50 protein-coding genes, 1 tRNA gene and 4 pseudogenes (1 of these 55 only partly in view) are annotated in these 57,239 nt (G+C 70.5%); 28 read left to right on the top strand and 27 right to left on the bottom strand.

The annotated features are described in order from the left end of the window. Positions 1-343 carry the 3' portion of a secondary thiamine-phosphate synthase enzyme YjbQ gene (locus SXIM_RS00485; protein ID WP_030738597.1) on the top strand. It extends 80 nt beyond the left edge of the window, so the window shows 343 of its 423 coding nt (coding positions 81-423); its start codon lies off the left edge, out of view; its stop codon occupies positions 341-343. A gap of 310 nt (positions 344-653) precedes the next feature. Here the strand turns inward: SXIM_RS00485 and SXIM_RS00480 are convergent, their stop codons facing one another. From SXIM_RS00480 to SXIM_RS00455, 6 genes are all read right to left on the bottom strand, one after another. Then, positions 654-1,073, bottom strand: coding sequence for a DUF3592 domain-containing protein (locus SXIM_RS00480; RefSeq protein ID WP_030738600.1), 420 nt, complete (start codon positions 1,071-1,073; stop codon positions 654-656). A 32-nt stretch (positions 1,074-1,105) separates the two neighbouring features. Then, a complete protein-coding gene (locus SXIM_RS00475; RefSeq protein WP_148236050.1) occupies positions 1,106-5,164 on the bottom strand; it encodes a CHAT domain-containing protein in 4,059 nt (1,352 codons plus the stop codon). A 90-nt stretch (positions 5,165-5,254) separates the two neighbouring features. After that, entirely contained in the window at positions 5,255-5,941 is a 687-nt protein-coding gene (locus tag SXIM_RS00470; RefSeq protein ID WP_052385476.1) for a hypothetical protein, read from the bottom strand. Then, on the bottom strand, positions 5,938-6,276 hold the full coding sequence (locus SXIM_RS27165) for a hypothetical protein (protein WP_030738611.1): 339 nt from the start codon (positions 6,274-6,276) through the stop codon (positions 5,938-5,940). The genes SXIM_RS00470 and SXIM_RS27165 overlap by 4 nt, the downstream gene beginning before the upstream one ends. A gap of 390 nt (positions 6,277-6,666) precedes the next feature. Further along, positions 6,667-7,284 (bottom strand): response regulator, encoded by a 618-nt coding sequence (locus SXIM_RS00460; RefSeq protein ID WP_246156800.1) that lies wholly within the window; start codon positions 7,282-7,284, stop codon positions 6,667-6,669. A 35-nt stretch (positions 7,285-7,319) separates the two neighbouring features. Next, positions 7,320-8,450: a sensor histidine kinase gene (locus tag SXIM_RS00455; RefSeq protein WP_078847057.1), complete on the bottom strand. Its 1,131-nt coding sequence runs from the start codon at positions 8,448-8,450 to the stop codon at positions 7,320-7,322. A 226-nt stretch (positions 8,451-8,676) separates the two neighbouring features. On the opposite strand from SXIM_RS00455, the gene SXIM_RS00450 reads away from it, so the two are divergent. The 11 genes from SXIM_RS00450 (at position 8,677) to SXIM_RS00400 (ending at position 17,940) form a co-directional block, all read left to right on the top strand. Further along, the gene (locus SXIM_RS00450; RefSeq protein WP_046722604.1) at positions 8,677-9,225 is read left to right on the top strand and encodes a GlcG/HbpS family heme-binding protein; all 549 of its coding nucleotides are present in this window, start codon (positions 8,677-8,679) and stop codon (positions 9,223-9,225) included. Positions 9,226-9,258: 33 nt separating this feature from the next. Continuing rightward, positions 9,259-9,858: an ankyrin repeat domain-containing protein gene (locus tag SXIM_RS00445; RefSeq protein WP_046722602.1), complete on the top strand. Its 600-nt coding sequence runs from the start codon at positions 9,259-9,261 to the stop codon at positions 9,856-9,858. Next, positions 9,855-10,952, top strand: coding sequence for a YncE family protein (locus SXIM_RS00440; RefSeq protein ID WP_046722599.1), 1,098 nt, complete (start codon positions 9,855-9,857; stop codon positions 10,950-10,952). The genes SXIM_RS00445 and SXIM_RS00440 overlap by 4 nt, the downstream gene beginning before the upstream one ends. Positions 10,953-11,116: 164 nt before the next feature. Further along, positions 11,117-11,932 (top strand): ABC transporter ATP-binding protein, encoded by an 816-nt coding sequence (locus tag SXIM_RS00435; RefSeq protein ID WP_043178813.1) that lies wholly within the window; start codon positions 11,117-11,119, stop codon positions 11,930-11,932. After that, positions 11,929-12,684: an ABC transporter permease gene (locus SXIM_RS00430; RefSeq protein WP_053116051.1), complete on the top strand. Its 756-nt coding sequence runs from the start codon at positions 11,929-11,931 to the stop codon at positions 12,682-12,684. Before SXIM_RS00435 ends, SXIM_RS00430 begins: the two co-directional genes overlap by 4 nt. Continuing rightward, positions 12,681-13,472: an ABC transporter permease gene (locus SXIM_RS00425; RefSeq protein WP_053116050.1), complete on the top strand. Its 792-nt coding sequence runs from the start codon at positions 12,681-12,683 to the stop codon at positions 13,470-13,472. Before SXIM_RS00430 ends, SXIM_RS00425 begins: the two co-directional genes overlap by 4 nt. Before the next feature lie 34 nt (positions 13,473-13,506). Continuing rightward, positions 13,507-14,586, top strand: coding sequence for an ABC transporter substrate-binding protein (locus SXIM_RS00420; RefSeq protein WP_046722598.1), 1,080 nt, complete (start codon positions 13,507-13,509; stop codon positions 14,584-14,586). A gap of 39 nt (positions 14,587-14,625) precedes the next feature. Further along, positions 14,626-15,999 carry an allantoinase AllB gene (gene allB / locus SXIM_RS00415; RefSeq protein ID WP_046722596.1) on the top strand — a complete coding sequence of 458 codons (1,374 nt, stop codon included), beginning with the start codon at positions 14,626-14,628 and terminating at the stop codon, positions 15,997-15,999. Between the two features lie 8 nt (positions 16,000-16,007). After that, a complete protein-coding gene (locus tag SXIM_RS00410; RefSeq protein WP_148236048.1) occupies positions 16,008-16,892 on the top strand; it encodes a hypothetical protein in 885 nt (294 codons plus the stop codon). Continuing rightward, positions 16,889-17,515, top strand: coding sequence for a GntR family transcriptional regulator (locus SXIM_RS00405; RefSeq protein ID WP_046722595.1), 627 nt, complete (start codon positions 16,889-16,891; stop codon positions 17,513-17,515). The genes SXIM_RS00410 and SXIM_RS00405 overlap by 4 nt, the downstream gene beginning before the upstream one ends. A gap of 23 nt (positions 17,516-17,538) precedes the next feature. Beyond that, positions 17,539-17,940, top strand: coding sequence for an allophanate hydrolase-related protein (locus SXIM_RS00400; protein ID WP_046722593.1), 402 nt, complete (start codon positions 17,539-17,541; stop codon positions 17,938-17,940). Positions 17,941-18,071: 131 nt separating this feature from the next. Here the strand turns inward: SXIM_RS00400 and SXIM_RS00395 are convergent. From SXIM_RS00395 to SXIM_RS00355, 9 genes are all read right to left on the bottom strand, one after another. Continuing rightward, positions 18,072-18,135 (bottom strand) — tRNA-OTHER (locus tag SXIM_RS00395). Between the two features lie 162 nt (positions 18,136-18,297). After that, positions 18,298-18,999 (bottom strand): class I SAM-dependent methyltransferase, encoded by a 702-nt coding sequence (locus SXIM_RS00390; RefSeq protein WP_246156798.1) that lies wholly within the window; start codon positions 18,997-18,999, stop codon positions 18,298-18,300. A 77-nt stretch (positions 19,000-19,076) separates the two neighbouring features. Beyond that, on the bottom strand, positions 19,077-19,586 hold the full coding sequence (locus SXIM_RS00385; RefSeq protein ID WP_046722591.1) for an NUDIX hydrolase: 510 nt from the start codon (positions 19,584-19,586) through the stop codon (positions 19,077-19,079). 554 nt (positions 19,587-20,140) lie between these two features. After that, on the bottom strand, positions 20,141-21,208 hold the full coding sequence (locus SXIM_RS00380; protein WP_148236047.1) for a hypothetical protein: 1,068 nt from the start codon (positions 21,206-21,208) through the stop codon (positions 20,141-20,143). 37 nt (positions 21,209-21,245) lie between these two features. Beyond that, the gene (gene dcd / locus SXIM_RS00375) at positions 21,246-21,788 is read right to left on the bottom strand and encodes a dCTP deaminase (RefSeq protein ID WP_030738661.1); all 543 of its coding nucleotides are present in this window, start codon (positions 21,786-21,788) and stop codon (positions 21,246-21,248) included. Continuing rightward, positions 21,785-22,318 carry a dCTP deaminase gene (locus tag SXIM_RS00370; RefSeq protein ID WP_046722588.1) on the bottom strand — a complete coding sequence of 178 codons (534 nt, stop codon included), beginning with the start codon at positions 22,316-22,318 and terminating at the stop codon, positions 21,785-21,787. The genes dcd and SXIM_RS00370 overlap by 4 nt, the downstream gene beginning before the upstream one ends. After that, positions 22,315-23,253 (bottom strand): phosphotransferase family protein, encoded by a 939-nt coding sequence (locus tag SXIM_RS00365; protein ID WP_046722587.1) that lies wholly within the window; start codon positions 23,251-23,253, stop codon positions 22,315-22,317. The genes SXIM_RS00370 and SXIM_RS00365 overlap by 4 nt, the downstream gene beginning before the upstream one ends. 30 nt (positions 23,254-23,283) lie before the next feature. Continuing rightward, positions 23,284-24,351, bottom strand: coding sequence for a cytidine deaminase (locus SXIM_RS27160; protein ID WP_168222734.1), 1,068 nt, complete (start codon positions 24,349-24,351; stop codon positions 23,284-23,286). 15 nt (positions 24,352-24,366) lie between these two features. Beyond that, entirely contained in the window at positions 24,367-25,251 is an 885-nt protein-coding gene (locus SXIM_RS00355; protein ID WP_052385481.1) for a class I SAM-dependent methyltransferase, read from the bottom strand. Between the two features lie 1,064 nt (positions 25,252-26,315). On the opposite strand from SXIM_RS00355, the gene SXIM_RS00350 reads away from it, so the two are divergent. From SXIM_RS00350 to SXIM_RS00330, 5 genes are all read left to right on the top strand, one after another. Further along, a complete protein-coding gene (locus SXIM_RS00350; RefSeq protein ID WP_046722585.1) occupies positions 26,316-27,071 on the top strand; it encodes a tyrosine-protein phosphatase in 756 nt (251 codons plus the stop codon). Between the two features lie 52 nt (positions 27,072-27,123). Beyond that, positions 27,124-28,707 (top strand): nucleotidyltransferase family protein, encoded by a 1,584-nt coding sequence (locus SXIM_RS00345; RefSeq protein ID WP_046722583.1) that lies wholly within the window; start codon positions 27,124-27,126, stop codon positions 28,705-28,707. Between the two features lie 35 nt (positions 28,708-28,742). Then, positions 28,743-29,972 carry an MFS transporter gene (locus SXIM_RS00340; protein ID WP_046722582.1) on the top strand — a complete coding sequence of 410 codons (1,230 nt, stop codon included), beginning with the start codon at positions 28,743-28,745 and terminating at the stop codon, positions 29,970-29,972. A gap of 165 nt (positions 29,973-30,137) precedes the next feature. Next, the gene (locus SXIM_RS00335; protein WP_030738680.1) at positions 30,138-30,866 is read left to right on the top strand and encodes a D-Ala-D-Ala carboxypeptidase family metallohydrolase; all 729 of its coding nucleotides are present in this window, start codon (positions 30,138-30,140) and stop codon (positions 30,864-30,866) included. A gap of 673 nt (positions 30,867-31,539) precedes the next feature. Next, positions 31,540-32,667 carry an FAD-dependent oxidoreductase gene (locus SXIM_RS00330; protein WP_030738683.1) on the top strand — a complete coding sequence of 376 codons (1,128 nt, stop codon included), beginning with the start codon at positions 31,540-31,542 and terminating at the stop codon, positions 32,665-32,667. Positions 32,668-32,752: 85 nt separating this feature from the next. On the opposite strand, the gene SXIM_RS00325 is transcribed toward SXIM_RS00330, so the two are convergent. Genes SXIM_RS00325 through SXIM_RS00315 form a run of 3 tightly spaced genes read right to left on the bottom strand, consistent with a single transcriptional unit; the run spans position 32,753 to position 35,888 of the window. Next, positions 32,753-33,622, bottom strand: coding sequence for a carbohydrate ABC transporter permease (locus SXIM_RS00325; protein ID WP_030738686.1), 870 nt, complete (start codon positions 33,620-33,622; stop codon positions 32,753-32,755). Continuing rightward, entirely contained in the window at positions 33,619-34,566 is a 948-nt protein-coding gene (locus SXIM_RS00320; protein WP_030738688.1) for a carbohydrate ABC transporter permease, read from the bottom strand. The genes SXIM_RS00325 and SXIM_RS00320 overlap by 4 nt, the downstream gene beginning before the upstream one ends. A 38-nt stretch (positions 34,567-34,604) precedes the next feature. Further along, positions 34,605-35,888 (bottom strand): ABC transporter substrate-binding protein, encoded by a 1,284-nt coding sequence (locus tag SXIM_RS00315; protein ID WP_046722581.1) that lies wholly within the window; start codon positions 35,886-35,888, stop codon positions 34,605-34,607. A gap of 285 nt (positions 35,889-36,173) precedes the next feature. Here SXIM_RS00315 and SXIM_RS00310 point away from each other — a divergent pair, with 285 nt between their 5' ends. Together SXIM_RS00310 and SXIM_RS00305 are read left to right on the top strand one after the other, a co-directional pair. Beyond that, entirely contained in the window at positions 36,174-37,379 is a 1,206-nt protein-coding gene (locus SXIM_RS00310) for an ROK family transcriptional regulator (RefSeq protein ID WP_053116047.1), read from the top strand. Positions 37,380-37,674: 295 nt separating this feature from the next. After that, positions 37,675-40,818 (top strand): ThuA domain-containing protein, encoded by a 3,144-nt coding sequence (locus SXIM_RS00305; protein ID WP_046722580.1) that lies wholly within the window; start codon positions 37,675-37,677, stop codon positions 40,816-40,818. A 190-nt stretch (positions 40,819-41,008) separates the two neighbouring features. Here SXIM_RS00305 and SXIM_RS00300 read toward each other — a convergent pair whose 3' ends face one another. After that, complete coding sequence (locus SXIM_RS00300; RefSeq protein ID WP_046722579.1) at positions 41,009-42,235, bottom strand: erythromycin esterase family protein; 1,227 nt, start codon at positions 42,233-42,235, stop codon at positions 41,009-41,011. Between the two features lie 58 nt (positions 42,236-42,293). Between SXIM_RS00300 and SXIM_RS00295 the strand changes: the two genes are divergently transcribed. Further along, positions 42,294-43,043 (top strand): TioE family transcriptional regulator, encoded by a 750-nt coding sequence (locus tag SXIM_RS00295; RefSeq protein ID WP_030738703.1) that lies wholly within the window; start codon positions 42,294-42,296, stop codon positions 43,041-43,043. A 52-nt stretch (positions 43,044-43,095) separates the two neighbouring features. Here the strand turns inward: SXIM_RS00295 and SXIM_RS00290 are convergent. Beyond that, positions 43,096-43,415, bottom strand: a pseudogene (locus SXIM_RS00290) (SDR family oxidoreductase); the annotation flags it as partial. Between SXIM_RS00290 and SXIM_RS00285 the strand changes: the two are divergent. The 3 genes and pseudogenes from SXIM_RS00285 to SXIM_RS27155 all read left to right on the top strand — a co-directional run. Continuing rightward, positions 43,416-43,771, top strand: a pseudogene (locus SXIM_RS00285) (MmyB family transcriptional regulator); the annotation flags it as partial. A gap of 242 nt (positions 43,772-44,013) precedes the next feature. Continuing rightward, on the top strand, positions 44,014-44,826 hold the full coding sequence (locus SXIM_RS00280; RefSeq protein ID WP_246156796.1) for a hypothetical protein: 813 nt from the start codon (positions 44,014-44,016) through the stop codon (positions 44,824-44,826). A gap of 203 nt (positions 44,827-45,029) precedes the next feature. After that, positions 45,030-45,176, top strand: a complete 147-nt coding sequence (locus SXIM_RS27155; protein WP_168222732.1) for a hypothetical protein — start codon at positions 45,030-45,032, stop codon at positions 45,174-45,176. Between the two features lie 320 nt (positions 45,177-45,496). Here SXIM_RS27155 and SXIM_RS00275 read toward each other — a convergent pair whose 3' ends face one another. After that, positions 45,497-46,561 (bottom strand): bifunctional NAD(P)H-dependent oxidoreductase/GNAT family N-acetyltransferase, encoded by a 1,065-nt coding sequence (locus tag SXIM_RS00275; RefSeq protein ID WP_078846792.1) that lies wholly within the window; start codon positions 46,559-46,561, stop codon positions 45,497-45,499. 30 nt (positions 46,562-46,591) lie between these two features. On the opposite strand from SXIM_RS00275, the gene SXIM_RS00270 reads away from it, so the two are divergent. Further along, positions 46,592-47,068: a MarR family winged helix-turn-helix transcriptional regulator gene (locus SXIM_RS00270; RefSeq protein ID WP_046722577.1), complete on the top strand. Its 477-nt coding sequence runs from the start codon at positions 46,592-46,594 to the stop codon at positions 47,066-47,068. Positions 47,069-47,204: 136 nt separating this feature from the next. Next, a complete protein-coding gene (locus SXIM_RS00265) occupies positions 47,205-47,510 on the top strand; it encodes an acetate--CoA ligase family protein (protein WP_046722576.1) in 306 nt (101 codons plus the stop codon). Between the two features lie 20 nt (positions 47,511-47,530). Here the strand turns inward: SXIM_RS00265 and SXIM_RS00260 are convergent. Further along, positions 47,531-47,754 (bottom strand): annotated as a pseudogene (locus SXIM_RS00260) (transposase); the annotation flags it as partial. 126 nt (positions 47,755-47,880) lie between these two features. Continuing rightward, positions 47,881-48,189, bottom strand: a complete 309-nt coding sequence (locus SXIM_RS00255; protein ID WP_030738721.1) for an ArsR/SmtB family transcription factor — start codon at positions 48,187-48,189, stop codon at positions 47,881-47,883. A 61-nt stretch (positions 48,190-48,250) separates the two neighbouring features. On the opposite strand from SXIM_RS00255, the gene SXIM_RS00250 reads away from it, so the two are divergent. After that, a complete protein-coding gene (locus SXIM_RS00250) occupies positions 48,251-49,279 on the top strand; it encodes a zinc-binding dehydrogenase (protein ID WP_046722575.1) in 1,029 nt (342 codons plus the stop codon). Between the two features lie 434 nt (positions 49,280-49,713). On the opposite strand, the gene SXIM_RS00245 is transcribed toward SXIM_RS00250, so the two are convergent. From SXIM_RS00245 to SXIM_RS00225, 4 genes and pseudogenes are all read right to left on the bottom strand, one after another. Then, on the bottom strand, positions 49,714-50,172 hold the full coding sequence (locus SXIM_RS00245) for a hypothetical protein (protein WP_053116045.1): 459 nt from the start codon (positions 50,170-50,172) through the stop codon (positions 49,714-49,716). Positions 50,173-50,281: 109 nt separating this feature from the next. Beyond that, positions 50,282-51,053, bottom strand: a pseudogene (istB, locus tag SXIM_RS00240) (IS21-like element helper ATPase IstB). A gap of 48 nt (positions 51,054-51,101) precedes the next feature. After that, a complete protein-coding gene (locus SXIM_RS28760; protein ID WP_158708095.1) occupies positions 51,102-51,356 on the bottom strand; it encodes a hypothetical protein in 255 nt (84 codons plus the stop codon). Between the two features lie 2,401 nt (positions 51,357-53,757). Beyond that, complete coding sequence (locus SXIM_RS00225) at positions 53,758-54,636, bottom strand: SDR family oxidoreductase (RefSeq protein WP_046722571.1); 879 nt, start codon at positions 54,634-54,636, stop codon at positions 53,758-53,760. Positions 54,637-54,707: 71 nt separating this feature from the next. Here SXIM_RS00225 and SXIM_RS00220 point away from each other — a divergent pair, with 71 nt between their 5' ends. Then, positions 54,708-55,286, top strand: a complete 579-nt coding sequence (locus tag SXIM_RS00220; protein WP_030738742.1) for a TetR/AcrR family transcriptional regulator — start codon at positions 54,708-54,710, stop codon at positions 55,284-55,286. A 606-nt stretch (positions 55,287-55,892) separates the two neighbouring features. After that, the gene (locus tag SXIM_RS00215; protein WP_148236045.1) at positions 55,893-57,137 is read left to right on the top strand and encodes an ATP-binding protein; all 1,245 of its coding nucleotides are present in this window, start codon (positions 55,893-55,895) and stop codon (positions 57,135-57,137) included. Positions 57,138-57,239: the final 102 nt, after the last annotated feature.

The raw sequence follows: 57,239 nt of genomic DNA, 5'->3' as shown, positions 1-57,239 counted from the left end.
CCACAAATTCCTCGCCGATGTCGCACCGGGCTCGGACGGACTCCTCAACATCTTCGTCCCGCACGCCACCGCCGGCGTCGCCATCCTGGAAACCGGCGCCGGCAGCGACGAGGACCTGCTGGCCGCCCTCAACGACCTGCTCCCGGCCGACGACCGCTGGCGCCACCGCCACGGCTCCCGCGGCCACGGCCGCGACCACGTGCTGCCCGCCCTGGTCCCGCCGCACGCCACCCTCCCGGTCATGGCGGGCCGCCTGCAACTGGGCACCTGGCAGTCGGTCTGCCTGGTGGACACCAACAAGGACAACCTCCACCGCCAGGTGCGCCTGACCTTCCTGGGCTGACCTCGATCATTCGGGGTGTTACCGCTGATTCTCCGTACTCTGCGGGTGGAAACGGAGACATAGCATCGCGTCCCTGTGGCAGGTGTGGAGCTTGCTTGCTCGGAATCCGGCGACTTTCCCGAACGAAGGCGGTAATTTCTTCACCCGAGCGTCAGCCGGAGGACATCGTCGCTGGGTGTCGCAAGGTCGACCGTGATATCGGACCAGCCCGTGGAACAGGTTGCTGTCTCAAGCCACGGTCGGATACCGGATGCGCCGAGACCAACCTGTTGTCGGACACGACGGAGCCTTGCGTGCTGTCGGCGCGGCTTCAGAGCACCCTGCTCATCAGCAGCGCGCAGATGGCGACCAGGGAGACTCCCAGCACGATGTCGGTGTAGGCGCGTCCACGGACTCCGTGGCCGTCGATGGCAAGTCTGCTCGGGTCGTCCGGGGAGTGGAACACGGTGACTTGGGTGTTCGCGCGGACTCGGACGGCGCGCTTCTTGCTGCCGATTCCCTGCTCAACGGTTCGGCCGTCCGGGGTGGTGAAGCTGAGCAGGGGGTTGATCACCCAGTTGCCGTAGCTGCGGGAGTGCGATGCCGTGACGCCAGGGACGGGGCCGACCACTCGGGCCTCGGTGCGGATGCCGCAGCGGCGCAGTTCGTTGTCGGTCATCAGGAAGTACACACCGCTCCCGGCCCAGACAATGCCGGTAACGATCGGGACCAGGAAGACCAGCAGATCCATGGGGATCCTTTCCGGGGTGACATGAGTGCGGCTCACGGGCCGGTGTGCACATAGGCGGCCCAGAGCAGGGGATTGGCGACGCGTCGGCGTACGCTGCGGACGGCCGTCTGGAGGGCGTACGCGGAGCGGGCGGGGTCGAGGCGATCGGGGGCGTCGGGGTGGCGCAGTTCGGCGTAGAAGTGTGCGGTCAGTTCCTGGGCCACCGTGTCCTCGGCGACCCACTGGGCGGCCACGACATGGGAGTAGCCCGCCAGTTGGAGAGCTCCCGCGAGATGCAGCGCCTCGTCCGGCAGTCTGGCCGAGCCCCGGGCGGTCTCACAGGCGGACACGAAGGCCAGCTCCGCGGCGCCGAGCCGGAGGCGCGAGATGTCCTCGACGGTGAGCAGCGCAGGCCGGCCGTCCCCCTGGCAGTACAGCCCGCTTCTGGCCGGGCGCACCGGGTCGTGGCGGGCGTGACCCGCGAAGTGCAGGCACGAGTGGTGGGGCAGGGCTTTGAGTACGGCGTGCCGGTCGGCCGCGGGCCCGGCCAGCAGGCTGCGCTCCTTCACCCGCGTGACCAGCCGCAGTGCCTCCTTGCGGGCGAACGGCAACTGCAGCAGACCAGGGACATCGGCCTGGTCCACGACGAGTACACCACCACCATCGCCGCTGCCGGCGCGACGGTCACCACCGTCGGTTCGGTTACCGGCGGCTCGCCGCCGTGCGTTCGCCAAGGACCTCAGCGTAGTGGCGTACGAGCAGGCGTACCGTTCCGGAAGGTCGCCGGCGGCGTGCAGGGGCAGGAGTGCGAGCAGGCCGGTGGGGCACCACCACAGGCGTCCCGAATCCCGTCCGGCAGACCGCAGGACGGTGAGTACCGGCTCCACAACGGTCTCACGCAGCCACTCCAGGGTGTCCCCCAGCACGCGGCCGGCCTCGTCCGGTGAGTGGCTCGCCGAGGACAGCGCGGCGAGCAAAGCCTCTGTCCGGTCCCGTACTCCGCCCGCGTCATCCAAGCTCAGGCCCGGCAACGGTACGGTGCGCAGAGCGTCCCGTGTGACGACGAGCGCGTCGCAGCGCAAGAAGCTGGTGTTGACGACCACCACGGTTCCGTCGGCGGCCGCGGCTCGCAGTTCCTGCGGGTCGGGTGGGATCAGGTAGTCGTCCAGTCCGAGCAGGCGGTACGCCTCATGGATCAACCCGTCCAGTTCTGCGACGAGTTCGCGGCGCTCGCGGGCATCGGCCCGGTGCTTGCCGGCTGGTGTCGCGGGATCGGCGAAGGAGGATTCGGCCGAGTGAAGGGCCTGGCGGATCTCCGCTGTGCGCTCGGCGAGTGCGGGGTGCCGCTCCTCCAACTGCGCCGTGTCGAAGCGGGCTTCCACGGCCTGGGCCAGGAGTACCCCCCGGCCTAGCTCCAGCAGTTGCAGGGCGGTCTCCGGCCGGCCATCGGACAAGGCAGCAGCGGCCGCGTCGCAGGCGATGCTGTCCGAGACGGCCAGCCCGCTGATGCGGTCCTCCAGCTCCAGGCCGTGCCAGGCGAGCAGCGGCAACTGGGCAAGGGCGACCTGGTAGGCGTCGACGGCCTGCGTCCAGTCCTCAAGCAACGCGGCCCGCAGCGCCCAGTGCGCCGCGGTGGCGAAACGCACCTTGGTCGGCACGCCCTCGACGGCCGCCGCCTCCCGGAACACGGCGCACGCCCTCGCGAGGTCGGCGTGGCTCTCGCCGTGCATGGCGGGGAGGGAGAGCGCTTGGGCCAGGGCGGTGAGGCCGGACACCCGGCGCGCGTCGTCCTCGGGGATGGCCCGCAGCGCCGACTCCGCCGCGTCGATCGCTCCGGTCACGTCGGTGGCCGAGCGCGTCAGCAGGTACCGCGTGGTGTAGGCCGTGGAGAGTCCGAGCAGGCATCTGGCCCGTACCGGGTGGCCGTCCGGGGTTGCGGCCAGGGCCTCCTGGCAGCAGCGGACGGCCTCGTCCGCATCGCCGCGCCGTTCCAGTCGCCCGGAGCGGTCCAGGAGCACCACGGCGAGGTTCGTGAGCGCCACAGCCCGCCGCGCGTGGCCCCGCTGCCACGCCTGTACGGCCAGCCGCCCGGCGTCGATCGCCTCGTCCAACTCCTGGAGAGTCCCGTTGCGGTCGTGCGATTCGGACAGCGCGAGACACAAGTTGGCGGCGGCTGTTCCCGCGCCCTCGCTGCCGGGGGCCGCCGCCTCGACGGCCATGCGCAGCACCTCGATGGCTTCGTCCAGGTCGGCGGACGCCCCCGAGCGCTCGTACACCCGGCGCAGCACCACGCCCAGATTCGTCAGCACGCCGGCACGGTCGTGTGGCGGTGTCGCGGGCCGCAGCTCGCGGAGGGCCTCGCGGCTCACTCGAGCCGCCTCCTGCAAGTCCGCCACCTTGTTCAGTCGGGCGTAGCGTGAGACCAGGGCAGCGCCGAGATGCGTGAGACACAGCGCGCGCTCCGGATGACCGGCGGGCGTGGCCCGGACGGCCGACTCCGTCAGCTCCACGGCCCGGTGCAGGTCGGCCACCGTGTCCAGCCGCTCGGCGCGCTCCCGCAGGGCCATGCCGAGTGCGGAGAGCACCTTCGCGGACTGCGGAGCGCCGTTCCTGCCGACGATGGCCTCGGCGCTTTCCAGATGCCGCACGGCCTCGTCCAGCAAGGCGAGGTCGCCGGAACGCTCGTACAGCATCCCGAGGGAACGGCCCAGGTTGAAGAGCACCGGCAGCGCGCGTTCCCCTTCGAGCATCCACGGCTCCGCCGCCTCCCGCAGGACCGCGACGGCCCGGTCCAGCGCGCCGGACGGGTCATCACGGCCCGCGTGCCACTCACGGATGGCCCGTGTGAGGTAGGTGAGTCCCAACTCGGACAGTGCGAGGGCACGTTCCACGCTGCCGGCGGGTGATCGGCGGCAGCTGGCCTCCAGCGCGGCGATGGCGGCGTCCTCGCCATCGCCGGGGCCCGCGGCCCCGCCCTCCGCGCTCACTCCCGCGAGTCGGTACTGCACCGCCTTCGCCTCCGCCAACAGCGCCTCGGCCCGTTCCCGCTCCGCACCGGTGGCCGCCGCCACGGCCCGCTCGGCGAGGCCGATCACGGCCTCGGCGTCCGCCAGGTCCCCCGACTGCCGGAAACGTTCGAGGTGGGCGCTGCCCCACTCGTGGAGGTACGTGCCGACAGCTCCGCAGTCGGGCGATCGGAGTGCTTCCCGGCAGACCTCGATCACCTCCTCGATGTCCCGGGGGTCGTGCGTACGGTCGTACCGCAGTCGCAGGGCTACCACGAGCAGCCACATCCGTCGCGCGCGTAACTCCTCTGGCATGGACTGCACGTCGCGGCGTTCGGTATCGACCGCGACGTCGAAGTCCGCATCGTCCTGGGCGAGTTTCGCCACGGTCGCCATCACGCAGGCCAGGTTCCCCAGGTACAGGGCGTATTCCGGATCGGCCGGGGAGCACCGGTTCGCCGCCCGCCGGGTGTGGTTGAGGGCTTCCCGAAGGGAACTGGCCCGCTCGCGCGGATCCTCGGTGCCCAGGGCCCGCTGGTGCAGGGCCACTCCGAGGTGGGTCAAGTACATCGCAAGCTGCGGGTCGCGCGGATCCGCTGTGCGCACGGCAGCCTCGAAGGCGTCGGCGGCCTTGCGCGAGTCCGGTCCGGCTCGACTGCCGCCCCGCGCGGCGCGTGCGGCGAGCGCCACGCCCAGGTGCGAGTGCAGCAGCGCAAAAGGTACGGGCACCGCCCCCGCCGCTGCCGCCGCGCAGGCGACAGCCTCGTCCAGGATGCTGTCCGGACTCAACGGCCGGTACTGAACCAGGGTGTTGAGGGCACCCGCGAGGTTGGCCCGGTACATCCACAGGTTCGGGTCGGTGTTGAGCGCGCCGGCCACCGCCCTTCTCCCGGAGTCCACCGCCGCGTCCAGGTCAGCCTCCTCCCGGCGCAGCACGAACCGGTCCCGTAACGCGGCGCAGAGGTGGGCCAGCGCTGCCGCCCGGTGCGGATGTCCCTCGGGCAGCAGGTCACGACAGCGCCGCAGGAGGTCGACGGCCTCTTCCAGCACCCGTGGATCGCGTACCGCTCCCCAGCTTGCGTACCGCTCCAGGGCTCGGGCACCCATGCGAGCGGCGTCGTTCTCCCGTGACGTGCTCAATCTTGCCGACTCCTCCTCTCAAGGGCCCGGCGCCCCGGGCACGTGCTGTGGGAGCGCTCAGCCCCCGTCCGCGGCCAACAGGAAAAGCACCGTGCCGGTCACGACGAGCAGCGCACCGAGCATCGTCTGCAACCGGGCCCGGCGCAGGGCTCCGCGCACCTGCCAGGCGTGCGCGAGTTCCACCAGAGCCCGGCGGCGAGCGGTGGCGTGAGCGATGTTGACACGCGCGGCTGCGAGGGCACGGCCCCATTCGGTGCGCAGATCCTCGTCGCGCTCCTGTGCCAGACACGCCGTCAGGTTCACCGCCACTGTGGTATGCAGTCGACAAGCCACGCCGAGCTCCTCCACCGTTGTTCCGAACGGTCCGAAAAACAGCTCCGGAGCGGCGTCGATCTCGGTGCGCAGATCGGCGAGGGCGGGCTCCCGCAAGGACCTCAGTGTGGTGAACCGGGGTGTGAGCACCTCACCGGTGCTCCAGATCGCCCAGAACACCCCCAGCAACGCCACGGTGAGCCCGCCTCCGGCCAGCGCGATATCGGGCGCGCCATGGATCTTGCCGATGGCCGCCAACGGGAAGCCTGCGAGCAGCAGTCCGCCGACAGCTGCGTTCGCCATGATCGTCCAGCGCGCCACGGCACGCATGTCCGCGACGGTGGCGTCCGCGGAACCGACCACGGCCGTCTGTTCCCCGACCGGCGCGGCGGGATCCGGCAGCTGCGGCACTGCGGGGGACGAGGTGGTCACGGCGGTGGGGGGCCGATGTCGTCGTGGAACCGGAACCGTGGCTCCGAGAGGTCGCCATCGTCGGGCAATTCCCCGTACGGACGCCAGGTGGCGCCGTCGTAGTGCTCCACCCGGCCTTCACGGTTGATCCGGACGGCACCGGTCTGCGGGACCTCACCTTCTCCGTGCACATCCTCGCTCATGTCGCAGACCCTCCCCACAAAGCCCTCCCGGGTGGGGAAGAGCTTACCCTTCGTGACCACCTCGCAAGCCGGGTCGTTCACGGCGCCGACGGGAACCCCGACCACCGGTGCGCCCGGGCCGAGACACGGCACGACCACGACCACGTCGTCCACGCTATCCGTTCGCCAGCGGCGTGAGCGAGGAGCAGCCCGGCATCGGCGGACCCGCCGGACTCTGATCTGACGCAGCCGAAGCTGGCGCCCCCGGCGTGTACGGGCGTGAGCTGCATCCGGACCGTGTGGGCGGCCTGTACACCGTCCGCGTCGACGTGGAGGGCCGGCGCGGCTGGACCTCGGTTCTGTGCTCGGGCGGGTGACCGTCTCGGCGAGGTCCTCATCGTCGCGCTCACCTCCGGTCCGAGCTGATCACTGCGCAATCCCGCCGGCACCATGAACCACCGGGTCCCCGAAGCGCCCCGCCCACACATTGAGCCTGCCAGCCCAGGCGGAAGACGCTCCAGCCGGCAACCACCGGACCGTGCCGCGCAACAGAGGCCGCCGCGGTCAGGGGAGGAGCCGCTGTTCCTTGGCCACCGCCACGGCGCCGGCGCGCGTGTCGACGCCGAGCTTGTCGTAGATGCGGCCCAGGTGGGTCTTGACCGTGGACTCGCTGATGAACAGGGCGCGGGCGATGTCCCGGTTGCCCAGGCCCTGGGAAAGCTGGGCGAGGATGTCGCGTTCACGGGCGGTGAGCGGCGGACGCGCGGCCCGGTCCCGGCCCGCGGCGCGGCCGGGACCGGGCCGGGACAGGAACGTGCGCCCGGTGGCCGCGGCGTGGATGGCGGCGAACAGTTCCTCCGGACGTTCGGCCTTCAGCAGGTAGCCCGTGGCCCCGGCCTCGATGGCACGTGCCAGGTCGGCGTCGGTGTCGTAGGTGGTCAGCACCAGGACGCGGCCGTGGCCGGGGACGGCCGTGATGCGGCGGGTGGCCTCGGTGCCGTCGATCCCGCCGCCGAGCTGAAGGTCCATCAGCACGACGTCCGGCCGCAGCCGGACGGCCACCGCGACGGCTTCCTCGCCGCCGGCCGCCTCACCCACGACCTCCAGCCCGGGCGCGCTGCCCAGCAGGGCGATCAGCCCGGCGCGCACCACCGCGTGGTCGTCACACACCAGAACGCGCACGCTCGTCCCTGACACGGCAGCCGGGGGCCCGTCGCTCACCGCGTCCCCTCCAGGGGGACGGCGACGGACACGACCGTGCCCCGGTCCGGCGCGGACTCGATGGTGAGGGCGCCGCCGAGCCGCCCGGCCCGGGCTCGCATCGCGGGAAGACCGTGGCCGCGCGGTGCCGGCCCCTCGCCGGGCAGGGCGAGGGCGGGGTCGAAGCCGCGGCCGTCGTCAGCCACGTCGAGCAGCACACGGTCCTCCAGGAAGGTGAGGGTGAGCACGGCGGTGGTGGCGCCGGCGTGCTCGCGGACGTTGGCGAGAGCGCCCTGGGCGATGCGCAGCAGCGCGGACTGCGTGTCTTCCGGGAGGTCTCGGGCGCCCTCGATGTGGCAGTGGACGCTCAGCTCCGGCCCGCTCGTGCGGGCGGCGAGGGCGCCGAGCGCCTCGGGCAGGCCGTCGGCCCGCGCCAGGTCGGCGGGGGCGAGGTCGTGGACGAAGCGCCGCGCCTCGGTGAGGCCGTGGTCGGCAACCGTCCCGGCGGTGCGGACGTGGGCGCGCGCCTGGGCCCGGTCGGTGTCCCAGAGTCGGTCGGCCGCCTGGAGCAGCATCCGCTGGCTGGACAGGGACTGGGCCAGGGTGTCGTGGATCTCCATGGCGAGGCGCTGGCGTTCGGTGAGGATTCCCTCCCTGCGCATGGTCGCGGCCAGGTCGCGGCGGGTGCGGAGCAGCGTCTCGATGAGCTCGTGCTGCCGGGTGGCCTGCCGCCGCATCTGCTCGAAGACGGCGGTGGCGACGGCGGCGATCGCCGGCGGTGCCAGCAGCACGGTGGGGTCGAGCCGGTCGGCGAGCCGGAGCTGCGCGGCGACGACGAGCGCGGTCAGCAGGCCGACCAGGGCGAGCGCGGGACGCGGCGGCAGCACGCGCAGCCCCGTGTACAGCAGCGGCACCGCGCACCAGGCGAAGCTCGGCGCCATGACGACGAGCACCGCCCAGACGGCCACGACGGCGGCCAGCCGGGCCAGCCGGCTGCCCGCGGGGAGAGCGGGGAGGGACCCGAGCACGTACAGAACGGCCAGTGTGAGCGAGAGCGCGAGGATCCACGGCGTGCGTGGCTCGCCGGGGTGACGCAGCAGGAACCGGACCAGCGAAGCGCTCAGCAGGAGGGCGAAAGCCGTGTGCATGACTGCCGCGAGCCGGCGGGTGTCCGCTTCCGCGGCGGCCTCCTCGTGCGTCACCGGTTCCTCCGCCCCACTCGCCCGAACTGCGCAAACACTTCCATGGTGCCGTGTGCCGCGCGCCGCCGGGTCATCCGATCGGACGACCCTGACGGGGCTGGAAGGGCCGGAGGATCGTCGGTGGGTGGACGGCAGTGGGCCGCCGCCGCGCAGGACGAGGAGAGACCCCGACATGAAGCGTGCGCTGACCGTCACGGCCGCCGTGGTTGCCCTTGCCGCCGGAACCATGGGCATCGTGGCCGCCCAGGCCGATGCCCCGGCCGACGCCGTCTCCCCCGCGGCCTCCCAGCGTGACGCGGTCGACGACCGGCACCTCCGGGAGAGCGACCGCCTGACCGTCGACGCGGCCACCCGCGCCGCCCAGGCCGCCCTGGACGCCGCCGAGGAGGCGGACCAGCGGGTGACGGTCGCGGTGGTCGATCGCGACGGCAACACCGTCGTGACGCTGCGGGGCGACGGCGCGGGGCCGCAGTCCTACGAGTCCGCGGAACGGAAGGCGTACACGGCGGTGTCCTGGAACGCCCCGACCTCCGAGCTCGTGGAGCGTCTGGAGGGCGCCCCCACGCTGCGGGACATCCCGGGGACACTGTTCCTGCCAGGCGGCGTGCCCGTCACCGCCGACGGGAGCCCCGTCGCCGGGATCGGCGTCGCGGGCGCGCCCAGCGGCAGTCTCGACGAGGAATTCGCGCGCGCCGGCGCCGCCGCGCTGGCTCTCAGCTGAACCCGGTTCCACCCGCATACGAAGGGATGCCCTGTGCACGCCGAAGGCCATGACCTGCTCCACGCCTCACACCACGGATACGTCGCCGCGGTGAGCGCGGCGATCCGCGCCGGCGCCCCGCTGGAGGTCACCGACGACCACCGGCGCACGCCCCTGCTGCTCGCCGCGCTCGCCGACCATGTCGACGTGGCACGGGCCCTGGTGGCGGCAGGGGCGGACCCGAACGCGCAGGACGATCGCCGGGACAGCGCCTGGCTGGTGACCGGGGTGACCGGCAGTGTCGCGATGATGCGGACCCTGCTGCCGGCCGGACCCGACCTGAAGCGGACCAACCGCTTCGGAGGCATCGCCCTGATCCCTGCGTGTGAACGCGGTCACACGGCGTACGTACGGGCCGTACTCCGGGAGACGGAGATGGATGTCGACCACGTCAACCGGCTGGGGTGGACCGCTCTGCTGGAGGCGGTGATCCTCGGCGACGGGGGTCCCGCCTACGAGGAGATCGTCGGCCTGCTGCTCGCCGCCGGCGCGACTCCCGGCCTGCCCGACCGGGAGGGGAGCACGCCCCTGGAGCACGCCGAACACCGGGGATTCGCCTCCCTGGCGGCCCTGCTGCGCGAGGCCGGCGGATGAAGCGGGCACTACTCCTCGCCGTGGCCGGAGTGCTGCTCGCCGGATGTGCCGGGGAACCACCGAGCCCGGTGACGTCCGCCGACCCGCCCTCGGCGGCCAGCGCGTCCGCATCGGAGGAAACGGCCGCCGCCGGCACGCTGCTCGTCACCGATTTCGGGAGCGACAGTGTGTCGTTCGTCGACCCCGCCACGGGAGACAGCGACTCCGTGCGGGTGGGCACCGCGCCGTACGGCCTGGCCGTCGGCGGTGACGGCCGGGCCTGGGTCGCGACCGCGGAGGGAGTGGCCGTGGTCGACACCCGTGCCCGGGAGCGGCTGGCCCTCGTCCCGTACCGGACACAGACCGGGCCGCCGGCCACCGGTGAGTACCGGAGTGGCGGCATGGGCATCGCTCTTTCCCCCGATGGGTCGCGGGTTCACGTCGGTGTGAACGTGCCCGGCGACAGCGGAGTCCTGGAGACGATCGACACCGCCTCGCTCCAGGTCACCCGCACCGTCCCGGTCGGCCGGCGGCCCTTCGACATCGACGTGGCGCAGGACGGGTCGCAGGTGTACGTCACCAATCACGACTCGTTCGACATGACGGTCGTGCGTGCGGACGGTTCCCCTCCGCGCCGCATCGAGGTCGCGCCCTACGGCACCGAGGGCGGCCTCGCCTCCTGGCTCAAGCCGCACTACGCGGCTGTGCGCCCCGGTGACGGACATCTGCTACTGCCCTTCGAAGGCGAACGGCTCGTCGTCGTCGACCCGCACACCGGGGAGTCGACGGTCGAGCCGATGACCGCTGACACTCACCAGCACGGCGTCACCGTGGCACCGGACGGCACCCTGCTGGTGGTGGGCACCGGTCCCATCGGTGCCGCCACGGGCGAGCCGAGCCTCACCGTCCGCGCACCGGACGGCCGCGAACGGCTGATCCCGCTGGAGGGCCCGCACGAGAACGTCGTGCTCTCGGCGGACGGCGGCACCGCGTTCGTCACCGGCGGCTTCACCCGCGACGGCTACTGGGACGGCATCACGGTCGTCGACCTGGCCGCCGGCACCACCCGGCGACTCCCGGTCGGCCACCGCCCCCTGGACATCGCGGTGCTGTAGTCGGCGTCGGCCGGCGAGCCCACTGGGCCCCCTGCACCTCGCTCCCACGGAGGTCAGGACCCGCACGCGGCAAACCGTTACACGCACCCCTCACCGCGTCATTCGCCTGTAATACCTGCCTCGTAGCTTTTGGATCCAATCTTGGATCCAAAGCGAGGAGGGACATGGTTCCGCCAACGGCTCCCGGGATTCACCTCGAGAACCTCACGAAGACGTTCCGCGCCGGACGTCGCGAAGTCCGCGCCCTGGACGGCGTCCGCATCCACTCCCGGGAGGGGGAATTCGTCTCCCTGCTGGGGCCGTCGGGGTGCGGGAAGAGCACCGTCCTGCGCATCCTGGCCGGGCTGGAGTCGCAGTCGTCCGGCGAGGCACTGGTGCACGGCGAGACCCCTGCCGAGATGCGCAAACACCACCATCTCGGCATCGCTTTCCAGGACAGCGCCCTGCTGCCATGGCGGTCCGTGCGCTCCAACATCCGACTGCCGCTGGAGATCGCCCGCCGCCGGGAGGACGACAGCCTGATCCAGGAGCTGGTCGACCTGGTGGGCCTCACCGGGTTCGAGGACGCACGCCCCGGCCAGCTCTCCGGCGGCATGCGCCAGCGGGTGGCGATCGCCCGTGCCCTGGTCGTGAAGCCCCGGATCCTGCTGCTGGACGAACCCTTCGGTGCACTCGACGACATGACCCGGCAGAACCTCAACCACGAGCTGCTGCGCATATGGACCGAGCGCCCGGCCACGACGCTGATGGTGACCCACGGCATCGCCGAGGCGGTGTTCCTCTCCGACACCGTGGCCGTGATGTCGGCACGCCCGGGGCGGGTTCAGGAGGTCGTGCGCATCGGCCTGCCTCGTCCGCGGACGGCCGAGCTGACGCGTACCCCGGAATTCCACGGCTACGTGGACCGGCTCTCCGCCCTCCTGTTCCAGGACTCGGGCGACGCCGCCCGCGCGGTCGCGGGGGCGGGCGGTCCCCGGTGAGCACGGCACCGGCGCTGCGCACGGCCGGCACCGCACTGGTTCTCCTCGCCTGGCAGGCCGCCGGGGTGACGGGCGTCATGGGGCCGGCGATCGTGCCGCCCACGCAGATCGTCTCCGGCATGCTGTCCGACGGCGCCGCCTTCTACGGTGCGCACATCCCCATCACGCTCCAGTCCGCGGCGGCCGGCTATCTGTGGGGCAATCTGATCGCCATCGCCTGCGCCGCGACGGTCATCGCCGTCCCCTGGCTGGAGAAGGTCATCCTGCACGTGGGGATCGCCTCGGCCTGCGTCCCGCTGATCGCCGTGGCACCCATCCTGGCCGCGATGTTCAGCGGTCCGGGGACCTCGGCGATCATGGCGGGGCTGTCGGTCTTCTTCACCACGCTGGTCAGCACCGTCAACGGTCTCCGGCAGGCGGACCGCACCAGCGAGGACGTGGTGCGGGCCTACGGAGGCGGGCGTTACCTGGTGCTGCGCAAGGTCCAGTCGCCGGCCGCGCTGCCGGGCATCCTCACCGCCCTGCGCATCGCGGTACCCGCCGCGCTGCTGGGCACGGTGATCGGTGAGTTCATGGGCCAGGAACGGGGCCTGGGCGCGGCGCTCGTCGTCGCACAGCAGTCCAGCGACGTGGAGCGTACCTGGGGCATCACGCTCGTGTGCGCCACGGTGGCACTGATCGGGTTCCTCGGGGTCGGCCTCGTGGAGCGCCTCGCCACCCCGTGGGCCGTGCAAGCACGGGAGGCACCATGACCAGCCCGTACCTCCCGAGCAGGCTCCGCCTCGCCGCGCGCGGCGCGCTCGTCCTCCTCGGCAGCGTGACCGCCATCGTCGCCGGCTGGATGATCTTCCTGCAGACGGTGGAGGTGAGCCCGTACGTCGCCAAGTCGCCGCTCGACGTGTGGAACTACCTGTCCGTCGCGGAGCACCGCGCCGCCATGTGGCCACTGCTGGGACGCACCCTCACCGACGCAGCCCTCGGTTTCGCCTCCGGGTTGCTGCTGGCCGCCGCCGTCTCCACCCTCCTGGCCTTCTCCCGTCCCCTGGAGGAGATGTTCCTCCCGACCCTGACCACGTTGCGGGCCATACCCATGGTGACACTCGCCCCGATCATCGTGCTGGCCCTGGGGCGCGGCACGGCAGGGACGGCGTTCATCGGCGCCGCGGTCGTCTTCGTCCCCGCCCTGCTGACGATGCTGCAGGGGCTCCGGGCCGCCCCGCGGGCCGATCTGGACGTGTGCCGCGCATTCGGCGGCTCCGCATGGACGGCCTACGTCAAGGTCGGCCTTCCGCATGCCGTCCCCACCTGGTTCACCGCCGCGCGCATCACTGTGACCACGTCCATCGTCGGCGCGCTGCTCGCCGAATGGCTCGCCTCCGGTGCCGGCCTCGGCGGCCAGATGATGCGGGACGCCAACGAGTTCCAGTTCGCCCGCCTCTGGTCCTCGGTGGTCGTCCTGACCGCCGTCTGTGTGGCGGTCCACCAAGTGCTCGCACTTCTCGAACGTGCCGTCTCCTCCCGCATGACCGCCACGCGTTGACGCCCACTGCTCAGCCCACGGAACGGAGCACACCATGACCGCATCCACCCGCGGACCGTCCGGTCGGCGCCAATTCCTGACCGGCGGCCTCGCTCTGGGCTGGGTCGCCCTGGCCGCGGGCCCGCTGGCCGCCTGCGCCGCGGTGGAACCCGGCAGTCCCTCCCAGGATCCGGGCACGGCCGGCTTCGGCATCGCCTCCCAGCGCCTGGCCTGGGTGAAGAACACGCAGTTCGCCGGAAGCTTCCTGGCGGACCGGAACGGCTACTACAAGGAGGAGGGCTTCAATGGCAGCGAGCTCATCTCGGGTGGGCCGACCGCACCGCCGATCGAATCCGATGTCCTGAGCGGCACCTTCGCCGGCGTGTCCCAGATAGCGGGGGCGGGCGCCGCGATCGCCGAGGGCGCCCCTTTGAAGATCATCGGTGCCGTCTACCAACGCAACGCGAGCTGCGTCATGTCCATGGGCGACCGCCCGATCCGCACCCCGCAGGATCTCTACGGCAAGACCATCGGCTGCTCCTCGTCCAGTGAGCCGCTGTGGCGGCTGTTCCTCGCGGCGCTCGGCCTGGACGAGTCCCGGATCACCACGGTGCCCGTGCAGGGTGACCCCATCGGCATGACCGAGGGCGAGATCGACGGCTACCTCGGCTACACCAACAACCAGCCCATCGAGCTGCGCAACCGCGGCTTCGAGATCGAGGAGATGCTGCTGGCCGACGCCGGCTTCCCCCTGGTCGGCCAGACCTACGTCACCACGCAGGAGAACATCGGCCGGAACCGCGAGAAGGTCAAGGCGTTCCTCCGCGCCGAGATCCGCGGCTGGAAGGACGTGCTGGCCGATCCGGAGCTGGCGGCCCGGGTCACCGTGGAGGAGTACGGCCGGGATCTCGGCCTCGACCCCGGCATCACCCTGACCGCCTGCCGGACCGGCAACGAGCTGATCCTCGACGGCGATCCCGCCCAGCACATCCTCGCGCTCTCGGAGGAGACCGCCGCCACCAATGTCCGCGCCGCCCGCGCGGGCGGCCTCGACCTCAGCGTCGAGGAACTGTTCGACCTCGGCCCCATCAGGGAGGTCTACGAAGAGGACCCCGCCCTGGCCCTGAACGCCTGACGCCCCGCTGTCACCCCCTCCCATCGAAGGAGACGCTCCATGCCCCACCCGGCACCGTACGACCTGCTTCTCACGGGCGGAACCGTCGTCTCGCACGACGGCCGCCACCGACACGACATCGCCGTCCGGGACGGCCGGATAGCCGCCGTCGGCGAGGGCCTGGCGGCCCGGGCAGCCGGAGACGTCCGCGTGGTCGACGCCGGCGGGCTGCTCGTACTGCCCGGCCTGGTGGACGTCCACGTCCACTTCCGCGAGCCCGGCATGACCGAGAAGGAGGACTTCGCCAGCGGTACCCGAGCCGCTGCGGCCGGCGGCGTCACCACGGTCGTGGACATGCCCAACACCGTTCCCCCGGTGGCGACCGCGGAGGAGTTCCGGCGCAAGCTGAGCCTGGTGGCGCCGAAGGCACATGTCGACTTCGGGCTCTACGGCATGCTCGGCCAGGACAACGCCGAGGAGATGACCGCTATGGCCGAGCTGGGCGCCATGGGCTTCAAACTCTTCATGGGGCAGACCACCGGCGACAACCGGTGCCCCGACGACGCGGCGATCTTCCGCGGCCTGGAGGCCGCCGCGGCGGCCGGACTCGTGGTCGGCGCGCACGCGGAGAACGACCACCTGCTCCGCATGTTCATCGACCGGCTGCGGGCCTCCGGCCGTACCGATCCCCGGGCGCACCTGGTCAGCCGGCCGGCTTTCGTCGAGGTGGAGGCCGTGACCCGGATCGTCACCATGGCCACCGAGGCGGGCACCAAGCTCCACATCCACCACCTGTCCACCGGTGCCGGACTGCGCCGCGTGCGCGACCTGCGCGCCGACGGTCACCGGGTCAGCGTGGAAGCCCTCGTGGCCCACCTGCTGTTCGACGACAGCGCCTACGACACCCACGGAAACCTCATCAAGCTCAACCCACCGATCCGGCCGGCCGAGAACGTCGCCGAGCTGTGGGCCGGAATCGCCCGCGGCGACGTGGACGTCATCGCCACCGACCATGCCCCCCACACCCCCTCCGAACAAGCCGAAGGCGACGTCTGGTGCGCGCACGGCGGCTTCATCGGGGTCGAGACGATGCTGCCGCTGCTGCTCACCACCGCCGCACAGGGCCGCCTGTCCGTCGAGGACATCGTCAGGCTGTGCTCCTACACCCCCGCCCGGCGCTGGTCGATGCCCGGCAAGGGACAGCTGGCCCCCGGCTTCGACGCCGACTTCGTGCTCGTGGACCCTGACGCCACCGGGGCGGTGGACCCGGCCACGATGCACTCCCGGCACAACGTCACTCCGTACGAGGGCTGGCCGCTGACCGGTGCGGTGGTCGCCACCTACCTGCGCGGAGAATCGGTGTACGACAAGAGCGGGATCGTCGGCGCACCGCGTGGCCGCCACGTGCGCCCGGCCCCGGCAGGCAAGAGGTGAGGAGCCACGTGACCACGGCAGAACGCAGAACGCGGGTGGACAGCATGGGCGAGGCGGTGAGCCGCTGCCTGGCCGAGGCCGGGCTGCGGGCGGAACCGCCGCCCGGCCCTCAGGGGCGGCCACCGGTTGTCCTCGCCGGCATCGGCACCACCGCGCGGCACGCCCTGGACGGCCGGCTGCTCCGGGACGCCCTCGACGCGGAGCACCTCACGTGCGAACACCACCTCCCGTTCGAGGACCCCGCGGCGCTGCTCGCCAACCCGGCCTGGCAGCTCGCACTCGTCCTGAGCCCGTGGAAGAAGGCCGTCGCCTCCCGCTTGGGGGGTCTCACGCACTCGGCCACCGCGACCGGCGTCGTCGACACGATCCTCCGTGACGGTGACGGAAGACTGCTCGGCGTCAACACCAACTCCTGGGCGGCGCAAGCCGCGATGGAGATCCTGATGGGCGGAGCGACCCCAGCCGGTGTGCTGGTGCTCGGCTCGGGAGGCTCGGCCGGCTCGGTGGCCCTGGCGGCTCGCCGTGCCTGGCCGGACATCCCGCTCCTCGGCAGCGCGCGCAACGCCGCGGCGCTGGCGGCCTGGGGCGCGGACTTCGGCGCCCTGACCGCCGCCCCGGACGCGCTGCCCGAGGTGCCCTTCTCCACCCCTGGTCCCTCGCTGATCGTGAACACCACGACCTGGGGCGAGACGGACGTCTCGGAAGAGCAGTCCTTCGCCTTCCCCCTGCCCCGGCTGCTGACCCCCGGCAGCAGGTTCTTCGACCTGAACAACCGGGTCTCAGCGCTGCAGCACGCCGCGCTCCAGGCCGGGACGAGCGTGATGTCGGGCACGTTCATGCAGCGGGTGACCAACCGGTGCCGTGCCGCCCTGCTCACTGCCAGGGCCTCATGACGACCACCACACGGGAGCGGGTGTACCGCTTCCTGCGGCAGCAGATCACCACCGGGGAGTACGCGGGAGGCATCCGCCTGGTCGAGGAGCAGATCGCGGAGGAACTGGGCGTCAGCCGCACTCCGGTGCGCGAGGCGCTGCAGCGGCTGACCAGCGAAGGGCTGGTCATGCGGATCCGGCGCGGCCAGCTCGTCGTCGTCAGTGTCGACGCCGAGGCACGGGCCGAGCTCCACCTGCTGCGGGTCGCCTTCGACGAAGTGGCTGCCCGCAGCCTCACCGCCAAGGCGGCGCGAGTGGACTGGGCGCCGCTCTACGCGCTGCTGGACCCGCTGGAGGCGGCCCTGCGGAAGCACGGCATCGGCAGCCCCCAGTTCTCCATGGCCCACCTCGATCTGCACATGGCGATCAACCGGGCTGCCTTCTCCGAGACCACCTCGTCGTTCCTGCAACGGCAGGCATTCCTCTACCCGACGGACGACTACGTCCAGCAGCCGGGACACGAGCCGGTCTCCCAGCACCGGGCGCTGCTCGACGACCTCGCGAGCGGCGACCCGGAACGCGCCGTCACCGCCGTACGCGTCCACGCACTGCGCGGCCATGGCAACACCACGCTCACGGAATGACTCACCGACCACAGGAGCCCCGCATGCACGACACCGTCACCATGTTCGTCAACGGGCAGGCCATGAGCGGCGGCGAGCTCAACGACGCCCTCACCGGTGCCCGTTTCCTCGGCCCCATCCGCACCGCGCCGCGCTACCGCTTCTACTCCTTCCACGACCGCTTCCCCGGCCTTCTGCCGACTCGGGAAGGCGGGTGGCCGGTCCCCGGCGAGATCTACGAGATCACCTACCGCGACCTGCGCGAGAAACTGCTGCCCCGGGAACCGGCGGAGCTGGAACTCTCCGCCATCCAACTGGAGGACGGCCGCGGCTCGCTCAGCATGGTCTGCCGTCGGCCCCCGGCCACCGGACCCGGAATCCACGAGATCACCGCTCCCGGCGGCTGGCGCGCCCACCTCGCGTCTTCCGCCCCGCGAGAGGCCTGAGCCCCGAGGCCCTGGCGGACAGCGACGGCGCCGAGCCGAAGGGGTCGGCACATCATCTTGGTGCGCCGAGACGGCGGCAACCTTTCGGGAAAAGCGGCAGGCCAGGAGCGGCGCTCCTGGCCTGCTGGGGGTGGGGCGGGTGGGACTCGAACCCACGGCCAGCGGTTGAGGAGTTAGAAGCGCTTGCACCACCCCCGGCATGGGTGGTCGCGCTTCGGCATGGAGATGCTCCACGACGCCGATCGGGACCACTGGGTCATGCTCTGCACGCCGCACGAGGTGACGGACGAAGCCGGGACACCGTGCACGTGACCCGGCCATGGCGAGGACCGCGCCCCGCCGCGAGCGCCCGGAGGTTCAGGGGCGGCGCAGTCGAAGGGCCAGGAACTTGGGCTCCGTCGAAAGCTTGCGGAAGTGACGCTCGCTGATCTCCGCCGCCCGTGGCGTCGGCCGGGGCTCCCGGAGTTGTTCCAGGATGAAGCCCGCGTCCAGAAGTTCGGTCATCAGGACCTCCAGTGGCATGCGCCACACCGGGGCCGTCCAGCGGTCGAGGAAGTCGGCCTCGACCTTCTCCGCGGTGAAATAGGATCCACCGAACAGCTCCCAGTACCGGGTGGGGTGGAAAGTCGACATGACGAGCCACCCGCCCGGCCTCACCACCCGCAGCAACTCGTCCAGGAGTGTGTGGCGCGCCTCGACGTGGTGGAAGACCAGGGCCATCAGCGCTCCGTCGAACGACGCCTCGTCGAGGAAATCGAGGGGCGTCTCGAGATCGTGCTGCCGGAGCCGCGCCGCCTCACCCAGCCGGTCCCGGGCGCTGGAGATCAGTTCCGCACTCCCCTCGATACCGGTCACCTCGGCGCCACGGGCGCCGAGTTCCGTCATGTAGTGTCCGGCGCCGCAGCCGACGTCGAGAATGCGCTGCCTCTCGCACGGCCCGATGAGATCCAGCACCGCGGGGCGATCGTAGTGGGCGTTGTAAATGCTGTCCGTCGCGTGCTCGGCGTACCACTTTCCCATTTCTCCGTCGAATACGCCGTTGGCTTCGTCGATGGTCACCGTGCCTGCCTTCCGCAGTCGTTCGGCCGGCGGGGGTCGACGCGCCTTCGGTTCGGGCACGCCGAGGGCCGTGGGGGCTATCGGTCCAGGGCGATCGGGTGGTCGGGGTATGCCCCGCTGATGAGTCGCGGAAGGAGAGCGGGAAGTGCCGGGGGCAGGATGGTCTCCTGCGTCTCCCGCAGTTCCTCGGCGCTCCACCAGCGCATGTCCAACAGTTGCTGCCGTTCCTCCGCGGTCCAGGCCACCCGCCCGAAGTCCGGGGACGCGGTGTGCCCCACGAAGTAGAACTCCTCCTGGTACAGGTACTGGTCCTTCATGTAGGGATGCTCGACGGACCGGGTCCAGATCAGGGGGCCCAGCTCGACGTCCCTGATGCCGGCTTCCTCGTACAGTTCCCGCCGGGCGGCCTGCTCCAGAGTCTCCTCCGCCTCACAGCCGCCCCCCAGCGGAAACCACCAGCTGCCGGCGGCCCGGTTGTGCGGATTGCATCCCTGGACCAGCAGTGTGCGGGAATCCGGGTCGATCAGCACCACCCGGGCCGCCGTGCGCCGCAGAATCCTACGTCCGTCCCTGTATTCAGCCGCCATGCGTCTTTCCGGTCATTGGTGCGGATATGCGTGGCCATGGAGTGTCGCACTCGGGAAGAAAAGCTGTCGCCCGTGCTCGTACCCAGGTCACGACGGGTGAACAGGCAGCCTAGGAGCGGCGCGGTTTACGTGTCAATCAAGCCCTCTTTCGAAAAGGGCGCCGCCAAGGACTCTCCTTTTTCGTCGCCATCCGCAGGAATTGTCGTACTGGTGAAGGGATATCGCTCGCGAGCTCCGGCGAAAAACTGCCCGACCCGCGCTTCGCGGGCCGGTACGCGCCGGCGACAGCCCTGCGGCCGGGATGTCCTCGACCTCTCCGCACAACTCCGGAACGAGACCGGGTGGCGCCGGCAGCCGCCGTCTGCCCGGGACCCGGGCTCCGGGGACGTCCTGCTGGTGGGCAGCCGCCGATCTCCGCCGGGGGAGCGGGCGAGCAGGACGCCACCCTCTGCGTCCGTGAGGAGCGCCGCGCTGTCGACGCGCGGCGTGCCCGGGTCAGGGTGCATGGACGTGCTCCGTCCACGGCGGCCCGGATCCGCATGGCCGAAGGGGCATCACGCCGCCGCACCCGCCGTCCGGACGGTCCGCAGCAGGACCGACGTCGCCTCGCCCAGCCGCTCCATGTCCTGGGTGAGGCGGTAGCAGGGCGTCCGCTCGGCGAGCCGCCGCAGCAACCGGGTGCGCCGCTCGCCATCCGTGTTCGGGTACCAGGCGGCGAGGAACGGGTCGTACTTGGTCGCCTCCCCCTCCACATGCTCGCTCAGCGCCCGCAGCGCCTCCTCCGGTCCGAGCCGGCTGATAGCCGGCCCGCCGTCACCGGAGCCGAACCGGGGCAGGACGACCGCGTCGACCCGGGCCTCCGACACCACAGGTCGCCCGCTGACGCGGGCGAGTTCGGCGCAGCGCACCCAGACCGACCCCGGCAGCCGCGTCCCCTCCCCGGACCGGATGGCGTCGCGGGTGTGGTGCCGGCCGGGGAACGCGTTGGTCGGATGGCCGGCCTGCGTGAGCAGGTCACGCAGCGCCGGGGCGGTACGGGCCAGCTCCAGCAGGACATCCGTGCGGATGTTGATCGTCCGGGGCGAACCGTAGCCGGTGAGGGCGGCGGGGGAGTCGTCGTCTTCGGTGAGGACGAGATCGTCGTTGGAGACGAAGTCGGCGCCGCCGTTGAGCAGGGCGCTCAGCACGCTGGAGGTCTTGCCGGAGCGTTTGTGTCCGAGGAAGGCGATGCCGGTGCCTGCGGCGCGGACCAGCCCGCCGTGCAGGAACAGGTCGCCCCTGGCGTAGGACTGCCAGCGCAACAGATGCCGTACCGAGCGCAGCAGTTGCTGCAGCGTCCACTCCCCGGACGCGCGCGGCAGCGCGAGGTGCCGGCGGGTGTCGTCGACCCACAGCACCCGGTCCGGTTCGTACTCCGAGCGCAGCGCGATCCGCCGCCAGCCCTCCCCGCTGGGCGCGTCGTCGACCACCCTCACCCGCGGAGCCGTCACGGGGGCGTCGGCCGTTTCCATGGCGATGTAGGGGGCCATCACCCGGGCGAGCGCGTCGAGCAGTTCGGGGGAGGCGGTCACCGGGACGACCGCCCCGCGCGCGGACGCGATCGCCGTTCGGTCGCGGCTCATGGACATTCCCTTCCGGAGCATGCGGGGATCCCTGCCGTCACCGGCCGACGGGCAGCGACTGCCAGAAGGGATCGCGGAAGATCATCGACTTCTTCGGCCCTTTGGAGCCCTGGTACTTCCCCGTGTAGAGGGTGATGTCGCCCTGGGGCCGCCAGAAGGTCATCTGGGCGATGCGCATCCCCGGGTACACCGTGAGCGGCAGGGTCGAGAAGAGCTGGAACGTGACGGTGCCCAGCGACCCGATGTCGATGAGATCGGCCGTCACATGGACGAACAGCCCGGCCCTGGCCGTACTGGACTTCGCGTGCACCATGGGTACGTACGCGGTGCTGCCCACGGTCTCGCGGGATGCGCCCAGGCAGAAGCCCAGCGGGTCCAGCAGCAGTCCGGTGGAGGGAATGGTCACCTCCTCGACCTCCTGCTCCTCCCGCGGGTCGATCACCGGGCTGCGATAGCGCAGGACGGTGTTCTCCAGGGTCAGATCGATGCTGTTGGGGTTGAGGTGATCGGGGTTGAACGGCGTGACGGTGATGACGTCGTTCTTCACCTGCCGTCTGATTTCGGGTCCGCTGAGAATCACGGCGACTCTTCTGTTCTCGTGGGGGGTGTGTGGAGTTTCGAGGGCATCGGCACGTCGTGGCGCCCGTACCAGCCGGCGTACGGGGCCGGGACGCCCTGGATGTTCCAGAACGAGACCTGGCCGATGACCTGGCCCGGGTACACGTAGATGTCCATCGCCGGCAGCAGTTCCAGCGTCCAGCGGTGAACTGCGCCCTGATGACCCAGATCCGCCGAGAGCTGGACGAACAGCCCCAGCCGGCCGATGGAACTGCGCCCGATGAGCGAAGTCACGTACCGCCGGCTGCCGATGCGTTCCAGGGTGTGCCCGAGGTAGAGGTGCCCCTTGCGCAGCAGACACCGGCCCTCGTGCGGTACGAGCGGTACATGGCGGGCCGCCGGCACGGCCTCGCCGGAGGTCACCACCTCGTGGATCTCCGCCCCGAGGCGGTAGTTGTAGCTGTTGGGGTTCACCCGTGCGCTGTCGAACGGATCGACCACGATGTCTCCGGTGCGCACGGCCTCCGTGATGGCCGCGCCGGTGAGGATCACCGGGTCGCCCGTTTCTGCAGCAGGTCGTGGACCAGGCCGCGGAAGTCCTCGTCCAGCAGGACCGGCGACCCCCAGTCGCGCCAGCTGTCGCGCTCCAGGGGGTGGCGCACGGCGTAGAAGGACAGGATGCCGAGCAGGGCCCACAGTTCGAAGTGCGGCACCATCTCCGCGTCCGCCGGGCACTGGCTCGCCAGCACCTCATTGAGGAAGGCCGCGTGGTACGGACGGTGCCGCAGATGGGCGCCGACCGCCGCCACCGCGTGCGCCGGGGTGGACACGGCGGCGATCGGCACATTGAGCGCGATGATCCGCCGCTCGGGGGTGAGGATGAAGTTCTTGAGGTTGGCGTCGATGGGAACGACGGCGTGGGGGGCCGGATTACGCCGCAGCGCCGCGCGCAGCCCGTGCTCCACCCAGGCGTCGACGGCGTCGCCGGTCCGCGTGCCCTCGTAGAAGGGCCGGGCCCGCCCCCAGTAGCGGGCGGCGTACCCCACGACGAACTCCTCGTGCGAGGCAAGCTCCGGCGCCGTCCGCTTGTACGGGCCGTAGCCGTCGTGCATCCGAGGCAGCTGACGGCACGCCAGCAGGAAGCGTCCGAGGTAGGCGGCCAGTTCCTGCGGCGCCGGCGCCCGCCCGTTCCCGGCGAGCACGGTGGCCAGGTCCGTGCCGGGCACGTATTCGGCCAGCGTCCCGTCGAACGGATCCCCCTGCGCCCGGTCGAGGACATGGTGGATCCGCTGCACCGGGACCGAACGGGCGAGCGCCTCATTGGAGTCGGCCAGATAGGAGAGCGGGATATCGGTGTCCGTGAGGTGCTTGGCCACGAGCTGCCGGCCCGCGTCGTCCACCAGGAAGACGGAGTTGTTCGACGTGCTGAGCCGGCTCACGCGCGCCCGCGGGTACCGGGCCACGAGATACCTCTCGAAACTGGACATGGACTCCCACTCTCCTGTGCGTACCGCCGGTCAGCCGTGCCGGAGCACGGGTGCGGCCGGCGCGGTACCGGGCGTATTCCACTTGGTCCCCACGTACTTGGACGGCAGCAGCTGCTTCATCGGGACGACGCTCAGGTCGTCCGGTGCCCCGATGACCGCCCGGATGTCCGGACCGTAGTCCAGGAGCAGTTCCCGGCAGAGACCGCAGGGCGGGACCGGACGGATGCGCCGGTCCTCCTCACTGGGTTTGGGGTGGCGTACCGCGAGCACCAGCCGCAGGTCCGTCGCACCCGCCTCCCGCGCCTTGCCGAGTGCGACGGCCTCGGCGCACACCGAGGCCCGCCCGACCATGGCCTCGATGTGCAGGCCGGTGAAGGTCCGGCCGTCCGCCGTCAGGATGACCGCGCCGATCTGGTGGCGGTTCTCCGCGTAGTGGGGGGTGATGAGGCGCGCCGCCCTGTCGAACAGGGACCGGAGCCGGTCCCGCTCACCGGACGGCGCTGCCGCGCCGAGCCGGCCGTCAACCGGGTCGCCGTTCAGGTCCGCGAGCAGCGAGGCGATCAGACGCTCCAACTGAGCGAGGTCACCGTCGTTGACGATCCGGTGGTCGGGCTCGACGTCGAGAACGCCGGCCTCCGTCGGGTGGATGTCGTCCCCGCCGGTACGGTCGCCGCGCGCGGACTTCCGGGCCCGGCGCAGGGCATCCGGCGCGCTGATCCGCACCAGGGTGAACCCCTGCGCGGACAACTCGCCCGCATCCACGGGGCGGGCGTCGTCGCAGATGAGGACGTCGGCCCCCGCCGCGAGAGCGTCCGCGCAGCGCTGCCGGAAGTCCTCCAGCAGGAAGCCCGGCGCGGTCCGCCGGAAATGCGAGCCGAGGAAGTTCAGCAGGGCGCCGTCCTGGCGGTCCTCCGCCAGCGGGCTGCCGATCCGCTCGTGGAACGCGTGCTGCACGTCGTACAGCGGGGCGGCGATCCGGACGACGGCGGCACGCTCGCCGCGCTCTTCCAGTGCGTGCCGCAGCAGGGCGGCCGTGGTGGACTTGCCCGCGCCGGGGAGCCCGAACAGCGCGATGCGTGGGGAGTGAGGGGTGGTCATGGCCGTCTCCAGCGGTCAGGAGCAGACAAAGACGGAGTTGTGCTTGGTCAGCTCGAAGTACCCGCGCTCGGCGATGCGTGCGCTGACCTGACGTTCCACATCGGCGTGCAGCGCGTCGAACAGTTCCCGCGGGATCGTGTCGTCGGCCTTGGGCAGGGCCCCGCAATACCGGTGGCCCGCGACGTAGAAGTTCATGAACGGCTCGGGCGTGGCGAAGCGCAGGGCGTCGGCATAGGGCCGCTCCTCGACCGAGGAGAAGTGCTTGGCGGCGTACTCCGCGGTGTTGTCCAGCGTCATGACGCCGCGCCGGCCGCGGGGGAGCCGGCCGATGAAGTCGGCGGGGAAGCCGACCCGCTCCATGGCCTCGAAGTGCATCGCGTACATCTCGGGCATCGAGTGGCGCGCCTCGATGGTCACCAGCGCGCGCCCGTCGGCTGCGGTCACCCGGCGCAACTCGGAGAGCACGGTGTCCGGTTCGTCGATGTAGTGGAAGATGTAGTTGGCCATCACCCGGTCGAAGGCGCCGTCGGCGTAGCGGGAGAGATCGTTGGCGTTGCCCTCGGTGAACTCCAGCGGGACCCACGCGACGGTCACGTTGCGCTTCGCCAGCTCCAGCATGGCCGGGGAGATGTCCAGCGCCACCACGCGCCCGCCGTCGCGCATCCTGCTGACGATGTCGCGCAGGATGAAACCGTTGCCGCATCCGACGTCGAGCAGGGACTCACGCCCGGTCAGCTCCAAGGACGCGAAGATGTGGTCGACCAAGGGCTGGAGGTTCGACCGGTAGCGGTTGTGGGCCATCTGCTGGGTGGCGAGTGCCACGTTGCTGCCGAAGTGCTCGCGGATGTAGTCGATCCCGAAGTGGAACTGCTCCGGCGGGGCGGTCATGCTCTGCGTCATCTGGCTGCTCTCCCGGTTCGGCGAAGCTGATCGGATGGACACGGGGCACCGGCCGTGCCGGCGGGCGGCACGGGAACGGGAAAACGCGCCATGTCGAATCGCGCTGTACGAGATGGAGGGATTCGGCGGAATTCCGGGCGGCGGCCGACCGCGGTTCCGTCGCAACCAAGGGCGGCATTCAGCTGTCTCGTCGCCCTATTGACCGCCCATTTCGGGACGGAGTTGCGAACGCCCGGGAAAACGATTGCTTTGCGGCGAGCCATGACACTAGAAGCGGCATTGGCAGCCGTCAACCACGCAAGCGTTTGATGCTCCCGTCTTCCGTTGCCGGATGTGGCGCAAAGTCTTCTCCGACCGCGTGCCCCCGCTGCGCGGAGTGACTCTTTTCCTTCCCTCCGACGGAGCCACACTGTGGCTAGATTTACGACATCGCCGGTTTTTGTGCGGCCGTGCGGGACCCGGGGATCCGCTGGGAAGTGGTCCAGAACTGCTCAAATCGTCCCGGCAAGATGACGTGCCGCGATCCGGACGGAATGGGGTTCATGAACGCCTGGCGTCCCCTTCGTTCCACCGCTGAACAGGATGAATGCGGCTGGCGCGCCGCCCTGCCGGTGCCGGCGGGCCCGACGGTGAGGGGTGGTGGAACGGTCGGAGCCGCAGGTGACGGGCGGGAGCAATCGATTGTTCGACAATAGGCCGGGGTATCGGTGAACACCGGAACGAACGGGCCACCGGACCGGCCCTCCTGCGGATCACTCATGGAATGCGGCGGACACAATGGCCCGGGCGGCCGCCTATTGGTGAAGCGCTTCCGCCCCGAGGCGTTCTTGACACCCCCCGGAGCGGAACCTAGGCTCCCGCCGAGCAGTTGCTGCTTACAGGTACCCGAGATGCCCGCGTTTCACCGCGCCGCTCCTCGGGGATCCCTCTTTTCATGCGCAACCCGGAATGATGCCGTCGCACGCCGCCGAACGGACGCGGACGTGCCGGGCCAGGAAAGCGCATTCCGGAATGCGGTCCGGCGGACGACGTTCTGCCGAACCTCGATTGCAGGGGAGAAAAACGTGCGCGCGATCGAACTCGGTTCACCCCATCTGGTGCACGACGTGGGCGGGCAGGAGATCCGGGGTGCCCCCCTCACCCGCGGCAGGCTGCTCAGGGGAGGCTTCACCACCCCCTACGCCCCCTCCACCATCGACCTGCTGCGCGGTCAGGGCCTGACCGCCGTCCTGGACCTGCGCAGCGACCGCGAAGCCGGCAAGGTACCCCAGACGCTGGCCGCGCAGCCGGACATGAGCTACCGGCGCCTGCCCATCGGCGACGAGGCGTCACGCCCGCAGCCCGGCCGGTGCGCCTCGCTCGCCGAACTGTACCTGCGGCACCTCGAACGGCACGGCCGGGCGCTCGCCGAGGCGGTGACCTTTGTCCTGGAACCCCGGGACGGTGCGGTGCTGGTGCACTGCCGCACCGGACGGGACCGCACCGGACTCGTCGTGGCGCTGACCCTCGGCCTGGCCGGCGCCCGGCCACAGGACATCGTGGCCCACCACGCCCGGGCCGCCGAGTCGGTCGCCCCGACCGTGGCCCGGCGGCGCGCCTCCTGGCTCGCGAAGGGCAAGGACATCGGCTTCTTCGACGCGATGAACAGCGGAGCCGTCCCCGCCATGGAACAGGCACTGAGCTGGATCACCCGGGAGCACGGCGACATCGCCGGCTACCTCACCGCGCACGGAGCACCCGGATCCCTGCGGGAGCGGGCGGCGCGGCGGCTGCTCCCGCCGGCGACGGACGCCGCACCGCGCGGCGGAGCCCGGCACTGACAGGGGCACGGCTCCCCGGAAGACCTGGACGAGGATCAAGACAAGGAGTGCGATGGGTAACCCGGTGCTTGACGCGGTGCTGTGGGCCGGCGGATTCAGCGACGACGCGACGGCTCTGTCGGGCGGGCGGGTCGAGGACATCGCCGGCGCGCTGGGGATCCATCGCGTGGCCGGACGGTTCCTGGTCCGGATCGCGGAAAACCCCACGATCCCCGTCTCCGACGGGCTGCTGGACGCGGTGCGCCGCTCGCACGCGCACCACGCGGGAGCGGCGGCACGCGTGGAGACGGACGCCGCATGGGTCGAGAAGGGCCTCAGGGACCACCCCGCCTGGGACGGGCGGCCGGTGCTGCTGCTGAAGGGCAACAGCGCCGCCCATCTCCTGGGCGCCGCCGGTTTCCCCCGGCTGACCTCGGACCTGGATCTGCTGACACCGGACCCCGTGCGGTACGGCCGCATCTTCGAGGACCTGGGCTATCACCGGCTGGCGAACAGCGCCTGCCACGAAGAGGCCACCTTCTCCTCGCCGGACAGGTCACCGCTCGACCTGCACGGGTACTTCCCCGTCTGGCGCTATCCGCGGGGCGACTACCAGGCATCCAACGGCGCCGGGGGCCTGGTCATGGCCGACTGGGTCTCCACCCGGAAACTGGAGTACGGCACGATCCTCGCTGGCTCCGTCCCGCACCCGGCCTCCGAAGCCGGCACGCTCAGAATCCCCGACGTCACCACGGCAGCGTTCCTGCTGTGCGCCCACGTGTTCAAGGACTACGTCGAAATGCCCTTCGTCCAGCCGATCGCCAAGGTACGGCTGGCCGAACTGTGCGAGATCCGTGACCTCGCGCACCACCCGGACTTCGACGCAGGCCGCTTCGCCGCGCTGGTACGCGATCACGAGGCCCAGGACGTCCTCGCGTTCGCACGCCACGTCCTGAGCGGCCTGGACGCGCTGCCCGCCCCGCTCGCCGGAGCCGGCCCTTCCGGCGGCCGCGACAGCTTCCCCCAGGAAGCCGGCTTCGGCCTGCTCGTCGATGTGGGGACCGAGGTGGCCGACATGCTCGTCAGGCGGGACACGCTCGGCTCCGCACCGGACGGCATCGGCACCACCCGCGTCGAAGTGGGCCCCACCCCGGCGACGTTCTCCGTCCGGGCCGACGGGAAGGAAGGGAGTGTTCCGGCACTGTGGTCGACCCCGCCGGCCCACCCCGAGGAGGGCTTCGCCGTCGAGTGCGGCGTCTCGGAGGCGGACGGCGAGATGCTCTTCACCTTCCACTCCTCGCGTGGGCTCGGCGTCTACCTCGACGAGATCGCCGTGTGTCTGGGCAACGAACTGCTCCACACGGCACGGGACGTTCACGAAGCGGGCTTCCGGGTCTTCCCCTACGCCTCGCCCACCGCGTCCGCCTGGCACGTCGACGCCTCCGGATGGCGGGTGACGCTGCGGGTGCCCGCCGAAACCGTCCGGCGTCATCGCACGGCGGACGGACACATACCGGCGCTCATCTGCTGCACCCGCTTCGTCGAGATGCCGGCCTCGGACTGGGACGCCTTCTACCGCCGCTGCATCAGCAGCGTCCTGATCCCCGTGAGACTCTCGCCGGCCACGCCGACACCGCAGGGGAGCACCCAGGGGTGACCCGGGCCCGGAACCGAGAGGAATCGTGGGTGGCGATGGCGACTGAGGTCACCCAGGAAGCCCCCGCCGTGCCGTCGGTATGGCGCAACCGTCATTTCCTGCTCTTCTTCTCGGCGCAGACCATCTCCTTCGTCGGGGACATGATGCTGCCGGTGGCGCTCACCGTGGCCATGCTCTCGGCCGGTTTCGGAGCCAGCGAGGTGGGACTGGTCCTGGCCGCCCACATCGCCCCCATGGTGGTGCTGATGCTCGTCGGCGGTGTGCTGGCCGACCGCTTCCAGGCACGCCGGATGATGATCGTCGCCGACCTCGTCCGGCTGGTGGCGATCGGTCTCATGGCGGTGGACGTCGCCGGCGGGCGGCCCTCGCTGTGGCTCCTGATCGCCACCCAGGCGGTGACCGGAGCCGCCACGGCGCTGTACCAGCCCGGCGTGGCCGGCATGGTGCCGGCCGTCGCCCCCGGCCATCTCAAGGAGGCCAACGCCGCACTGCGGATCGGGATATCCATCGGCGCGGCCCTGGGGCCGATGGGCGCCGGAATCGTCGTCGGATTCGCCGCACCGGCCACCGCCATCGCCCTCGACGCCGTGTCGTTCGCCGTCAGCGCCGTGTGTCTGTCCGTCATCCGGCTCGTGGCCGTGCCCACTCCTCGCCGGGAGAATCTGTGGCAGGGGATGCGGCACGGCTGGTACGAGTTCCGCTCCCGTACCTGGCTGTGGCCGGTCATCGGCGTGTTCGCCCTGCTCGGCCTCACCCTCTACGGGCCGTTCCAGGTGCTGGCCGCCACGGTCCTGACGGACCGGGACGGGGCGAGCGGGTACGGCCTGATGATGTCGCTCTTCGGTACCGGCGCGGCGGCCGGCGGGCTGGTGGCGATGCGGATGCGTCCCCGTTTCCCGCTGCGGACCGGGATCCTCGCACTGCTCGGCTACCTCCCGGTTCCGTTCCTCGTCGGACAGGGCGCGCCACCGGTGCTGCTCGCGCCCGCCTTCGTGGCGGCCGGCGCGGGGGCGTCGGTCTGGGCGGTGATGTGGGCGACCACGGTCCAGACCCAGATCCCCGCCGACGTGCTGAACCGCATCTACGCCTACGACCAGACGGGTTCGCTCATCCTGCAGCCCGTGGGACGCGCCCTGGCCGGCCCCGCCGCAGGCCTGGTGGGGACCGGGGCCGTCCTGGCCACCTCGTCCGTCTTCCTGCTGGCCGGCTGCGCGGCCCTGCTCGCCATCCCCGCCTTCCGCCGCCTGCCGGCCGGCCCGCCGTGAGGAGGCTCCGGGAAGAAGCCCAGGGGTCGGCGGGCGCTCCCCGGCCGGCCGGCGGCCCGGGAAACCTCCGAAGGAGAGGAGAAAGCGGCACCCGCGCAGCAGGGTCCGGCCGTATGCTTGACGCGCCCTTGTCAATTCAGCGGATGGCCGCCACTGTGCTCCCTCATGAGACGAGTGATCCGCTCCCTGGCCGCCCTGGTCCTGCTGACCGCCGCCACCCTGGTCGGCGCCGGCACCGCGTCCACCGCCGCGGCCGACAGCTGCTACACCTGGAATCGCACCCTCTCCCAGGGCTCATCCGGAGAAGACGTGCGTCAACTGCAGATAAGAGTCTCCGGCTACCCCGCCTACGGTGAGGTCCTGGCCCTCGACGGCTCCTACGGCCCGGCGACCCGGGCAGCCGTGACGCGCTTCCAGCAGGCGTACGGCCTGGCCGCCGACGGAGTGGCCGGACCCGCCACCTTCAACCGCATCTACGCGCTGCAGTCCCCGGACTGCTCCCCGGCCCACTTCAGCTTCGCCGAGCTCAACCGCTGCAACACCACCTGGGCCGGAGGCGCGGTCAGTGCCGCGACAGCCCGGCAGAACGCCCTGGTCAGCATGTGGAAGCTGGAGGCCCTGCGCAAGGCGCTGGGCGACCGGCCCATCACGGTCAGCAGCGGCTTCCGCTCGGTGGCCTGCAACAACGCGGCCGGTGGCGCCGCCAACAGCCGTCACCTGTACGGCGACGGCGTCGACCTGACCGGCACCCCGTCCTTCTGCACTCTCGCCCAGCGCGCCAGGTACCACGGCTTCAACGAGATCCTGGGCCCGGGATACCCCGGCCACAACGACCACACGCACGTCGCCCACCGCTCCAGCCGCTTCTGGTCCGCCCCGACCTGCGGCATCTGACCCGCCGACAGCCGCGCCCCCGCCCGTACGGTGACGGGCGGGGGCCCGTGTCGTTGTCCGCGGTGCCGGGACGAGCTCGGCCTCTGTGACCAACGCCGCGAAATCCAGGCGCAGATGGTGGATTCCGGAGAATCCGGTTCGGTAGGCTGGGCGTGGCAGAGGACAACCGCTCGGTGGAGGGTGTTGTGCGTTCCCCGCTGCACCACGGCTCCCACCCCTCGGCACCCGACCGGTGTCGCCAGGCATCGGTGCGAGGGCCCCTGGAATGGCGTTCCGCGGGCACCAATGGCTATGTGAGTGCCTGGGGCGCGCTGATGAATCTCTGCCCGCCCGGGAACGAGTGAGACCCCCCGGCCGTTGCGCCGGGTAACACCCGCCGGAGTCCTCGTTCCGGCCGGAGGAGATGGACCATCGCCCGGGCGCTCTCCCGGGATCAGCCGCGCGCGCCGTGACGGACGGCTGCCGCTCCGCGCTCCGACGGTGCCGGCGCCCCGGTCGCCCGCGCCGTGCGGCGCCGAACCGTGAGCCGCACCTGCCCGCACGGTCTTCCCGGGTGATCGGTCGCCCCGCCTCCCGCACCGGAAAGGCGCGCTCCGCCGTGCGCGGCCCCAGCGATCACGCCGCGCCTCACGCGTCCCCCGACATCACGTCACATCCCCGCGAGGAGAGCAGCATGCCCCGCCACGAAAACATCGCCATCATCGGAGCCGGCCTCGGCGGCCTGACGCTGGCCCGCGTCCTGCACACGGCCGGCGTCCCCGCCGCGGTGTACGAGCTCGACGCCTCACCCCGGGCCCGCCCGCAGGGCTGCGTCATCGACCTGCACGAGGACACCGGGCAGGCGGCCCTGCGAGCCGCCGGCCTGCGCCCGCGGTTCCGCGCCCGGGCCCGTACCGGTACCGCCGCGGTGCGCATCCTCGACAAGAACGCCGTCGTGTGCCGGGAGGACGGCGCGGCGGCGGACACCGTCCGCGCCGACATCGAACGCGGCCTGCTGCGTGATCTCCTGCTCGACTCGCTGCCCGGGGACACGGTCCGCTGGGGCGCGAGGGTCGCGGGAGCACGGGCACTGGGAGACGGCCGGCACGAGGTGCGGCTTGCCGACGGTTCGGTGTTCACGACCGGTCTGCTGGTCGGAGCCGACGGTGCCTGGTCCAGGGTCCGCCCCCTGCTCTCGGGGGTACGGCCGCGCTACACGGGCATGACGCTGGTGGAGACCGACCTGTACGAGGCGGACATCCGTCATCCGGAGTGCGCCGCGCTTGTGGGCGACGGCCTCTTCTACGCGCTGGGGGAGGGGCAGGGCCTGCTGGCGCATCCCCGACCCGACCGCAGCCTGCACCTCTACGTCGCGCTGACGGTTCCGGAGGACTGGCCGGTGGGTGTCGACACCACGCGCCGGGACGCGGTGGCCGCGGCGGTGCTGGAGCACTTCCAGGGCTGGGATCCGGCGCTGCGCGCACTGATCGGTCAGGCCGACGGAGCGCTGACGCCGCGGCCCCTGCACGCGCTGCCGGTCGGTCACCGCTGGGAGCGCTCGCCCGGTGTCACCCTGCTCGGCGACGCGGCGCACATGATGCCGCCGTTCACCGGGGAGGGGGGCAACCTCGCGATGCTGGACGGGGCCGAACTGGGCACCGCGCTCGCCGCCCGGCCGGGAGACACCGAAGGTGCCCTGGCCGCCTACGAACGGGCCATGTTCCCGCGTGCCGCGGCGTACGCGGCCGAAGCGGACGCCGTCCTTGACCTGTGCTTCGGCCACGACGCGCCCCATGGTCTGCTCGCCCGGCTGCCCGTGTGAGAACCGGTCTCCCCGGCCGGCCGGCAGCGACGCCGAAGCCGTACGCGTGCCGGCCGGGGAGGCGGCCCCGTTCCCGGCCGGTCGTTCAGCCCTTGAGGCTCCCGCTGATGAGGTCCAGCCGCCAGAAGCGCTGCAGGAACAGCAGCAGGACGATCAGCGGGATCACGGACACGGCGGTGCCCACGATCGCGATGCCGTACAGCGCCGGTTCGCCCGACCCCTTGGACAGCAGGGTGTAGAGACCCAGATTGATCGGGTACTTGTCCTCGTCCGAGAGCATGATGAAGGGGAGCAGGAAGTTGTTCCAGTTGCCGACGAACTGGAGCATGAAGATCGTCACCATGCCGGGCAGCATCATGGGCAGCCCGATCGAGGTGAAGATGCGGAACTCACCCGCCCCGTCGATGCGCGCCGACTCGATCGTGGCGTCCGGTACGGACGCCTCCGCGTACACCCGGGCCAGATAGATGCCGAACGGCGAGATGAGGCCGGGCAGCAGCACGGACCAGTACGTCCCGACCATGCCGACCTCGGACATGATGATGTACTGCGGGATGGCCAGCGTCATCCCCGGCAGCAGTACCCCGGCCAGGATGAGGTAGAAGAGCGGGGTGCGGCCGCGGAACGTGTACTTGGCGAAGGCGTACCCCGCGGCTGTCGACACCAGGGTGCACAGCAGGGAGCCGATGCCGGCGTAGTAGAGGCTGTTCAGCGCCCACCGCGTGAACTGGCCGTCGCCGTACGCGAAGAGATCTCCCAGATTGTCCAGCAGCCCGGTGCCCGGCTGGAAGGTGAAGGTGGAGAACAACTGCGCGTTGGACTTCGTGGCGGCGACCACGATCCACACGATGGGGATCAGCGAGTAGAACGCGCCGATCAGCAGGATCGCGGTGGGGAGCGCACCGGGGCGCCGGGGGGATCCCGCCGTGCGCGGCCGGGCCTGGGGGTCCGTCACTTGAAGCCTCCGAAGGCGCGGCGCTGGGTGGCCTTCAGCAGGGCCAGCGACAGGATCAGGGTGCCGACGGCGAGAATCACGGAGCCGGCGGCCGCCATGGGCAGGTCGTCCCGGATGAAGCCGTCGCGGTAGATGTGCATGAGCGGCACCCAGGTCTGGGATATCTCCGTCGTCATGGGCCGGAGCATGGTGGGCTCGCCGTAGACCTGGAGCGTGCCGATGAGGGCGAAGAGCCCGGTGAGGACCAGCGCGGGGGCGACCAGCGGGATCTTGATCCGCCGGGCGATCTGCCACTCGGTGCAGCCGTCGATGCGGGCGGCGTCGCACAGTTCGGCCGGGATGCCGCGCAGCGAGGTGTAGATGATGATCATGTTGAAGCCGGTGCCGCCCCAGATGGCGATGTTGGCCAGCGACGGATATATGGCGTCGCCGTCCAGGAAGGGGATCGCGCCAAGACCCAGTTCCCGGGTCAGGTAGCTGAAGGGACTGGTCGAGGGGAGGTACATGAACCCCCACATCAGGGAGGCCACCACGCCGGGGATGGCATACGGCAGGAAGATCGCGATGCGAGTGAACCGCTTGGCGCGGGAGGCCCGGTGGTCCAGCAGCAGCGCGAACAGCAGAGCCAGCCCGAGGGTGAGGGGGACGGCGATCAGCCCGTACAGGCCCAGCCTGCCGAACCCGGCCCAGAAGGACCCGTCGGTCAGGATCTCCCCGTAGTTGGCCAGGCCGACGAACACCTCGTCGCGGATGCCGAAGACACCCTCGTCGACGATGCGCAGCCCCTGGGTGCTCAGGTGCAGCGCGTAGAGGATGGGTACCGCCATGAAGGCGGTGAAGAGCACGAGGGCGGGGGCGATGAGCACGTACGGTGCGATCGTGCCGCGCCGTCGCCGGGTGCGGGGCCCGCCGTCCGGCTGCGGGCTGGTGGCTGCGGTTGCCATGGGCGGGTCACCTGTCGGGGAGGTCGTGGGGCTGCCGGTCACTGGGAGAGCCTGAAGCCGACGCGTCGCATCTCCTCGACGACGACCCGCTGGGTCTCGTGGAGCGCGTCGGGAAGGGGCGTGCCGTCGCGGACGGCGGCGGACATCGCGTCGCGGAAGGCGTCGCCCGCGGTACTGACGTTCGGGCCCCAGGTGATGTCGGAGACGGTGTGCGCCGCCGCGTGGGCGGCGACCTCCCAGTAGTCCTCCTGTCCTGCCGTCAGGGCGGGGGGAGGTCCCTGGGCGGCGGCGGTCTGGCCCTCGACGCAGGCCGGGTACTGGCCGGCGGCGATCTGGAGTTCGTAGGCGGTCTCGGCGGTGTTCATCCAGATGGCGAACCGCGCGGCGGCCTCGGGGTGGTCGGAGTTCTTGGTGACGGACAGCGCGGTGCCGCCCTGCAGAGCGACCTCCCCACCGTCGCCCTCCCAGTGGGGGAGGGGCGCGATGGCCCAGTCACCGGCCTGGCCCTCGGCCACTCCGTGGATCACGTCGGGCGCCCACAGACCGGCCGGCCAGGTCAGGACCTGTCCCTGGTTGACCCGGTTGTTCCACTCGGGCGTCAGCAGCGGTTCGGGCAGGACCAGATCACGGTCGATCAGGTCCTGCCAGTAGGCGGCCACCTCCAGCGTCCGGTCGTCGCTGATGGCGACCGTCCACTCCCGGTCCTCCACGGACCACCAGGAGGCCCCGGCCTGCTGTGCCAGCCCGGCGAAGTTGCCGAACTCGCCGGGGGCGAACGTCGTCAGATACGAGGCCGGGTCGCGTTCCCTGACCTCGGCCGCCACCTCGGCGAACTCCTCCCAGGTGGCCGGGACCGCGATGCCCAGTTCCTCGAAGCGCCGCTCGTTGTACAGCAGGACCATGGGGCCGATGTCCTGCGGGATGCCGTAGACCTGGCCCTCGAACCGGGTCATCTGCCACACCTCGGGGGTGAAGGCGTCCTCGATGTCCGTGGTGAACTCGGAGATGTCGGCGAGCACATCGGAGACGATCATGGAAGGCACGGTCGGGTACTCGACGCAGGAGACGTCGGGGGCGTTGCCCGCCCGGCTGGCGGTCAGCAGCTTCGTCGAGGAGTCCACGCTGCCGCCGGCGTCGGTGTGCCGGACCTGGATGTCGGAGTGCGCCTCGTTGAACGCGGCGACCTTGGCCGCCTGGGATCCGCTCCAGCACCAGTAGTCGAGGGTGATGACGCCGTCGCCGGCGCCGCCCCCGGAACAGGCCGCGACCAGGGACAGTGCGCCCAGCAGCGCACCGTATCGGGTATGTCCGCGCAGTTGCATGCGTTCCTCTCCTCCGGCTCGCGCGCGGCCCGCACGCGCGTCCCGGGTGACACGCCAATGACGCCCCGTCCCGGCGAAGTTGGCTTTGAGATGGAGCCAAGCTAGGTCACTCTCGTCGACTTGTCACGAGATCTTGCGCGAATTCTTTGGAATATGTGGAGTTGACGCGCCCCATCGCCGCCCCCTTAGCTTTGCCGCGAAGCCAAGTAGGCGTGTGCATCGCCTGGTTGCCCCCAGGCGTGCGGCCCGCCACCCACCGAGGATCCGCCGAGGACGGGAGTCGCCGTGCCCCCCGCCACGCCCACCCCACCGGAGCCCGCCGCGCCCGGCCCGCTTCCCCTCGTCGGCGCCTGGGGGACGGTCTCCCGCGCGGCCCGCCCCGTCGTGCGCGAACTGCTGGTCAACGGCCCCAGCACCCGCACCGATCTCGCCCGGGTGCTCGGTCTGTCCACCGGCAGCCTCACCCGGCTGACCAAGCCGCTCACGGCCGCCGGCCTCGTGGTGGAGGGCGGGACCGTCCACGACCCGGCCAACGGCCGTCCCACCCGCCCGCTGGACGTGGTGGCCGCCGACCACCACTTCCTGGGCGTCAAACTGACGTCGGACCGGCTGTACGCCGCCGTCACCGACCTGCGGGCCCGGGTGATCGCCGAGACCTCCGAACCGCTCGACGCCACCACCCCCGAGGCCGTCAGCGCCCGGATCGCCGGGGTGCGGGAACGGCTCACCACCGCGGACACGGCGCCGGTCGCCGCCGGGGTCACCCTGGGCGGCGCGGCCCGCCCCCGCTCCGACCCGGACGCCGCGCCGCGCTTCGACGCCCCGTTCCTGGGCTGGGTCGACATCGAGCTCTCCGAGCGGCTGACGCGCCGTACGGGCGTGCCCTGCGTCGTGGAGAACGACGTCACCGCCCTGGCACACGCCCAGCGGTGGTTCGGTGCCGCGCGCGGCCTGACCGACTTCGCCCTGCTGACGGTGGGGGCGGGCATCGGCTACGCCTTGGTGCGGCACGGCCGCATGGTGCCCGCCGACGCGGTGGATCTGAGGGAGTTCAGTCACCATGTGCTGGACCCGGGCGGCCCGATGTGCACCGAGGGTCACCGCGGTTGCATCGCGTCCTACCTCTCCACCCGCTCGATCCTGGCCGCCGCCGCGCACGGTCTGCGCCGGGGCGTGACCCCCGAGGAGGTGGCGGCCCTGGCCCGCGCGGGGGACCCGGTGTGCCGGAATGTGCTCCGCCCGGCGGCCTGGGCGCTGGGGGCGGCACTGGCTACCGTCGCGAACCTCTGCATGGTCAAGGACTTCGTCGTCGCGGGGGAGGGCCTGGTCCTCATCGCCGCCGAAGAGGGGTGTGTGGAGGCGGGGATCAGGGACCGGCGGCACCGCGACCACGGCTCCCTGCGGGTGACCACGCTCGCGCCGGATTTCGGCGAGTGGGCACGGGCCGCCGCGGTCACCGCCATCAGGGCCTTCGTCCTGCGGGAGGAGTGACCCGGCCACCGCCCGGCGCCTGGTGAGGACGGGGGAGGACACGGAGCCGGCGGACGGCCTGCGCGAGGGGGTGGCCGTCGTCGACGGTGTGTCCTCGCCGAGCGGGGCCCGGACGCCCGGTCCGCGTCGGATGGGTTGACGTGTACGCCTTCCATTTCTAATTTGTCATCCAGTCTTACAAATCGGGTGGTGTGGCGGCCGGGACGCCTCCACGCCCCCGCCACTCCGACAGCTCCGCCGCGGCCCTCGGGCCCGGCGACACCCCCCACGCACGCTGTTCAGTGAGGAGCACGTGGTGACAGCCGCACCCCCACCCCCACGCAGACTGGCGGCCCGCTTCGCCGTCGCCGTTCTCGCCGTCCTTGCCCTGCTGCTGGCGGGCGGACCCGCCACCGCACACCCCGACTCCGCGGACGACACCTTCCACGCCCTGGTGTTCAGCAAGACGGCGGGCTTCCGCCACGACTCGATCCCCGCCGGAATCGCCGCCATCGAGCAACTCGGCGCCGAGAACGGGTTCGAGGTCACCGCCACCGAGGACGCCGCCGTCTTCAACGACGAGGACCTCGCCCGCTACGCCGTCGTCATCTGGCTCTCCACCACCGGAGACGTCCTCGACGACACCCAACAGGCCGCCTTCGAGCGGTACATCGAGAGCGGCGGCGGTTACGCCGGTGTGCACGCCGCAGCCGACACCGAGTACGGCTGGCCCTGGTACGGCGGGCTCGTGGGCTCCTGGTTCGCCGGCCACCCCGCCCCCCAGGACGCCTCGATCAAGGTCGAGGACCACGCCCACCCCTCCACCGCCCACCTCCCCGTGCGCTGGGAACGCCACGACGAGTGGTACGACTACAGCCCCAACCCGCGCGGCGACGTCCACGTCCTCGCCTCGCTGGACGAAGACAGCTACACCGGCGGGAACATGGGGGACGAGCACCCCATCTCCTGGTGCCACGACTACTCGGGCGGCCGCGCCTGGTACACCGGCCTGGGCCACACCATCGAATCCTTCGCCGAACCGGAGTTCCTGGAGCACCTGCTCGGCGGCATCACCACCGCCGCCGGCGTCGTCCCGGCCGACTGTGGAGCCTCCCTGACCGCCGGGTACGAGAAGATCACACTCGACGACAACACCAGCAACCCGATGGAACTGGGCATCGCCGAGGACGGCCGGGTCTTCTACATCGACCGCAACGGCGCCGTACGGGTGGTGCACACCGACGGCACCGTGGCCACCATCGGCACCCTCCCCGTCTACACGGGGCAGGAGTTCGGCCTGCTGGGCATCGCCCTGGACCCCGGCTTCACGGACAACGGCCACCTGTACCTGTATTACTCGCCCGCCGGCGCCGACCCCGTCGACCGGGTCTCCCGCTTCACGGTCAGCGGCGACACCCTCGACCTCGCCGGCGAGGAAGTCCTGCTGGAGATCGACGTCCAGCGGGAACAGTGCTGCCACGCCGGCGGCGCCCTGGAGTTCGACGGACAGGGCAACCTGTACATCGCCACCGGCGACAACACCAACCCCTTCGGCTCGCCGACCGACGGCTACGCCCCGCTGGACGAGCGGCCCGGACGGGCCGCCTGGGACTCCCAGGCCACCTCGGCCAACAGCGCCGTCCTCAACGGCAAGATCCTGCGGATCACTCCCCACGACGACGGCGGCTACACCGTCCCGGAGGGAAACCTCTACGCACCGGGCACCGCCGACACCCGTCCCGAGATCTACGCCATGGGCTTCCGCAACCCCTTCCGGATCGGCCTCGACCCCAGCACGGACGCCCTGTACGTCGCCGACTACGGTCCGGACGCCGCCGCCGCCGATCCCACCCGCGGCCCCGACGGCCGCGTCGAGTGGAACATCGTGGACGAGCCCGGCTTCTACGGCTGGCCCTACTGCGTCGGCGACAACACCCCCTACCACGCCTTCGACTACGCGACCGGCACCGCCGGCGCGGCCTTCGACTGCGCCGCACCGGTGAACGACTCCCCGCACAACACGGGCGTGCGCGAACTTCCCCCGGCCGTCCCCGCCGAGCTGTGGATGGGCGCCTCCAGCACGGGCGTCCCGGAGATCGGCACCAGCGGCGCCCCGATGACCAGCGGCGCGTACGCGTACGACGCCGACCTGGACTCCGACCGCAAGTGGCCCGCCTACTTCGACGGCAAGGCGGTCTTCGCGGACTGGAACAACAGCCGGATGTTCTCCGTGCAGCCCGACGCGGAACGCAGCGGAGTCTCGGACGTCTCCCGGATCCTGGAGGAAATGGACTTCACCCGCCCGCACGCCCTGCGGTTCGGCCCGGACGGCGCGCTCTACGTCATCGAGTGGGGCAGCGGCTTCGGCGGGGACAACGCCGACTCCGGCGTGTACCGCGTGGACTACGTGCTCGGCAACCGCGCCCCGGTCGCCCGGATGACCGCCAGCCGTACCTCGGGCCCCCTCCCGCTGGAGGTCACCTTCGACGCGGCGCAGTCCCACCACCCGGACGGCACCCCGATCACCTTCGCCTGGGACTTCGACGGCGACGGCACCACGGACAGCACCGAGACCGCCCCCACCCACACCTACACCCAGGCGGGACGCTTCACCGCACGGCTGACGGTCACCGACGCCGACGGCCGCACCGCCGTCTCCAACCTCGACATCACGGCCGGCAACACCGCCCCCGCCATCGAAGTCCACGCGCCCCTGAACGGCGGGTACTTCTCCTTCGGCGACACCATCGCCTACGAAGTGTCCGTCACCGACGCCGAGGACGCGCAGATCGACTGCGCCCGGGTGATCGTGCAGCCGGGGCTCGGCCACGACGAACACTCCCACGGCTACGAGCAGTACCGGGGCTGCTCCGGAACCTTCCCGCTGCCCGGCGACGAGGGCCACACCGGGGCGAACATCTTCGGCACCGTCACCGTGACCTACACGGACGACGGCGCCGGTGACGCCCCGCCGATCACCAGCCAGGAAGTGCTGGTCCTCCAGCCGAAGCACCGCGAGGCCGAGCACTTCGACGCCACGGGGCGGGTCCCGTCCGCTCCCTCCGGCGGCACCCCCGGCGTGGAGATCGAGCCCACCGGGGACACCGCGGGCGGCGGCCAGAACATCGGCTTCATCGAGGACGGCGACTGGTGGGCGTGGGAGCCGGCCAATCTCACCGGCATCGACGAGATCGGCCTGCGGGCCGCCTCGCCCTCCGCGGGCGCGACGGTCGAGGTCCGCACCGGTGATCCGGAGGGGCCGGTGGTCGCCACCGTGCGGGTCGAGCCCACCGGTGGCTGGCAGACGTACGACGACTTCGCCGGCCCGGTGAGCGGTGAGAGCGCCGGTCACAGCGGTCCGCTGTACTTCGTGAAGACCACCGGTGAGCTCAATGTCAACTGGGTGACCTTTGTCGGACAGGGCATCAGCGAGCCCGAGGCACAGGCCGGCAGCAGCTGAACCGTGCTCCCCGACGAAGAAACCGCCCGCCCCGTTCAGGGGCGGGCGGCCACCCTTCCAAACCCGCGGTCATGACGCCGGGGTCGGCGCGCAGGGCGCCGCGCGAACAGCCGGTGGTGGCGGGCCCCCGAAGGGCCACCGCCTCACCCTCCAGGGCGCCGGACCACGACCGCCCCGGCCGGGACACCGGTCAGGCGCCCCGGTCACCGCCCGCACACCGCCGCATGTCCTTCACGAACACCATGCCGTCGAGCCCGCCCAGGTGCGCCGGGTCGAGTGGCGCGTACCCGAACCAGGACGATGTGCGAGCGGCGGGCCGCGGCTCGCCGAGAACGGAGTTCAGCCGCCGGACATCGACGACGTACCGATCATCCGGCAGCGCGTACAGCAGCCCTTCGACGCTCTTCGGCGGCGGCTCGTCCACACCCCGGTGCCGGATCGTGCCGAGCGCCGTGGCCACGAAGGCGTACTCCGCGCCCAGGTGCGCGCTCACGATGGCACCGGCGCTCCACCACTCCACCAGCGGCTGGTCCCACATCCGCATCGAGCTCCGGTCCCGCTGAAGATGGGAGTTGTGGGCGTGGACCAGCACCGGGCCCCGTTCGGCGAGCGCCAGCAGATTGTCGGCCATCATCCGGTCCCGCAGCTCCACCAGCCGGCTCATCCGGCCGGCTGAGCTGTCGGCCATCCAGAAGTGGTACCGCAGCAGACCGGTGGCGGTGCGTCCGTACAGGCGCGCCCGGTGCCACTCCTCCCGCGACCCGGACGTGGTCGGCTCGGGAGCCCGCGCGTCCAGGAGCGCCACCAGGTCGTCCGCGAGCAGCATCAGTTCCCTGGCCCGCGCCGACTGCCCCACGGACCGGGAGGCGTCCGTCATCGCGGCCGGCTCCGTCCACGGCTCGTCCGCCCCGAGCAGCCGCTCCAGTGTCTCCGTTGTGCAGGGCAGCAGGTCCGGGGCGACCCGCGCCGCGAGGTAGTCGTACAGCGCCACAAGGGCGTACCGGGGACTCGCCGCACCGGTGATCTCCAGCGGGCCGTCGAAACCGGCGAACCGCACGCACTCGGCGACCGGCCGCCCCTCGTTGTACGCCCGTACCCAGCGCACCAGTTCACGGTTGGCCCCGGAGGACCCGAGCCCGTGGCTGAACCCCCCTTCCATCGCCCGGTCGAGATCGTCCGTGCCCCCTGTGACGTACTCGTCCACCACCAGGCCCAGCAGGCAATCGCTCTCGATCGCGATCGTCCGGTACCCCTCCCGCTCCACGAACTGCCGGAACAACTCGTTGCGCACCTCGAGCAGCGACTCCTCACCGTGAGTGGGCTCCCCCAGGGCGAGCACCCGCGGCCGGGCCGGAAGCAGCCGCATGACGGAGGCGGCGTCGACGGCATGAGCGCTGTCCTTGACATCAATAGCCATGGCTTCAACGCTATCGTTGAAGCTCCGGTTGAAACTTTTGCGCGACAACGGCAGGAACATGGGAGCAAACCCTCAAACCGCTGAACGGCTCAGGCCGATCGACCTGGCCCGCCGGCACGGTCTGTCCACGCAGGCGGTCAGGAACTACGAGGAGGCCGGCATCCTTCCGCCGGCCGCCCGCACCCCGCACGGCTATCGCCGCTACACCCCGCTCCACGCCCAGGCCCTGCGCGCGTTCCTGGCCCTGGTACCCGGGCACGGCCACCACACGGCCACATCGATCATGCGAGCGGTGAACGAGGAGAGAGCCGAAGATGCCTTCCGCCTCATCGACGAGAGCCACGCCCAACTCCGCGAGGACCGGCGGACCCTGCACGCCGTCCGTGCCGCCCTGCACGACCTGACCTCCACCCAGCAGCCCGCGCACGACGCACCCGCCGGGCCGGAGGGAGCGCTGATCGGGTCCTTGGCGGGCCGGCTCGGCGTCCGCCCCGCGACGCTGCGCACCTGGGAACGCGCCGGACTCCTCCGCCCACGGCGCGACCCGCGCACCGGATACCGCGTCTACGACGAGGCCGATGTACGCGACGCCCGCCTCGCCCACCAGCTCAGACGGGGCGGCTACCCACTGGCACGGATCGCTCCACTGCTGGACCGGGTACGGCAGGCGGGGGGCGTGGAACCACTGGAGGCCGCACTGCACGACTGGCGCGAACGGGTCTGCGCGCGCGGCCGGTCGATGCTGGCCGGCAGCGCCGCGCTGGAGGCATACCTCCAGGACCGCGCACGAGCCCCGGAACCCGCGTGACCGCTCCCTGCGTGCCCGAGAGGGGACACGCTCCGCGCACGGCCGTTGAACGTCACCGGGCGGTGCAGCCGCCGTCCACCGGCAGAGCGACGCCGGTGACGCAGCCGGCGCCGTCGCTGCTCAGCCAGAGGACGGCTTGGGCGAACTCCTCGGCGGTGCCGAGGCGTTCGATGGCCTGGCCCGTTTCGGCCCGAGCGCGGCCGAGTTCACCGTTGGTGATCATGGCGTCGACCATGCGGTGGCGATGGTGCCGGGACAGACCGCGTTGACAGGCACGCCACGCGGGCCGTACTCGAGGGCGGCACTCCTGGTCAGGCCGATCACGCCGTGCTTGGCGGCGCGGCCGGGGTTGCCGACGAGGCCGCCCAGGGGGATCTGGCCGCCGACATCTCCGTGGCCATCCTGCGCACCGAAGCCGGCCGCGACCCCCACGACAAGGACCTGCACGACCTGGTCGGCGAGCTGTCCACCCGCAGTGACGACTTCCGCACTGCTGGGGAGCCCACAACGTCCGCCATCACAGCACGGGCACCAAGCGCTTCCACCACCACGCCGTCGGCGACCTGACCCTCGCCCACGAGGGCCTGGAGATGGCTGCCGAACCCGCTCTCACCCTGACCATCTACACCGCGGAACCCGGCTCGGCCTCCGAGGAAGGACTGCGCCTGCTCTCCTCCTGGTCCGCCACTGCGGAGGCCGAGCGCTCCTCCCACCAGCCGTCCGACTGACCGCAGCCGTCACGTACCGCCGCGTGTCACGCCCAGGTCGGGAGGGGCGCGCACGAGTGAGGCCGGGGCGGGACTGCCTGCCGTTGCCGACGCCGCCGGGCGCCGAGAGGAAATCAGGAGTCCCCCGCAACCAGGCGGGGTACAGTCAGCGCTGTGAAGTGATCTCCCCGGTGGCGCTCCCTGAGCCGTCACACACGCGAAACCGTCAGTTCCACACAGCTGTTGGCTGTGCATGTTTCTGCATGGAGATCATCGCGGTGAACGACATCACGCCCGCCTCCTCCGCCCCTCCGTCTCGCGGCGCCACACCCGAGGCGACGGTGGCTGCCTTCGTGTCCCGGGCCGAGGTGGATCCCGCCGTTGTCGGGCTGGTCCTCAGCGGATCGCAGGCACACGACGGCATGACGACTGGGCACTCCGACTACGACGTTCATGTCATCACACAGGATCAGGGTCATTCCGCAGTACGTGAGCTCGACGGTTTCCGCTCCGAGCACCTTGACATCGTGGTCATGCCCCTCGCGGACTTCCTGATTCGCGGGCTACCCGGCGACCCGCAAGGCTGGCAACGGTATGCCTATGTGCACGCGCGTGTGCTGCTCGACCGGCTCGACGGGACGATCGCCGAGATCCTCGACAGGAAGCGGAGGCTGGGCCTCGAGGAAGCGTGGAATGCGGCCAACGGATACCTCGATGCCTACGTCAACCAGACATTCCGATCACTGAAGAGCCACCGTGACGGCCGCGCCGCCATGAGTCACCTCGATGCCGCCGAGAGCGTGCCGTTCGCGCTGGAGGTGCTCTTCGCACTGCATCAGCGCGTGAGGCCCTACAACAAGTACCTCCGGTGGGAGCTGGAGCGGTATCCGTTGAGCGGACCGCAGTGGGAGGTTGACCACCTGCTGAACACCCTCCTGCGCATCATCGCCGACGGCGATCCGGACACGCAGCGCTCACTGTTCACCGATATCGAAGAGGCAGCCCGCCAGGCCGGTCACGATCAGCTCCTGGACTCCTGGGGCTCCGATCTGAACCTGCTGCGTCGGCAGACCTGAGGGACAGCTGACACCGTCGCGGCTTTCGGGTGGTCGCACCCGCACCGGTGGTGCCATGTGTCCCGGCTCCTTCCCCGGTGATCTGGTCACCTACGGTCATGTGCCCGAGGGGCGAGTAGGGCGAGGGAGACGGCGAGAAGGCGGTCGGTTTGCTCGCGCGGCACCCGGCCGTGCAGCCAGGCGGCGGCGCTTTCCTGCAGAACATGGTGACCGGGGACGGAGGGATGGCCGCCGAAGGCCGGATCGCCGGACCGTACGGCACGGGGCGGGTGGCCTACATCGACGCGTACGACATCGCCGTGTCCGCCGCCGTACCGCTGACCGGGGAGGTGGGCGCGGGCCGGACTTAGGTACTCACCGGTCCCGAGGCGTTGACCCATGGCGAGATCGCCGAGCCGCTCGGTATCACCTACCACGACGTCCCGCCCGCACAGGCCGCCGCCGGGCTGCGGGCCAACGGGCTGCCGGAACGTTTCGTCGCGGAGCTGCTGGCTCTGTGGGCGGACATGGCGGCCGGCGGCCTCGCCCATCTGACCGAGGACGTACAGGAGCTGACCGGTCGGCGCCCGCGCACACTGGAGGAGTTCCTCCGTGCCCACCCGCGTGTGAGCAAGCTCTTCAGCATGTTCGAGGCGGAAGTTGAAGCCGGGCGGGTACGGACCAGTAGCACTCAGGCACGGACAGTTTTGGCGAGGTGGACCACGCCGTCGTCCGCTGCCCCGGGAAGCGGAGCATACCCCTGACTCTCGTAAAGGGTGATGTTCCGGCTGCTGGCGGCGCCGGTGGACAGGACGATACGCCGGCAGCCCTGCCCGGCTGACTCAGCCATGCGAAGCAGCCATCGGCCCAGACCGAGTCCGCGCAGGTCGGGGACGACTGCGAGCCGCCCCACGTTCAGGTCATCGCCGCTGCGACGCGTCCGTACCATCCCGAGAAGCCGCCCGTCCTGCCACAGGCCCGTTGCGTGCCAGTCGGCCAGCCATGTGCGCACCTCGTGGGGCGACTCGTGCAGGGCCGGTATCGCGAGGGTGCTGTTGGCAACCGCCTCCTCGGCCCAGCAGCAGCGCTGCAGCACCGTTACCTGCGGCGCGTCGCCCGGGGTGAGGCGCCGTGCGTACGAGCCGGCGACGGGTCCTGCCACCGCGCTCGCGCGCCCGCGCTCGCGCAGCGGGGTCAGGGCGTGAGCGACCCGCACCAGTTCCGCAAGCAGCCCCTGGGCGGCGTCGCCGAAGGGCGCCCCGGGGTGGAAGCGGCCCTCTCGCGTCGCGTCCGCGATCCGGATCGCGACGGTCGAGCCCAGGGGGACGAGGCGAAGGGTCGTCATCACCTGCTTGGCGTGCTGGACCGCTCGCGTGCCCGCCGAGGTGTTGCCGTAGCTGACGAACCCGACGGGCTTCCAGGCCCACTCCGGGCCAAGGTAATCGAGCGCGTTCTTCAGGGTCGCGGGCATCCCGTAGTTGTACTCCGGTGTCACGACGATGAAGCCGTCGGCCTCATCGACGATCGCGCTCCACCGGCGCGTGTGCGCGCGGTGGTAGATGCCGGTCGAGGGGTGCTCCTCCTCGTCCAGAAAGGGCAGCTGCATATCGCCGAGGGCCAGCGGCGTGAGGGCCACATCCAGTGTGAGTGCGCTCGGTGCGAGCGTCTCGGTCAGCCATGTGCCGACTGCCGGGCCCAGCGCGCCGGGACGAGTACTGCAGGTCAGTACGAGAACGCGCAGTGTTGTCGTTGACATGGAAATGAAGCTAGCTGGTAAGTTGATTACATGTCAACGAGAGCGTCTGGCAGTGCTACCCGCTGGCTCGGTCCGGAAGAAGAGCGCGCCTGGAGGGCATACCGCCGCATGGTGACCGCCGTGCAGGCCCGCACCGCACAGGACCTGGCCGAACTCGGGCTGTCCGAACCCGACTACGAGGTGCTCAGCACCCTGTCCGAGCGCACCGACGGCACGAGCACCCTGCGTGAGCAGGCCGCCAAGATGGGGTGGTCTCGAAGCCGTTTGTCCCGCCAAGCCACCCGCATGGAGGCACGTGGGCTCCTCCGCCGTGCACCGGACCCGGCTGACGGCAGGGGCTGCCTCCTCGTTCTCACCGAGAGGGGACTGGACACACTCCGGCAAGCCGCTCCCACTCATGTCGCATCGGTGCGGCGCCACTTCGTCGACCAGCTCGATCCCCAAGAGCTCGCGGCCCTCGGCCGCATCGCCGCCAAACTCGCCGGCGAGCCAGAGGAGTTCCTGTAGAAACGGTGACCCCGAGCTGCGGGCACCGCTCGCATCCGCACGTCAACGCCCGCTACGGATCGGACCAACAATCGAAGCGCCGCCGCAGTGATGGTGCGAAGAGAACAGCATTCAGGAGGGCCGATGTCGGCCGATCGTGGTGCTGTCCACCGGAGGAGTCCCCGCTGAGCTGTACGCCGACTCCGCCGTGAGCCTCGCCCCGGTCGATCACGACACGGCGCTGGAAATGGTCCGTGGGGTCGAGGGACTGGCCGTGCTGGACGGCTACCGAGGTGCGCCAGAAGCCGATGTCGACGCCCTCGCTCAGGTGATCGTCGTCCTGTTCCGACTCGCGGTGGACCGGCCCGATGTGCTCGAGGCGGAGGTCAACCCGCTCTTGTTGGGGCTTGCCGGCTCCGGGGTGAGCGCACTGGACGCCCTGGTGCGGATCGCGCGCCACTGACAGACCGGAAAGTGGCGCTGCGAGACGTCCAGGGCGAGCACGATCCGCCCGTCTGCCGCCCTCGGCGGCGGCAGATCCGCCGGCGCGCGGCGCAACCTTGTCGGCTCCAGTCGGCCATGATCCAGGGCCGCGTACAGCGCATCGTGCCCGCGCCGGTGCTCGACCGCCCAGGAGAGCTCGACCAGGGTTCTTACCGGCCCGTCCGCGCGCAGCACCGCGTCGGTGAGCCGAAGAGCGCGTCCGCACAGCCGTGGCGGCCGTTCCTTCAGGCGATGTTGCTCGACGCCTCGAAGGGTGAAAGATGTCCTGCTGCCCCTCGAAGAACACGAGATCAGCGGGTCGAGTGAACCGGTGATGTTGAACGCCGAGTTTAAAAGACGTCGCGAAGGGTTTCCAAGAGGCGGGCGATGTTCGCCTCGTCGCGGCGGTAATAGGTCCACTTTCCCCGCCGGGTGGCGATCACCAGTCCTGCTTGCCGGAGCATCGCGAGGTACTGCGAGGTGGTCGGCTGGCTCAGGCCCGAACGCCGCTGGATGTCGGTCACACAGACGCCGATCTCGATGTCCTCGGGCTCCTGACCGGGGAAGCTCATCGGCTCCTTGAGCCACACCAGCATCTGGCGGCGGGCGGGGTTGGACAGGGCCCGGAACACAGCCAGCAGCTCCGCCTCCGAGATCACTGGCTCATCGTAGCGCAAAATCACATTGACGATTAGCAATATGTCAATCTATGGTGCCTGCATGTCTACCTCGATGCATGTGATGGAACTCGTCCGCTTCGGTGGCGCGGACGCCGCCTTCGCCGCCCGGGAGTTGCCAAGGCCCACTCCGGGGCCCGGGCAGGTGCTGGTGCGTGTGATGGCCACCTCGGTGAACCCCCTCGATCTGCAGACCCGGCGCGGTGACTACCGCGACCAGGTGGCGCTGCCCGCTGTGATCGGCAACGATGTGTCCGGCGTGGTGGTCGGGACCGGCCCCGGGGCGGACGACTTCCAGCCCGGCGACGAGGTCTGGTACCTGGCACCGGTGTTCGCCGGGCAGGGAACCTATGCCGAGTTTCACGTGGTCGATCAGACCCTGGTCGCCCGCAAGCCTGCGAGCCTGCCGCACATCGAGGCAGCCGGTCTCGCACTGGTGGGCGTGACGGTGTGGGAGGCTCTGGTCGAGCGCGCCGGGGTGCGGGCCGGGGAACGGGTCCTGGTGCACGGCGGAGCGGGCGGGGTCGGCTCGGTCGCCGTCCAGGTCGCCCGCGCACTGGGGGCCGAGGTGGTGACCACCGCGCGGGCCAGGGACCACGAGTTCGTCACCGGGCTGGGAGCCGACACCGCGATCGACTTCTCGACCGGTGACTACGTGCCACAGGTCCGCGCGCTGGGCGGGGTGGACGTCGTGCTGGACACCGTGGGTGGGGACACTCTCACCCGCAGCCCGGAGGTCCTCGCTGACCGGGGCCGCGTGGTGTCCATCGTGGACATCCCCGAGCCCCAGAATCTGCTTGCGGCGTGGGGCGTGAACGCGACCTATCACTTCGTCTTCGTCAGCCCCGGCCGGGCGAAGCTTGAGGCCCTCGGTCGACTGGTCGACCGGGGAGAACTCCGTCCGGTGATCGGCACCGTGCTGCCGCTGGCCGACATCGCGCAGGCGCACGCGCTGTTGGAAGGCGGCTCCGCCGGTGAGGGTCGCCGGCGCCCGAGCGGCAAGATCGCCGTCGCTGTGCACCCGCTGGGCGAGCCGCCGCACGGGACCGCGTCCTCGCCTCAGAAGGGCTGAGCGCTTTTCGGATCGCCTCGCCGGCCGGGTAAAGCAGGTGGCGAGGCGGAGTCCGGCGACACGGATGGCGGCGGTCTCGCCGTAGCGGGCGGCGAGGACCTGTCTGGCCGACCACGCGGATCCTCGCCGGCCGGCATCGTCCCGACCCCCTCGCATGACCGTCCCACGCCGCTTCCCGTCCCCGCCGACATCCACCACCACGCACCTGCTCCGGAAGACCGCTGCCCACGGGCGCCCCAAACGGCTAACTCAGGCTCTGTATGAGCGAGGGCTGGCTTCGTTCACTTCAAAGGGGCTCTGGCCCAGCTTCCGTGATCGGTAACGGTGAGCCACTGGGCTTGGCTTGCCTGTTCGATCACACTGTCGGTGTACTCCAGAAGTGCTCAGGCAGGTACGGAGGAACGTGCCCGGTCAACAGCACGGATCAGGGTTGCTCAGGCAGCATCGAAGCCGTTGCTCGCGAGGGCCTGTAGGTAGGGGCTCTGTCGTGTCACAGGTTGCCTCGAGAAGATCAGAGCGAGGGCGTCCCTCAGGGACTGCTCCACCAGGCTGTCGAACTCACCTGCCCGGCAGTGCCCTTCTGCGGGGCGGAAGTGCCAGCCCTTCCGGGTGGCGTATTGAGTGCGCAAGCCGATCAGTTCTTTGTCCCGCGTGAAGTGCCATTCGCCCTGTCGATCGGACAGTTCGAACACTGCGAGCCTGCTTTCACGGAGCGTGACCCTTGCGGCTTGAAGCATCAGGACAAAATCCAGAACGCAGACGGAGGTCGCGGCGTTGGAGAAGTCGCCATTGCCGATCCTCAGGCTGACGTCGACCTTGAAGTTTTCCCAGATGAAGGCAGCCTGGGCGAGCTCCTCAACCACCGTGGGCTCGCGGAAGGCGTCGAGTGGCACCCACTCAGGGCCCCATGACTCGTCCCTCGGGCTGGGAACGAAAGTGAGTGAAGGCGTTGGGTTGTGCTCACCGCTCCAGGATGCCGGACGAGGTGGCGGCCGCTGCGGGTCAGGCCACGTTGGTGTCGCGTCCGATGGCGGCGAGCCGGCTCTTCTGTCGGCAGCTGGGGCCGTTGATGGAGACGACATCACAGTGGTACAGGAGCCGGTCGAGGATGGCTGTGGCGAGGACTTCATCACCGAACACGTGGTACCCATTCACTGATGGTCCTGTTCGAAGTCAGGATGATTGAGCCCTTTTCGTGGCGCTTGGAGATCACCTGGAACACCAGGTTCGCCTCACCGCGTTCGAGAGGCTGGTAGCCGACTTCATCGACGACGAGGACGCCGGGGCGAAGGTAGGTGCGGAGCTTGCTGCTGAGCCGGCCTGCTGCCTCGGCGGCCTTGAGCTGGCGGACCATGTCGTCGAGGGTTGTGAAGTAGACCGAGAAGCCGGCCCGGCAGGCGACGACCGGGAGCGCGACGGCGATGTGGGTCTTGCCGACCCCGGGCGGGACCAGCAGGGCCGCATTGGCCTTGGCCTCGACGAAGGCGAGGATGGCGAGGTCCTTGATCTTGCGGGGATCGAGTTCGGGCTGGAAGGAAAAGTCGTACTCGTCGAGCGTCTCGTGGTGCGGCAGCTTGGACAGCCGCAGGCTCTGGCGGAAGCGCCGGTCGTCACGAATGGCGAGTTCCTCGGCCAGGACCAGATCGAGGAAGTCGAGGTAGCCCATCTTGGCCTCGTCTGCCCGGCCGGCGTACTGGTTCAGGCTCTCGGCCAGGTGGGGCAGGCCGAGCTTGGCGGCTGTGGTGCGGATCCGGGTGCTGACCAGCTCGCTCAACTGGGCTCCTCTGGCGTGGGGTGAGTGGTGAAGGGAACGGTCAGTTCGTCATAGACTGCCGCCGCCCTCGCGGCCGAAGCCGGAGTCCACCGCATGGCCTTGATGAAACGCCACGCGGACCTGAAGAACGCCTTCTGCGAGCGCGTCCGCACCGAGTCCCAGCAACTGCCGTAGAGCGAGAAGAAGCTTCGCGAGACCGTCGTCAAGCTCAAGCAGACCATCGCCGACCAGAACGCTGAGATCCTTGAACTCCGTCAGCAGATCACCCGGCTCACCCTCGCCGCCGCCGTACTCACCTTTCACCGTGACCCGCCGCCGCAGGTCCAGACAGTGCCGGCAACGTCATCCGCATTCCGACCTGATTCAGGACTCCGCTGGAACCATCATGCGGGTGATGCTCGATGCCTCACTTGCGCGGCTCGCGCCCGACCGTGCCCGGCTCATCGCCGCTGTCCGAACTCCTGTCGGGTGAGCACCCTGCGAGGTCGTAGGAGCTCGTCATCACGATCCCTGGGGGGATCTTGTCCTGCACTGACCAGCAGCACGAAGAACCTCCGTTGGTCAACCGCCGGCCGTTCGAATCGGTGTTCTCCACTGTCCTCCGCGGATGGACCATTGATCGCCGCAGGACGGAGGGCTCCTGCGAGCCCACCGCCCCGGGAGCTGTCCGGCTCATCGCGCTGAAGCACATCGAGCCGGGCGGGAAGATCACGGACCGCGATCCGGAAGCCGATGACTGGCGGAGCGATGCACCGGAACGCTTTCACCTCCGCCCCGGTGACATCCTGCTGTCCTCGGTGACATTTGACGGCCGGTCGAAGGCTGCCTTGGTCCAGGAGACCGACCTGCCTGCAGTCGCTGTGCGCAACATCATCGTTCTGCGCCCTGCCGAACCCCTGTCGACAGAGCGGTCGCAGCGTCGGTCTTCGACACGAACACAAGCCAGGAGGAGGCCAGGCGGCACATAATTGCTACTGGCCAGCTCACTCGGCTCCGGTCCCCTTGCGGCTGCCCAACTCGACGATCCGGGCTTCATCATCCGCACCCGCTATCCCTATCCGATCGCTCTGCGCTGGCGGAACGTCGAAGCTCAGAGGAGTACCGATGGGAAGGAGGAAGCCCAAGCGAAGGAGTAGGCGGCTGTACTCAGGGCCGCAGAAACCCTGCTCGTATACAGCACACTTCTTACGACCGGCCTCGCAAATGAAGCCGATATCGACTGATCTCGCTGTCCTTGCTGACCTGCGGCTGCTCGATGTGATTAACGTGGCGTGAGATCGCCACGACGAGTCGGATGTCATCACCCTTCGGCGGCTGATGGGAGACCACCCGGTCCTCCCCACCGAAAGCCTGCGATACACAGGACCGGCCCGGAAAGGGCTCCACCGGCTGAGCCCGTTCCGCACCTGCGAGAAGTGCACGGACTGCGCCACCCTGTCGCTGTTCCACGCGGATAAGGAGCAAGGGGGCTGCTTCAGACAAGCCTCGATCACGATCGCTCCTACCCGTACCGGGCGGACGAGCGGGTACTCCTGGCAGTCGGTCTCCGATCGCCCTGAACGCCGAAGGCGCAGCACGAGGCCTACCGGTCCGCCGAGCAATGTGCCTTCCCAGCCTGCTCTGGGCCTCCATCACATCACCCGTTCCGAACCAGGCTCCCGGCAGACCGGAACTCCGGGAACGCTGTATCCATACGAATGTCCGGTCGACGCTCCGCCCCGCCGAGTGTCGACCGTCATTTTTCGGCACTTGGCGGCCATAGCCACCGTTGTGATCGGCGGCCGTTCCGTCCGTCTAACCCCCGTAGTACCGCATGCCCGGCGACTCGCTGAAGACTGCGGCCATCACCCAGGCACCACACCGAGAGTCCGAGCCCTGACGGGTGAACAGAAGAACTTGACAGGGAACTCCACCAACCTCCTTGCCACCGGACGCGCCGATCTGCTCGCGCGCGCTCGCCGATGGCGCCGCCCCACCCTCGCCATCCTCCACCCCACCCCGCTGTTGGTCTGTCTCGCCCGCAACGCGGCAGCAGCAGAGCGCATACGGACCGGGAGGGCAGCCGAGCACATGCTCCGCGACCAGGCCCGAGTGGTTCCCGAGCAACGTGATCGAGAACATGCACGGCCAGCTCCCCACGCACGACCAGCTGCTGCACGGAGGATTTCACCAGGTCATCACCGCCTCCGAAGCCGCCGCGCTCCTTGGCCAGGGAGCGGCCGATGCGTGCGCGTGACGACGACCCGGCCGGTGAGCCGCACGGCATCCCCAGCTTTCCCTGGCGGCAGGCCGATCCGGGCTGTCTGCCGCTGAGGTAGGTCTGGGCCTGCGTGCGGTGCGCGGACCGTGGACTGGAGCTGGCCGTCTGACTCTCCCCTCGTTCTGGAGGTGCTGCCGCGCCTCACCACCGATGTGGAGTTCGGGCTGGACGTCACGACCGGCCGGGCCGTCCTCGGCTGTCCGCCGGATTGCCCCACCCCCGAGCGCAACCGCTACCCGGCCTGGGGCGGCCGCCGCCACGGTGCCCGGTCCGCGAAACCGTCCCCGATACCCTCACCGCCGCGCTCACCCTCGCACGCGCCGCCCTCACCGGAAGCTGAAGCCCGGGGCTGTCGATACCAGCCCCGGGCGGCCCCTGTCGTTCCAAGGCACGGGTCGGGAGTGTCTGATTCCTGATACACCCCTTCCCTGCTGGAACAATTGATCACGCGCCGTGCGGTTTGGGGTAATGGGGGCGAAGGTTGGCGGCAAGGATGCGGTCGAGCATCTTGTCGGAGAGGATCCGTGACAGGCGGGTGAGTACGGCCGCGTCGCGCCCGATGGTGTATCGGGTGCGCGGGCGCCGGGCGGTCGCGGCCTTGGCGATGACCAGGGCTGCGGCCTCGGCGGACAGTCCGGAGTCGGTGAACGATGTCGCCTGGTTGATGATCGCCTGTAGTAGCTCGCCGTAGCGGCTGCGCTGGGTCGGCGACAACGTGGCAATGGTGTCTTTCGCCCGCTCGATGCCGTGGCCGGTCATCTCGGTCTTTACCCCGCCGGGCTCGACGACCACGACCTGCACGCCGTGAGGTGCGAGCTCCCGCCGCAGGGAGTCGCTCATCGCTTCCATGGCGAACTTGGCAGCGGCGTAGGCGCCGTAGGTCGGCATCGCGATCCGGCCTCCGATGGAGCTGATGTTCACCACCCGGCCGCCGCTGGCGTGCAGTGCGGGCAGGACGGCTTTGGTCACCGCGACGTGCCCGAAGAAGTTCACGTCGAATTGCCGTTGCCACTCCTCCATCGACAGCACCTCGACCGGCGCGTTGATGGCGATGCCGGCGTTGTTGATCACTGCGCGAAGCGGTCGCCCTGCCGGGTCGTCGGCGATACGTTGGGAAACTGAGGCGATCTGTTCGGGATCGGTGATGTCCAGCAGCACCGGCTCCAGTCCCGCGTTCCGCAGCGTGTCAGCGTCGGATTGGCGCCGGACGCTTGCCAGAACATGAAAGCCGCGGCGGGCAAGCTCGCGGGCGGTCGCGGCACCCATGCCGGTCGACGCGCCGGTAATAAGGATCATCTCGGAGTGCTCATATGACGTTGTCATGCGAGTGACGATAGCAACTCGTATGACATTGTCAAACGAGTCGTGTGACGGCGTCACGTAACATTGGGGGCATGGTCAGCCGATTGGAAAGTGCCGCAGCCACCCGGCGAGCGCTGGTCGAAGCTGCCGCCGATCTGCTGGACGAGGGCGGGCCCGGCGCGGTGACCCTGCGCGCCGTGGGGGGCAGGGCGGAGGTGTCTCGCGGTGCGCCGTACGGACATTTTCCGGACAAGGAGCACCTGCTCGCCGCGGTCGCAGCCAGGAGCTGGGGACAGGTTAGCGAAGACCTCGAAGCACTCATTGCGGCGGAACATCTGACGCCGCCCGAGCGCCTGGCGCGCGCACTGGCTGGCCTGATGGATGTCGGTCGGCGGCGCCCACACGCCTATGCGTTGATGTTTGGCGCGCCATCGACTGCCTCCAGCGAAGCGATCGCTGCGGTGTCACGCACGCACGACCAGTTCCTTTCGATCGTCGCGGGCGCCCTCGCGGATCCACAGCGCGCCCGGCCGGTCGGTGCGATGTTGCTGACCAGCGTGCACGGCATCATCAGCTTCGAGAACGGTGGTCTCCTGGAGGCCAAGAAGTGGCACGTTACCGGCGATCAGCTTGTCGAAATGATCATACGAACCGCAACCGCACCTCAATGAGCGGTGTGCAAGCTGAAGTTACTGCTCACGGGTCTGGTGTGAATGGCGAGTTGGGTACTCGTGCCGGTCAGCGGCCGATGGCCATGGCGTGAGTCATCGGACAGATCCCGCTGCGGCGGAATGCCCCGTTCGGCTGCGCCCACGACCGGTCCCCGCCAACGATCCGTCAGCAGGTCGGCACGCCGTGAGAACGACCGGATTCCTGCGGCAGAAAATTACATGGGATTCCTGTGTACGCGTACGCGCCCAGCGGATCGGGCATATCCGCCAGAGGTGGAGAAGAGGTGGATTTCGTGCACGTGATCGAGTTGCCGGTGACCCGACGAGGGCACTGAGTACGTCCGGGTACATGTCCGGGAGGCCGTGCCGGACAGCGAGCAGGGTGTGGTGCCGGTCGGCAGGAGGGGCGAACTGCCGGTCTGGCGGGCGACGAGGTCGCTGGGCGTGGTGCGGCCCGTCGCGGAGACGTTCGTGGCGCGGTTCTCGGACATGGAGCCCGCCGGAGGAGATCAGCCTCGACTCCGGCATCTCCCTGACGGCGGAGGCGGACATCCTGATCGCCGCCGCCTCCGAGGCCAAGACCTGGCGACCGTAACCCGATCCGCGGTGACCGCGCTCGAACCCGCACCGCTGGCAGGCGGCATCCTGCGGGTGCTGCGGCCCGACGGCTCCGTGGCGGGAGCCGCGTTCCTGGTGTCCGAACGGCTCGCCGTCACCTGCGCACACATGATCCGTGCGGGCGAGGAAACGAGCCCCGGCACCCGGGTCATGGTGGACGTCGGGGCCGTCGACGGCCCCGGGCCCTTCCCAGCGACGGGTGCGCGACTGGCACCCACAGGCGGATGTCGCCGTACTGGAGATGGCGGCGCCACTGCCCGGCACCCAACACGTACCGCTGATGGAGAGCGGCGACCAACTATGGGGACACCGCGCCAGAACGCTCGGTTTCCCCACAGCCACGACCAGAGCGTGTGGCACTCCGCGGTGCTACGGCAGCAGCAGGGCAACGGCTGGCTCCAGTTCGAGCAGGCCACCGACGGCCGCTACGCCGTGCGCCGGGGGTTCAGCGGCGCGCCCGTGTGGGACGACGAGCTGGCCGCTGTGGTGGGCATGGTGGTCGCAGCCGATCCCGGTCACCCGGTGGCGTTCCTGATCCCCACCGACCGCCTGGTGGCCGCCGCCCCGTCGTTGCGGGACGTGGTGGGCCTGCCATCACCGTTCCCCGGCCTGGAGGCGTACCAGGAGAGCAACGCGGCGGCGTTCTTCGGCCGGGATGAAGAGACCGAGCGGATCACTCGCCTGGTGTTGGACCATCCGCTGGTGACCGTGCTGGGCGCCTCAGGGTGCGGCAAGTCCTCCGTGGTGCGTGCGGGGGTGGGGCCCCGGCTGCGCCAGGAAGGGAGGGCCACCTGTGTGGTGCCGCGCACCCGCGATTTGCTGGGGGTGCTGGCGGCCGGACTGACTTCCCTCATCCATCCGGAGGCGCGTGGGCAGGCGCAGCGGACCGGGTCAGCTGAGCCAGTGGGCACCGATCAGCAGGAAGCTCGTGGCGGCTGCGGTGGAGGTGAGAATCGGACTGCCGAGGAGCAGCCCGGCGATCCCGCCTCCGAGCATGAGCATCTCGGCGAACAGCACGGCGTACATCTGCAGGTTTGTGTAGCCGAGCTGGATTCCGATCGCCAGTATGACGGCGTCACACAGGGCTACCGCAATCACGAGGCGAGTCATCGCGTGGGCTTGGTAGACATCAACGGGGGTGGGGATGGGGCGTGTCGTCATCGTTCCCATGACATAGGGCAGGACCCATTTTTTCCCGGACGCACATCGGCGCGCCGCTGGCCTCCAGCATAAGAGCCTCGCGGCGGCCCCGGAGAGCTCAGGTCACCAGCTCGGCCAGCCACGCCAAGCCTGTGCAACCCGACTGTCTCCGAAACCCGCCCGGCCGGCGGCTGG

The organism is Streptomyces xiamenensis (genome assembly GCF_000993785.3).
In the GTDB taxonomy this organism is placed as follows: Bacteria; Actinomycetota; Actinomycetes; order Streptomycetales; family Streptomycetaceae; genus Streptomyces; species Streptomyces xiamenensis.
The sequence above is the reverse complement of the archived record's forward strand: the minus strand, read 5'-3'. Positions and strand labels throughout refer to the sequence as shown.

Coding starts and splice junctions, on each gene's coding strand:
- SXIM_RS00480 (WP_030738600.1), bottom strand. CDS start 1,073: ATGGATCTGCTGGTCTTCCTGGTCCCGATCGTTACCGGCATTGTCTGG.
- SXIM_RS00425 (WP_053116050.1), top strand. CDS start 12,681: ATGACCAGCCCGTACCTCCCGAGCAGGCTCCGCCTCGCCGCGCGCGGC.
- SXIM_RS00315 (WP_046722581.1), bottom strand. CDS start 35,888: ATGCAACTGCGCGGACATACCCGATACGGTGCGCTGCTGGGCGCACTG.
- SXIM_RS00225 (WP_046722571.1), bottom strand. CDS start 54,636: ATGACAACGTCATATGAGCACTCCGAGATGATCCTTATTACCGGCGCG.
- SXIM_RS00380 (WP_148236047.1), bottom strand. CDS start 21,208: ATGAGCCGCGACCGAACGGCGATCGCGTCCGCGCGCGGGGCGGTCGTC.
- allB (WP_046722596.1), top strand. CDS start 14,626: ATGCCCCACCCGGCACCGTACGACCTGCTTCTCACGGGCGGAACCGTC.
- SXIM_RS00320 (WP_030738688.1), bottom strand. CDS start 34,566: ATGGCAACCGCAGCCACCAGCCCGCAGCCGGACGGCGGGCCCCGCACC.
- SXIM_RS00280 (WP_246156796.1), top strand. CDS start 44,014: ATGGAGATCATCGCGGTGAACGACATCACGCCCGCCTCCTCCGCCCCT.
- SXIM_RS00335 (WP_030738680.1), top strand. CDS start 30,138: ATGAGACGAGTGATCCGCTCCCTGGCCGCCCTGGTCCTGCTGACCGCC.
- SXIM_RS00450 (WP_046722604.1), top strand. CDS start 8,677: ATGAAGCGTGCGCTGACCGTCACGGCCGCCGTGGTTGCCCTTGCCGCC.
- SXIM_RS00330 (WP_030738683.1), top strand. CDS start 31,540: ATGCCCCGCCACGAAAACATCGCCATCATCGGAGCCGGCCTCGGCGGC.
- SXIM_RS00475 (WP_148236050.1), bottom strand. CDS start 5,164: ATGGGTGCCCGAGCCCTGGAGCGGTACGCAAGCTGGGGAGCGGTACGC.
- SXIM_RS00385 (WP_046722591.1), bottom strand. CDS start 19,586: ATGGCGGCTGAATACAGGGACGGACGTAGGATTCTGCGGCGCACGGCG.
- SXIM_RS00295 (WP_030738703.1), top strand. CDS start 42,294: ATGGGAGCAAACCCTCAAACCGCTGAACGGCTCAGGCCGATCGACCTG.
- SXIM_RS00405 (WP_046722595.1), top strand. CDS start 16,889: ATGACGACCACCACACGGGAGCGGGTGTACCGCTTCCTGCGGCAGCAG.
- SXIM_RS00455 (WP_078847057.1), bottom strand. CDS start 8,450: ATGCACACGGCTTTCGCCCTCCTGCTGAGCGCTTCGCTGGTCCGGTTC.
- SXIM_RS00435 (WP_043178813.1), top strand. CDS start 11,117: ATGGTTCCGCCAACGGCTCCCGGGATTCACCTCGAGAACCTCACGAAG.
- SXIM_RS00275 (WP_078846792.1), bottom strand. CDS start 46,561: ATGTCAACGACAACACTGCGCGTTCTCGTACTGACCTGCAGTACTCGT.
- SXIM_RS00365 (WP_046722587.1), bottom strand. CDS start 23,253: ATGTCCAGTTTCGAGAGGTATCTCGTGGCCCGGTACCCGCGGGCGCGC.
- SXIM_RS27155 (WP_168222732.1), top strand. CDS start 45,030: ATGGTGACCGGGGACGGAGGGATGGCCGCCGAAGGCCGGATCGCCGGA.
- SXIM_RS00400 (WP_046722593.1), top strand. CDS start 17,539: ATGCACGACACCGTCACCATGTTCGTCAACGGGCAGGCCATGAGCGGC.
- SXIM_RS00345 (WP_046722583.1), top strand. CDS start 27,124: ATGGGTAACCCGGTGCTTGACGCGGTGCTGTGGGCCGGCGGATTCAGC.
- SXIM_RS00270 (WP_046722577.1), top strand. CDS start 46,592: ATGTCAACGAGAGCGTCTGGCAGTGCTACCCGCTGGCTCGGTCCGGAA.
- SXIM_RS00300 (WP_046722579.1), bottom strand. CDS start 42,235: ATGGCTATTGATGTCAAGGACAGCGCTCATGCCGTCGACGCCGCCTCC.
- SXIM_RS00440 (WP_046722599.1), top strand. CDS start 9,855: ATGAAGCGGGCACTACTCCTCGCCGTGGCCGGAGTGCTGCTCGCCGGA.
- SXIM_RS00220 (WP_030738742.1), top strand. CDS start 54,708: ATGGTCAGCCGATTGGAAAGTGCCGCAGCCACCCGGCGAGCGCTGGTC.
- SXIM_RS00250 (WP_046722575.1), top strand. CDS start 48,251: ATGTCTACCTCGATGCATGTGATGGAACTCGTCCGCTTCGGTGGCGCG.
- SXIM_RS00420 (WP_046722598.1), top strand. CDS start 13,507: ATGACCGCATCCACCCGCGGACCGTCCGGTCGGCGCCAATTCCTGACC.
- SXIM_RS00355 (WP_052385481.1), bottom strand. CDS start 25,251: ATGACGCAGAGCATGACCGCCCCGCCGGAGCAGTTCCACTTCGGGATC.
- SXIM_RS00340 (WP_046722582.1), top strand. CDS start 28,743: ATGGCGACTGAGGTCACCCAGGAAGCCCCCGCCGTGCCGTCGGTATGG.
- SXIM_RS27160 (WP_168222734.1), bottom strand. CDS start 24,351: ATGACCACCCCTCACTCCCCACGCATCGCGCTGTTCGGGCTCCCCGGC.